The 57,671-nt window shown below is 45.1% G+C and carries 48 protein-coding genes (2 of these 48 cut by a window edge); 21 read left to right on the plus strand and 27 right to left on the minus strand.

The annotated features are described in order from the left end of the window. Nucleotides 1–1,698: the 3' portion of an efflux RND transporter permease subunit gene (locus tag FFR00_RS05555; RefSeq protein WP_137672391.1), read on the plus strand. 1,449 nt of this gene lie to the left of the window's left edge; the window shows 1,698 of its 3,147 coding nt (coding positions 1,450–3,147); its start codon lies off the left edge, out of view; its stop codon occupies nt 1,696–1,698. Nucleotides 1,699–1,747: 49 nt separating this feature from the next. On the opposite strand, the gene FFR00_RS05560 is transcribed toward FFR00_RS05555, so the two are convergent. Next, nucleotides 1,748–2,572, minus strand: a complete 825-nt coding sequence (locus FFR00_RS05560; RefSeq protein WP_137672392.1) for an HDOD domain-containing protein — start codon at nt 2,570–2,572, stop codon at nt 1,748–1,750. 173 nt (nt 2,573–2,745) lie between these two features. Between FFR00_RS05560 and FFR00_RS05565 the strand changes: the two genes are divergently transcribed. Then, nucleotides 2,746–2,958 carry a hypothetical protein gene (locus FFR00_RS05565; protein WP_137672393.1) on the plus strand — a complete coding sequence of 71 codons (213 nt, stop codon included), beginning with the start codon at nt 2,746–2,748 and terminating at the stop codon, nt 2,956–2,958. Here the strand turns inward: FFR00_RS05565 and FFR00_RS05570 are convergent. Beyond that, nucleotides 2,950–3,672 (minus strand): TetR/AcrR family transcriptional regulator, encoded by a 723-nt coding sequence (locus tag FFR00_RS05570; RefSeq protein ID WP_161985097.1) that lies wholly within the window; start codon nt 3,670–3,672, stop codon nt 2,950–2,952. The two genes, FFR00_RS05565 and FFR00_RS05570, sit on opposite strands and share 9 nt — an antisense overlap. 182 nt (nt 3,673–3,854) lie before the next feature. Here FFR00_RS05570 and argA point away from each other — a divergent pair, with 182 nt between their 5' ends. Further along, nucleotides 3,855–5,186, plus strand: a complete 1,332-nt coding sequence (gene argA / locus FFR00_RS05575) for an amino-acid N-acetyltransferase (protein WP_137672395.1) — start codon at nt 3,855–3,857, stop codon at nt 5,184–5,186. 174 nt (nt 5,187–5,360) lie between these two features. On the opposite strand, the gene FFR00_RS05580 is transcribed toward argA, so the two are convergent. The 6 genes from FFR00_RS05580 to FFR00_RS05605 all read right to left on the minus strand — a co-directional run bounded on the left by FFR00_RS05580 (nt 5,361) and on the right by FFR00_RS05605 (nt 10,559). Next, complete coding sequence (locus FFR00_RS05580) at nt 5,361–6,392, minus strand: porin (RefSeq protein WP_137672396.1); 1,032 nt, start codon at nt 6,390–6,392, stop codon at nt 5,361–5,363. A 210-nt stretch (nt 6,393–6,602) separates the two neighbouring features. Continuing rightward, nucleotides 6,603–7,196 (minus strand): hypothetical protein, encoded by a 594-nt coding sequence (locus tag FFR00_RS05585; RefSeq protein ID WP_137672397.1) that lies wholly within the window; start codon nt 7,194–7,196, stop codon nt 6,603–6,605. Between the two features lie 58 nt (nt 7,197–7,254). After that, entirely contained in the window at nt 7,255–7,452 is a 198-nt protein-coding gene (locus FFR00_RS05590; RefSeq protein WP_235836167.1) for a DUF4250 domain-containing protein, read from the minus strand. Between the two features lie 174 nt (nt 7,453–7,626). After that, nucleotides 7,627–7,884, minus strand: a complete 258-nt coding sequence (locus tag FFR00_RS05595; RefSeq protein WP_137672398.1) for a GrxA family glutaredoxin — start codon at nt 7,882–7,884, stop codon at nt 7,627–7,629. 141 nt (nt 7,885–8,025) lie between these two features. Beyond that, nucleotides 8,026–9,318, minus strand: a complete 1,293-nt coding sequence (locus tag FFR00_RS05600) for a condensation domain-containing protein (protein ID WP_137672399.1) — start codon at nt 9,316–9,318, stop codon at nt 8,026–8,028. Nucleotides 9,319–9,377: 59 nt separating this feature from the next. Next, entirely contained in the window at nt 9,378–10,559 is a 1,182-nt protein-coding gene (locus FFR00_RS05605) for an MFS transporter (RefSeq protein ID WP_161985098.1), read from the minus strand. A gap of 115 nt (nt 10,560–10,674) precedes the next feature. Here FFR00_RS05605 and FFR00_RS05610 point away from each other — a divergent pair, with 115 nt between their 5' ends. Continuing rightward, nucleotides 10,675–11,559, plus strand: coding sequence for a LysR family transcriptional regulator (locus FFR00_RS05610; protein ID WP_137672401.1), 885 nt, complete (start codon nt 10,675–10,677; stop codon nt 11,557–11,559). Between the two features lie 109 nt (nt 11,560–11,668). Here the strand turns inward: FFR00_RS05610 and FFR00_RS21960 are convergent, their stop codons facing one another. Further along, the gene (locus tag FFR00_RS21960; protein ID WP_255437773.1) at nt 11,669–11,794 is read right to left on the minus strand and encodes a hypothetical protein; all 126 of its coding nucleotides are present in this window, start codon (nt 11,792–11,794) and stop codon (nt 11,669–11,671) included. A gap of 730 nt (nt 11,795–12,524) precedes the next feature. After that, on the minus strand, nt 12,525–12,968 hold the full coding sequence (locus tag FFR00_RS05615; RefSeq protein ID WP_137672402.1) for a hypothetical protein: 444 nt from the start codon (nt 12,966–12,968) through the stop codon (nt 12,525–12,527). A gap of 415 nt (nt 12,969–13,383) precedes the next feature. On the opposite strand from FFR00_RS05615, the gene FFR00_RS05620 reads away from it, so the two are divergent. Further along, nucleotides 13,384–14,943, plus strand: a complete 1,560-nt coding sequence (locus tag FFR00_RS05620; protein ID WP_137672403.1) for a Re/Si-specific NAD(P)(+) transhydrogenase subunit alpha — start codon at nt 13,384–13,386, stop codon at nt 14,941–14,943. 13 nt (nt 14,944–14,956) lie between these two features. Next, complete coding sequence (pntB, locus tag FFR00_RS05625) at nt 14,957–16,357, plus strand: Re/Si-specific NAD(P)(+) transhydrogenase subunit beta (RefSeq protein WP_137672404.1); 1,401 nt, start codon at nt 14,957–14,959, stop codon at nt 16,355–16,357. 49 nt (nt 16,358–16,406) lie between these two features. Here the strand turns inward: pntB and FFR00_RS05630 are convergent, their stop codons facing one another. Both FFR00_RS05630 and FFR00_RS05635 read right to left on the minus strand, forming a co-directional pair. Beyond that, nucleotides 16,407–16,823, minus strand: coding sequence for a hypothetical protein (locus FFR00_RS05630; protein WP_137672405.1), 417 nt, complete (start codon nt 16,821–16,823; stop codon nt 16,407–16,409). A 670-nt stretch (nt 16,824–17,493) separates the two neighbouring features. After that, nucleotides 17,494–18,204 (minus strand): hypothetical protein, encoded by a 711-nt coding sequence (locus FFR00_RS05635; RefSeq protein ID WP_137672406.1) that lies wholly within the window; start codon nt 18,202–18,204, stop codon nt 17,494–17,496. Nucleotides 18,205–18,899: 695 nt separating this feature from the next. Between FFR00_RS05635 and FFR00_RS05640 the strand changes: the two genes are divergently transcribed. Continuing rightward, a complete protein-coding gene (locus FFR00_RS05640; protein WP_137672407.1) occupies nt 18,900–20,633 on the plus strand; it encodes a PAS domain-containing sensor histidine kinase in 1,734 nt (577 codons plus the stop codon). A gap of 54 nt (nt 20,634–20,687) precedes the next feature. Here the strand turns inward: FFR00_RS05640 and FFR00_RS05645 are convergent, their stop codons facing one another. From FFR00_RS05645 to FFR00_RS05655, 3 genes are all read right to left on the minus strand, one after another. After that, on the minus strand, nt 20,688–21,002 hold the full coding sequence (locus FFR00_RS05645) for a DUF496 family protein (protein WP_137672408.1): 315 nt from the start codon (nt 21,000–21,002) through the stop codon (nt 20,688–20,690). 187 nt (nt 21,003–21,189) lie between these two features. Beyond that, nucleotides 21,190–21,711, minus strand: a complete 522-nt coding sequence (locus FFR00_RS05650; RefSeq protein WP_137672409.1) for a DUF2058 domain-containing protein — start codon at nt 21,709–21,711, stop codon at nt 21,190–21,192. 123 nt (nt 21,712–21,834) lie between these two features. After that, a complete protein-coding gene (locus tag FFR00_RS05655) occupies nt 21,835–22,362 on the minus strand; it encodes a RodZ domain-containing protein (protein ID WP_137672410.1) in 528 nt (175 codons plus the stop codon). A gap of 95 nt (nt 22,363–22,457) precedes the next feature. Between FFR00_RS05655 and recG the strand changes: the two genes are divergently transcribed. After that, a complete protein-coding gene (gene recG, locus FFR00_RS05660; protein ID WP_137672411.1) occupies nt 22,458–24,539 on the plus strand; it encodes an ATP-dependent DNA helicase RecG in 2,082 nt (693 codons plus the stop codon). Here recG and FFR00_RS05665 read toward each other — a convergent pair whose 3' ends face one another. Next, nucleotides 24,540–25,481, minus strand: a complete 942-nt coding sequence (locus FFR00_RS05665) for a LysR family transcriptional regulator (RefSeq protein ID WP_137672412.1) — start codon at nt 25,479–25,481, stop codon at nt 24,540–24,542. Between the two features lie 188 nt (nt 25,482–25,669). Next, complete coding sequence (gene glpK / locus FFR00_RS05670) at nt 25,670–27,184, minus strand: glycerol kinase GlpK (protein ID WP_137672413.1); 1,515 nt, start codon at nt 27,182–27,184, stop codon at nt 25,670–25,672. 227 nt (nt 27,185–27,411) lie between these two features. Here glpK and FFR00_RS05675 point away from each other — a divergent pair, with 227 nt between their 5' ends. Further along, nucleotides 27,412–28,200, plus strand: coding sequence for a DeoR/GlpR family transcriptional regulator (locus tag FFR00_RS05675; protein ID WP_137672414.1), 789 nt, complete (start codon nt 27,412–27,414; stop codon nt 28,198–28,200). Here FFR00_RS05675 and FFR00_RS05680 read toward each other — a convergent pair. Beyond that, the gene (locus tag FFR00_RS05680) at nt 28,197–28,940 is read right to left on the minus strand and encodes an MBL fold metallo-hydrolase (protein WP_137672415.1); all 744 of its coding nucleotides are present in this window, start codon (nt 28,938–28,940) and stop codon (nt 28,197–28,199) included. The genes FFR00_RS05675 and FFR00_RS05680 overlap by 4 nt on opposite strands. A gap of 191 nt (nt 28,941–29,131) precedes the next feature. On the opposite strand from FFR00_RS05680, the gene glpD reads away from it, so the two are divergent. From glpD to FFR00_RS05725, 9 genes are all read left to right on the plus strand, one after another. Next, nucleotides 29,132–30,673 (plus strand): glycerol-3-phosphate dehydrogenase, encoded by a 1,542-nt coding sequence (gene glpD / locus FFR00_RS05685; protein WP_137672416.1) that lies wholly within the window; start codon nt 29,132–29,134, stop codon nt 30,671–30,673. Between the two features lie 220 nt (nt 30,674–30,893). Then, nucleotides 30,894–32,069: a UDP-4-amino-4-deoxy-L-arabinose aminotransferase gene (gene arnB / locus FFR00_RS05690; protein ID WP_137672417.1), complete on the plus strand. Its 1,176-nt coding sequence runs from the start codon at nt 30,894–30,896 to the stop codon at nt 32,067–32,069. Continuing rightward, nucleotides 32,059–33,045, plus strand: a complete 987-nt coding sequence (arnC, locus tag FFR00_RS05695; RefSeq protein ID WP_137672418.1) for an undecaprenyl-phosphate 4-deoxy-4-formamido-L-arabinose transferase — start codon at nt 32,059–32,061, stop codon at nt 33,043–33,045. Before arnB ends, arnC begins: the two co-directional genes overlap by 11 nt. Nucleotides 33,046–33,093: 48 nt before the next feature. After that, nucleotides 33,094–35,070: a bifunctional UDP-4-amino-4-deoxy-L-arabinose formyltransferase/UDP-glucuronic acid oxidase ArnA gene (gene arnA / locus FFR00_RS05700; RefSeq protein ID WP_137672419.1), complete on the plus strand. Its 1,977-nt coding sequence runs from the start codon at nt 33,094–33,096 to the stop codon at nt 35,068–35,070. Nucleotides 35,071–35,072: 2 nt separating this feature from the next. Beyond that, nucleotides 35,073–35,987 carry a 4-deoxy-4-formamido-L-arabinose-phosphoundecaprenol deformylase gene (gene arnD / locus FFR00_RS05705; RefSeq protein ID WP_137672420.1) on the plus strand — a complete coding sequence of 305 codons (915 nt, stop codon included), beginning with the start codon at nt 35,073–35,075 and terminating at the stop codon, nt 35,985–35,987. Between the two features lie 19 nt (nt 35,988–36,006). After that, entirely contained in the window at nt 36,007–37,656 is a 1,650-nt protein-coding gene (gene arnT, locus FFR00_RS05710; protein WP_137672421.1) for a lipid IV(A) 4-amino-4-deoxy-L-arabinosyltransferase, read from the plus strand. Further along, on the plus strand, nt 37,656–38,015 hold the full coding sequence (locus FFR00_RS05715) for an EamA family transporter (RefSeq protein WP_137672422.1): 360 nt from the start codon (nt 37,656–37,658) through the stop codon (nt 38,013–38,015). Before arnT ends, FFR00_RS05715 begins: the two co-directional genes overlap by 1 nt. Continuing rightward, complete coding sequence (gene arnF / locus FFR00_RS05720; RefSeq protein ID WP_137672423.1) at nt 38,006–38,437, plus strand: 4-amino-4-deoxy-L-arabinose-phosphoundecaprenol flippase subunit ArnF; 432 nt, start codon at nt 38,006–38,008, stop codon at nt 38,435–38,437. The genes FFR00_RS05715 and arnF overlap by 10 nt, the downstream gene beginning before the upstream one ends. 132 nt (nt 38,438–38,569) lie before the next feature. Then, on the plus strand, nt 38,570–40,837 hold the full coding sequence (locus FFR00_RS05725) for an AsmA-like C-terminal region-containing protein (protein WP_137672424.1): 2,268 nt from the start codon (nt 38,570–38,572) through the stop codon (nt 40,835–40,837). 2 nt (nt 40,838–40,839) lie between these two features. Here FFR00_RS05725 and FFR00_RS05730 read toward each other — a convergent pair whose 3' ends face one another. The 3 genes from FFR00_RS05730 to FFR00_RS05740 form a co-directional block, all read right to left on the minus strand. After that, nucleotides 40,840–41,751, minus strand: a complete 912-nt coding sequence (locus tag FFR00_RS05730; protein ID WP_137672425.1) for a LysR substrate-binding domain-containing protein — start codon at nt 41,749–41,751, stop codon at nt 40,840–40,842. Nucleotides 41,752–41,872: 121 nt separating this feature from the next. Then, nucleotides 41,873–42,784: a bifunctional GNAT family N-acetyltransferase/hotdog fold thioesterase gene (locus tag FFR00_RS05735; RefSeq protein ID WP_137672426.1), complete on the minus strand. Its 912-nt coding sequence runs from the start codon at nt 42,782–42,784 to the stop codon at nt 41,873–41,875. A 106-nt stretch (nt 42,785–42,890) separates the two neighbouring features. Beyond that, nucleotides 42,891–43,313: a hypothetical protein gene (locus tag FFR00_RS05740; RefSeq protein ID WP_137672427.1), complete on the minus strand. Its 423-nt coding sequence runs from the start codon at nt 43,311–43,313 to the stop codon at nt 42,891–42,893. Between the two features lie 124 nt (nt 43,314–43,437). Here FFR00_RS05740 and FFR00_RS05745 point away from each other — a divergent pair, with 124 nt between their 5' ends. Continuing rightward, nucleotides 43,438–44,691, plus strand: coding sequence for a DUF945 domain-containing protein (locus FFR00_RS05745; protein WP_137672428.1), 1,254 nt, complete (start codon nt 43,438–43,440; stop codon nt 44,689–44,691). A gap of 205 nt (nt 44,692–44,896) precedes the next feature. Here the strand turns inward: FFR00_RS05745 and FFR00_RS05750 are convergent, their stop codons facing one another. Both FFR00_RS05750 and FFR00_RS05755 read right to left on the minus strand, forming a co-directional pair. Then, entirely contained in the window at nt 44,897–45,856 is a 960-nt protein-coding gene (locus FFR00_RS05750) for a MalM family protein (RefSeq protein WP_137672429.1), read from the minus strand. An 89-nt stretch (nt 45,857–45,945) separates the two neighbouring features. Continuing rightward, nucleotides 45,946–47,163, minus strand: coding sequence for a carbohydrate porin (locus FFR00_RS05755; protein WP_137672430.1), 1,218 nt, complete (start codon nt 47,161–47,163; stop codon nt 45,946–45,948). Between the two features lie 881 nt (nt 47,164–48,044). Here FFR00_RS05755 and FFR00_RS05760 point away from each other — a divergent pair. Together FFR00_RS05760 and FFR00_RS05765 are read left to right on the plus strand one after the other, a co-directional pair. Beyond that, entirely contained in the window at nt 48,045–51,272 is a 3,228-nt protein-coding gene (locus FFR00_RS05760) for a GH116 family glycosyl hydrolase (protein ID WP_137672431.1), read from the plus strand. Between the two features lie 16 nt (nt 51,273–51,288). Next, entirely contained in the window at nt 51,289–53,703 is a 2,415-nt protein-coding gene (locus FFR00_RS05765) for a GH36-type glycosyl hydrolase domain-containing protein (RefSeq protein WP_137672432.1), read from the plus strand. 64 nt (nt 53,704–53,767) lie between these two features. On the opposite strand, the gene FFR00_RS05770 is transcribed toward FFR00_RS05765, so the two are convergent. The 4 genes from FFR00_RS05770 to dtd all read right to left on the minus strand — a co-directional run. Beyond that, nucleotides 53,768–54,865, minus strand: a complete 1,098-nt coding sequence (locus FFR00_RS05770) for an ABC transporter ATP-binding protein (protein ID WP_137672433.1) — start codon at nt 54,863–54,865, stop codon at nt 53,768–53,770. Nucleotides 54,866–54,867: 2 nt separating this feature from the next. After that, nucleotides 54,868–56,211, minus strand: coding sequence for a GH1 family beta-glucosidase (locus FFR00_RS05775; RefSeq protein WP_137672434.1), 1,344 nt, complete (start codon nt 56,209–56,211; stop codon nt 54,868–54,870). A 194-nt stretch (nt 56,212–56,405) separates the two neighbouring features. Next, nucleotides 56,406–57,407, minus strand: coding sequence for a LacI family DNA-binding transcriptional regulator (locus FFR00_RS05780; protein ID WP_137672435.1), 1,002 nt, complete (start codon nt 57,405–57,407; stop codon nt 56,406–56,408). 190 nt (nt 57,408–57,597) lie between these two features. Further along, nucleotides 57,598–57,671, minus strand: the end of a protein-coding gene (gene dtd / locus FFR00_RS05785; protein ID WP_137672436.1) for a D-aminoacyl-tRNA deacylase. Its footprint extends 364 nt past the window's final position; 74 of the gene's 438 nt are visible here — the last part of the coding sequence; its start codon lies beyond the right edge, outside the window; the stop codon is at nt 57,598–57,600.

The following is a 57,671-nucleotide window of genomic DNA, read 5'->3' on the forward strand; positions in this document are numbered from 1 at the left end:
AAACACATAAAACCGGTGAACAAACAAACCCAAAGCCGCTTTAGTTACTGGCAAAATAAACTTGCCGACGGATTTGAAGCGGCCATTCTTAGGTTCTATCAACCACTGTTAAAACGCGCGTTATCTCGCCGAGTATTGTCTGCCGCTATTGCGATCAGCGTATTTGTGGTGGTGCTATCGCTAGCCACTGCCGGTTGGGTGCGCTTTATTTTCTTCCCAAGAGTACCCAGCGAAACCGCCCGCGCCACTTTGGTGATGCCGGCGGGTACAGCATTTAATACCACCGACAGTTACATTAATCGCATGTTAGATGCCGCCATAGACTTGCAAGACAAGTACCGCGACCCCGACAGCGGCGACAGTATCATCCTCAACATTTTAGCCACCAGTGGATCTAGCGGTGGCTCGGACAGCGGCCAAAGTAACAAAGGCCGAGTCGTGTTTGAAATAGAGCCTCCGGAGTCGCGCAGCAATACCATAAGTAGTGGTGATTTGGTGCGAGAATGGCGCCAGCTTATTGGATCTTTACCTGGCGCGGAAAGCCTCACTTTTCGTGCTGAAATTGGTCGCGGTGGTTCACCTTTAGATGTGCAGTTTAGTAGCAACGATTTTGCTGCAATGGCGCAGGTGGCCGATCTCACCAAGCAAAAGCTGCAAGAGTACCCAGCGGTGTTTGATGTAGAAGACAGCTTAGCCGATGGAAAATTGGAGCTGCAGTTAAACATTAAACCCCAAGCGCAAGCACTTGGCTTAACCCTAAACGACCTTGCTCAACAAGTACGTAGTGCATTTTTTGGTTACCAAGTACAACGTATTCAACGCGGTCGCGAAGACGTGAAAGTATATGTACGCTACCCCGCCAATGAACGGCGCTCTCAATACAACTTAAACAATATGCTAATTCGCACTCCCGATGGTGCAGAACTGCCGTTTAGCGAAGTAGCTAGCGTGATTCCCTCGCAAAGCCCGGCAACCATTACTCGCATCGATCGTATGCGAACCCAAAACATTCGCGCCGATGTAAACAAAGAGCAGGCTAATATTGAGGTGATTAAGGCCGAACTGCAGCAATGGTTAAGCCAGACCTTAGTGGCTTACCCACAGATTAACTTCAGCTTAGAAGGCGAAGCCAAAGAGCAACGAGAATCCTTTACCAGTTTGGCCTTGGGTTTATTGTTTGTACTGTTTGTTATTTACGGCCTGCTAGCGATTCCTTTTGGTTCTTATTGGCAACCCATAGTGGTGATGTCGATTATTCCTTACGGAGCGGTTGGTGCGGTACTTGGTCATATGATTATGGGTATGCCACTAACCATTATGAGTATGATGGGCATGCTGGCGCTAACCGGAGTAGTTGTGAACGACAGCTTGGTATTAGTGGACTATATAAACCGCCAACGCAAGGCAGGCGTAGACCTAATGACTGCGGTAACCAAAGCAGGCGTGGCCCGTTTTAGAGCGGTAATTCTTACCTCGCTCACTACCTTTGCCGGTTTAATGCCGTTAATTTTTGAAAAAAGTACCCAAGCGCAGTTTTTAATCCCCATGGCGGTATCACTTGGCTTTGGGATTATTTTCGCTACCAGCATCACCCTGCTGATAGTGCCAGTTAACTACTTACTGCTGGAAGATGCCAAGGCGGGCTTACGTCGCTTTAAGCTGTGGTGGCTAAAAGGCTTTGAAAAAACCGCCAACTAACAAAAAGGGGTTAGCTAAGCTAACCCCTTTTTTAACAAACTGTTTGAATCTAGGCAGTCGTGGTAGCAACCATTGCTTCGCCCTGTTCTACCGCTTCTTCAATAAAGCTAGCTACGGTAGATTTATCCAACTCAACCACTTCACATAGCGGCTCAGGTAAGTTTTTACCTACCATTTCGGCACTGAGACCGGCGTTTAAGGCATGATGCGCGAATATCGCCAAGCGGATTAACACCGCAGGTTTAGACACTTCATCAAAGTCCATTGGATTTAACTGCTGTTCAATGGCATCGGTAATCACCGGTGAGAAATTCCAGCGACGCGCTAATTCGCCACCAATTTGCGCATAATCTAAACCCAAGGTTTTACGCTGTGCCGACACCCGCGTTTCGCCTGTTTCTAGGCACAACTCAATTAACCCTGCTTCTTCAGGCGTTGCACTGGCAATCAGCAGCTCACCAAAGTTATGTAACATGCCACAGGTAAAGGCTGTTTCAGGTTCAACATGGGTACTTTTAGCTAATGCTTGCGCTAACAACGCCACGTACATGGCTTGTCCCCAAAACTGTTGTTGGTCGAAGTTTTTGCTCGGCATCATGCCATTTAAGCCCGCAGCCACTACCAGTGAGCGAACCCGTTTTAAACCTAAGCGGATAGCGGCCGCTTCAATAGAGTCAATTTGCTTAACCCCACGAAACGCGGCTGAGTTAGCCATTTTTAATACGTTCGCACCCAAGGATTGATCGGTCGCCAGCTTTTTACCCAAATGGTGAAGATCGACATTTTCATCATTAATGCTTGTCAGTAATTCCTGCATAATTTGCGGCATTACTGGCAGTTTTTTTACCTGCTGGAAAAAGGCTTCCAGTTCCATGGACAACTCTCCTAAAAAAATAGTGTGAAGCACTGCATGCTTTCACTCTTTACCTGGTCAAAAATTGAGCGTTAATTCACATAGACTAAACAAGTGAGCTTGTTTATCGCCAAATTGACCCACACTGAATCTTATATGCAGAACAGTTTGACCTTATAGGCGTAGAAAATACAGTGACGATCGCACAAAATGACAGGAAATCTTGGCCCAGCTGTAAACCTATTACTCAAGGTTTATCAGAACAGGTCTTAAAAGAATTAATATTAGGAAACAAAACCTTAGATTATGGGTCTTGGTTACATTGCTTGGGTGCAGAGCGCCTAGTTGATGAGCAAGAATACCCTACTACCAACCAAGCACATATTGTGAGCAATGCCCTAGCGTAAAAACTTCTCTGGTACTTTTTCTAGCAATACCATTTTTCGTAATTGATTCAGCATGATTTGAAACCAAGTGAACTGGTGGTGATGCTCTTCTGCCGAAAACCCTATGGTACCCGCCATAAAATTGCGAGTAAGCCCGTACAAATACAAACAAACACTGGTTAAGGCTTCATCATCCCACTTCGAGCCATGACTGATAAATGAGCGCTTAGTTTGCTCTATCACTATCACTCGGTGCCAGCTCTCAAGCGCCTTAAAGTCTTTATCATGAGTAAACAATTCATGAAAACTCACTAACATCACTTCTGTTTCATCCAGAGCGTTTATCTTGCTTTGGGCGCTATCTGGATATTCTACGATATTGCCTAGAGTTTGCTGGAAGTTTACATCTTCCACCACAATTTGAACCTTTTTAAACCAGCGCAAAGCCAACGAAAAGAAGATGGCCTCTTTATTCTTAAAAAAGCGGTACAACGAAGCAATATCGATTTCTGCATGTTGGGCGATCAAGTTGGTATTTACTGCAGCCATCCCTTGCTCTTGAATCAAAGACAAGGTGCTGTCTAAGATGTGTTCCACTAGTCGTCTGGTACGCTCTTGGCTAGGTTGCTTACGCATGGCCAAATGCTCAGGTACGACATAGTTATCCATAAATACCTCTCGTAATAAATTTATTCCATTTTTACCTGCTACCTCAACATATACTGAGGTAGTCATTAAATGATACAGCAGCTTATACTCTACCTCGCGATAGTACACAACTGAATTGGCCATAACATATGTATAAGATTTGTCATCGAGAAAAAGTTATTGCTCGACAATGTTGATGGATATGCAACAATAACCGAATATTTGACTAACAAGTCAAATCTTACGTTTAGTTATTCACGGAGAAGAATTTGAACCGCTCTGCCGAAGATTTAGTCAGCTGGTTTCGCCAGTCGGCTCCTTACATAAACGCTCATCGCGGTAAAACCTTTGTAGTGATGTTAAGCGGGGAAGCTAGCACTAGCGCCAACTTTAATAACATTATTCAAGATATTGCCTTGCTCAAAACTCTTGGTGTGAAAATTGTCTTGGTGTGTGGCGCCCGCCCGCAAATAGACAGTTTAATCGAGGAGCACCACCACAGCTGCATGTTTGCTGGCGAGCAGCGGATCACCGATGAGCGCAGCTTAAACATCATTAAGCAAGCGGTCGGTCAAATCCAAATGGATATTGAAGCTCAGCTATCGATGGGCTTGGTTAACTCTCCTTTACATCAAGCCCATATCAACGTAGTTCGTGGCAATTTTGTAGTCGCGCAACCAATTGGTATTGAAGATGGCATTGATTTTCTTCATACCGGAAAAGTACGCCGCATTAACCACCAAAGTATTAAACGCCAACTGGACCATGGCGAAATAGTCATGGTGTCTCCATTAGGAGTATCGGTAACCGGCGAGCTATTTAACATTTGCTCGGAAGATATCACCACCGAAATAGCGGTGTCTTTGAAAGCAGATAAAGTAATTTACTTCAGTCCCGAGCAAGGTATTCACAATGACAAAGGCCTGTTGATTAGCGAACTATTACCTGATGCGGCCAACGAGCTAATGCGCTCAGAGCCTTTTTTACGTGATACCGACAAAGACACTCTGCGTTATTTGCGGGCGGCCATTCAATGCAGTGACCGAGGTATCGACCGCTGTCATTTGGTCAGTTACCAGCAAGACGGCGCGTTGCTAAAAGAGCTCTATACCCGTGACGGCAGTGGCACTCAGCTGGTGCAATATAGTTATGAGCGAGTTAGAGAAGCGAGATTGGATGACATTAATGGCATCATTGAGCTGATTCGCCCGTTGGAAGAAGAAGGCATACTGGTAAGGCGCTCCCGCGAGTTACTAGAAATGGAAATTGAGCGATTTACCATTGTTGAGCGCGACGGCATGATCATTGGGTGTGCTGCATTGTACGCTTTCAATAATGAAAACGTTGGTGAGTTAGCGTGTTTAGTTAGTCATCCGCAATACCGCCAAGCGAGCCGGGGTGATCGACTACTTCAAGCCATTGTTAATCGAGCCCGTCAACAGGGTTTAGCAAAATTGTTTGTGCTCACAACTAAAAGTATTCATTGGTTCAGGGAGCGTGGTTTTAGCCCCGCTGATTTCGAAGACTTACCCACCGAGAAACAGGCTATTTATAACCTGCAGCGACGCTCTAAAATTTTAATTATGGATGTTGAGCGCTAACTCGCTGTCGGCCACTCACACTAAAAAGCCACTCCACTGTGAGTGTTTTTTTTATGCTGAGTATATCTGTACAAAATAAAAAGCCAGCGCCATAAAGGCGCTGGCAAAAGACAAACATACACAAGAAAATAAGGAACACGCTAAGTTAGGCGCTTAGCGTGTGTTATATCTGTCTTAGAAGTCGTAACGTGCTGCGAAGTGGAACTCGTTCTCAGCATTGTCGATGTTGTTGATTTGGTAAGCAGCAACGATACGCAATTGCTTAGTTAGGTCGTAACGGCCTTCAATTGTGTAGTAATCAACGTTGTCGTACTTAGCTCCGCCTTGTGGCTCAACTTCAGCTTTGTTCCACATCGCTTGCGCACGGAAGGTTTTAGTGAACTTGTAACCCGCTACTAGCTCGTAACCAGTGTGCTCGTTTTTAGCATCTGAACCGTGAAGTTTAAATGCTTTGTTGTTTTCGCCCATCGAGTAGTTAGCTGCTGCGTAAACGCCATTTGCGTCGTAGTTAACACCCAATAACGCTAGCTTGCTGTCTTTTGCTTCGCCATTGTTAGCAATGTTGTAACCCGCACCTAGACCAAGACCAAAATCAAAAGTGTAAGCTAAAGCAATACCGTAAGCAGAGTTGTCTGCGTCAACCGTTTGGTTGCCATCAGCATCTTCCATTTTTTGGTTGTCGTTAAACTTGTAAGAAGCGTGGATATCGAAACCGCTGAATTCACCCGCGTATTTAAGAACGCTGTCTGAACGGCCAATACCTTCTTCACGGCTAGAGCTGATGCCGATAGCAGAGTTACCGTATGGGTTAACGTAGCTTGAATCAGTCCAGTCAGCGACTAACTCTAGAGCACCGTAGTTACGACCAAAGGTAACTTCACCGAAGTCGCCACCAAAACCAGCGTAAGCTAAACGCGCTTTAGTTGCTGAAGTGTTGTCACCTTCGCCGTTGTTTTCCATTTGTAGCTCGTAACGGCCTAAAGCATAGTTTGACGCGCCAATCATAGATTTAACTTTAGCGCCAAAACGTACGTATTGATCTGCACCAAAGTTATCAGACTTACCAGCGTCGTCACCAGCAGTGTAACCCGCGTAAATACGACCATATAGGTCTACAGCGTGTTTCTCGTCTTCGTATACTTTAGCAGCGTTAGCTGAACCAGAAGCAGCGGCAACTGCGATAGCAATAAGAGTAAGCTTTTTCATTTTAATCCCTAAAAAATGTGAACTGTATCAAGTAAAAGTTGAACAAATCTTAGGACTGGTAAATGACAGAGAGGTGACTGAAATATTAAAGATTAATGACAGCGGAACTTTAAGGAAAGCTCTGCAAGCGACTAATTATTAAGCATTTTATTTAGTTAATGCTCAAGTTAATTAAACGCATGCAGATTAAAATACGGTTGATTCAAACACCTAGAAACGGTAATTCAAGCCCATATTAAGACCCAATTGCGACCAATAACCGCCAACGAAGGTCACTTGGCATCCTGGGCCACATTCTATTTTGGTGCCATCGTTTACAAAGGTGCCGTACAAGCGCCCCTCTAGTTTTAAATCGAGGTTCTCGGTTAGGTGATAAAAATAACCACCACCAATGCTAATAGAAAAACGCTGGGTGTCGCTGCCAGGGCTTGCCGCAAAATGGGTAAGACCGGCACCACCACTAGCAAAGGTTTCAAAATTCTCATACTGCCAACGGCGAGAGGCAGTTAGGTGAGCATACAATACGTCAACGTCGGTGTTAGCGTTGTCGTTCATCTCGGTGTTTTGCCAAGAGACTAAAGCCCCAACGTAATTGTCGTAGGTTTCGCGCTTGCGGTTTTCACCACTAGTGGTGGCAAAATCAAAAGCCGCCATATAAGAAGGCGCAGAACGCACCGAGTAGGTTTCTTCTGTATCAAGATCGGTCATTTCACCACCAAAGGTGTAACCCGCTCCAATACTAAGATCGGCCAGAGCCGGTAGCGAAATACTCCACGCAAGTAAAAAACATCCTTTCTTTAGCATCGGTAACCTCCTGTTAGACACATCAACAGTGTCTAACATTCAGTCACTTAAGCCAAGATCAAATCTGCTTAAACTGGTTACTTATCGCATTATAGTGATAACCAATAGTTTCTAAACGGCGCGCTAAAGATCGCTCTTCAAGGCCAAACGTTAAGGCGAGATCTTCCAAGCTATCGCACTCTAGGCGTAACTTTTCGTTCACAATGCCCAATAATATGTTGGCTTCTAGGTTTAACATGTAGCTAGCATCCATCATTCTCTCCCGAGTATTAAATGGTATTGAGTTAATTTGAGCTTAGCTAAAAAAGCAGCAAGGGTGACAAATTTTGAACCTAGCATTTGCCTAATCTGCTGTACGTTTTTATTTACCCAGCCTTAAAACGCAAAAAGCCTGACCAAGGCCAGGCTTTAACCGCATCTTACTTAGCAATTAGATATCAAATTGCTCACGCATTAATGCTTCATATTCTGTACAGCCGCCCACGTGTGTTTCATCAACAAAAATCTGCGGTACTGTTTCTACAGGTTTGCCTACGGTTTTTTCCAAATCAGCTTTAGAAATACCTTCAGCATGAATATCAACATAACGGAAGCTGTAGTCTTCATGTGCTTCGCTAAGTTGTTCAGCAATCTGTTTTGCACGAACACAATAAGGGCAACCCGGACGACCAAAAATTACTGCAAACATTGTTAAACTCCAGAATAACGTGAATTGGGCTTACTATAACGGCTAAGCATTAAATTAAAAAATTGAATATTTCGTTGTTAGCGATAGGCAACAACTATCAAACTCTATAGACCTGCGTACTGATTAGTTTCTTTCATTGCTCTATCCATCAGACATTGCTAACAAACACTGCTTAAACTGCTCAACAAAGTTGTTGCGCATTTCTGCACTAATCATCGGTTCTACGCAGTTAATGGTAACCGTTAACGCACCGGCCAAACTTTGCGAACCCAACCAGAATATAGCGCCAATAAGATGCTGAGCAGCGGTAAAGTAATATTGCTGCGGAACCAATGCAGTAGCGCTTGCCTGGGCGAATAAAGGGGCGATGTTACCAAGGTTAGACAAGTGTAAGCAATTAAAGCGCCCCGCCACTTGCTTCATATCGTCATCCGCTCGGCGCGGCGCTTGAGCTTGCCACCATTCATCGCTACAAGAGACTAAATGCAGCCCGGTATTTACTTGCTGCTGATATAGGGCATTAACTTGCTGGGCGCGTTGCCAAAAGGCTTGCTCTGCGGAACAATCTACCGCAAAAGAGAACATCGATACGTAACACGCTAGCTCATGCTCATCTACCGGAGGCGCGACTATTGGCCGCACGTTAGCATTTCCGCCTGCGCTAACCAAAGTCGTGTTTGATTTAGCTAAGGCCAAGGCGGTTTCAACGGCCGCGGTGTACAGCAAAATAGTCAAGCTCACATGATTCTCTCGCGCCAACGCTAGAAGCTGAGTAGTTTGTTGCTGGCTAAAGGCCAGCAGCGCCAGTTTATTTTGCTGCAAGCGTTGTGGGCTGGTTTGGCTAAGCCAAGCGCTTGTTTGCTCAGGTGTAATCGGTGCACAAAAAGGACTTTCACCTGTCGATAAATCAATATCAGGAATGGCATGGTGTATACACTGGCGAATAGCAAAGGGGACAAATTGCGGCGCCTGTTGCTCGGCCACTTGCTGATGCCGCTCTAACCACTCGGCTAATAAAGCCGTGGCCGATAAACCATCACAAATACTGTGGTGCATACTTACAATAAGCGCTGACTGCTCTGCACCTATCAGCACCCTCACCCGCCAAAGCAAACCAGACGCACTTAAGGGAGTATTGGTTTGCTGCTGCATATGTTCAGTGAGAAATTGCGGAAACACTGCGTCGTCGCCGTTAAACTCAATCACCTCAACACTCGGCGGTTTTGAGCTCGGCAACCATTGCCATTGTTCATCAACTTGAGAAAGGCATACCGATAGCAATGGGTGGCGCTGCTGCAATAATTGATGAATATGCGCAATGTGAGTCGGGTTGATTTGCCCTCTCACACTTACTGCATTCACCACTAACATAGCGCCGGTGCTAGTGAGTTCGGCAAATAAAGCTTCAGTTACACCTAAAGGGCGAATCATCATCAATGCTCCTTTGTTGATTTACTTAACTACAGCTGCAGCTAAGTGACTAACAAGGCTCATCATTGCATAGATGGGACTTTCACTTTTAGTATCTGGATCACCATGTTTAGCATTAAACCCACACCCATGATGCTAAATATGATCGCCATCGCATCAGGACTTGGCACCAACAAGGTCGTTAAACCGCCCACCGCGATAGCGGTTAAGGTCATTTGAGTGGTACCACTTAACGCAGACACTGCGCCCGCTTGGCTTGGAAACAAACCAAACAAGCCAGCTTGTGAGATAGGATAAATAACCCCGACACTCACGCTTATCATCGCCATACCCACTACCACCCACGCTAAAGAGTGCGCTTGAGTAGCCAAAATAAAGGCCGCGACAAACGGCAAGCAAGACGCAAATCCCAGTATGTGCTGCTCTGGCCAACGGCCGGTGAATCGTCGAGTAAAGGCGCTACCAAGCGCGAGCCCGCCAGCAGGAATAATCATCATTAAACCAAAGTCGTCGGCGCTTAAGCCAAAATCATGCTGCAAGATAAACGGAGCGCTACTAATCATGTACATCAAACCAATGCTAGCGATCCACCCGTAGCTGGAGTAACGAACAAAATTGCTATCGCAGGCTAGCATTAGGTAATCGTTAACCACCCGCTTAACCTGTAACGGCGGGCCGCGCTCGGCTTGGGTTTCGGGCAGCAACTTAGCGGCAATAATCATTAAACTCGCGCCAGCCATGCCGATAATAATGAACAGATAGTGCCAGCCCCAGTAAGCCGTAACAATACCGCCAATCACGGGCCCTAAAACCGGAATCACCGACGCAGCCATACCTAACCAAGCAAAACCATTTTTAAGATGTTTTCCGCGGTAGCTATCGCTAATCAAGCAGCGCGCCAAAATTTGGTTACTGCCAGCCCCCAAACCTTGAATCATGACTCCCGCCAACAACAAGTTAAGGTTATTTAAGCCTAAAAAAGTAAGCAGGTTACCTAGCAAGAAAATACTTTGCCCCAGCCAGAATATACGACGACGCCCATAACTGTCGGCTAGCGGGCCATAAAACAGCTGAGAGATGCCTAAACCTAAAATGAAACACACAATAAGCCGCTGTACTAAATGCTCGTCTACCGCAAAGTGCTGCGCCATTTCTGGTAGCGCAGGGGTAAGTAAGCCGTTGGTTAATTGAGAACAGGCAATAAAGGCAATAGAGAACAACAGGGGAATACGCGAATAAGTCACTAACAAACTCCAATACATCAGCGAGTTTATTGTAATTTATTGCTAAGCGCGGATAATCATTCATTAAAGACATGATTTATTTCCCTGAGGGAAACAATCAACCAGGAGCGCAGTAATGGATTGGCTAAATGTAGTGCAAACCTATGTAGCAGTAGTAGAAAGCAATAGCTTTGTACAAGCAGCTCACCAGCTCAACATAACCACATCGTCTTGTAGCAAGCGCATATCATGGTTAGAGTCTCAGCTACACTGCCAACTACTATTACGCACCACTCGGCGGGTACGCACCACCGAACAAGGCCAACAGTTCTATTTGCAAAGCTGTGATTGGTTAAGTCAGTTCGACAACATGCGTCGGCAACTGGGTCCCTCAACCCAAGGATTAACTGGCAACTTAAGCATTGGCTCTCCTGCTGTGTCGGGTAGCCTATTTGTTACCCCCATTATCGCCACCTTCTTACCCATGCATCCACATTTAACAGTAGAGCTATCAGAAATAGAGCCAGGAGTGATTCCCGATCTATCCTTAGATATTGTTATCAGTCGGCAAATAGACAACTTCGACAGCACCAGTTATCGCATGCTGCATTTATTTGACTACGCAGTGAAGTGCTTCGCCAGCCCACGTTTTTTGTCTATTCATGGTCCAGTAGAAAATGCCAAGCAACTCAAGCAACTTCCGCTGTTATTAGTACAAGGGCAAATACGCTCTGGAGGGGTAAAATTTAACGACGGCACAATATTAAACCAAGCCTCTCGTTTCATCACTCACGACCCGCTGGCAGCTATTCAGGCAGCAGTACACCATATGGGAGTGGTATTGGTCTCCGAAGATTTAGTTCAGCAACAGTTAATAGACGGTAAATTGGTTGAAGTGGTGCCGGGTTTGTTGTCGGAGCAACGCACCGTGTGCGCCTATTACCCAGCGCATCGCTTTGAAAACCCCAATATCAGCGCTTTTCTGCAGCACCTGCGTCAACAAATCCAAAACACACATTAGCAAATTGTCTTCGGGCATAAAAAAACCGCTAGCGTTTAGGCTAGCGGTTTATAGGATGTAACAAGCGTAAATATTAAGTCACGAGTTTAAAAGGCAACTACAGCGTAGTTTACTCGGCCGCTTCAACATCTGATTCAGGTTCTTTTGCTTCAATGTCTTCACTGATAGGCAGGCGTACAAAAAAGCCTTTACCCGTTGCAAAACAACGCATCGTTTGCTGTTGGTCTTGTTCCATTTAGATAAGTCTCCTAGGTTGTTGCAAGTTTAAAAAAGTATTATTTCTGCTTATGTTTTGCTTATTGCCACTTGCGTAAGTAAGGCTAGCTAGTGAATAAAAATTGCACAAGAAATAATCGGTAAAAATCCTATTTAGCCCACTCTTTCTTGATCTAGCTCAGTCTTGCGGGAGGTAATCTATAGGCTTTTATCAGAAATGTGAAGTACTAATTTACCACTTTGGAGATGTCGGCCAAAAACGACAATATTTTTAATCATTAAAATCAATAACTTAATGAAAACAAAAAAACGCCAAAGAATGGCTTATAGCTAATTGATATGTAGGGATCTTGGTTTAATTAGATTTGGCTATATTTGTTTAAATAGCCAGAGAATAACAATAGATGAATCAATCACTTACAAGTTAGTGTTTACTAGCCGTAACACATGTGAATATTTATTCAAATAAACCACTAATGACAAAAAACTTAAATAATGAGTTATCGCTAAGCCCCGTGGAGACTGGACTTAGCGCTTCTTTATTTTCACAAAATCGAAAAACAACCACAGTCCGATAATTGTTGCCGATACAACGACCCCATATTCCAAATAAAGATGGATGTATCCAAGAAAAAAGCTAACGGCAGGAAGAACGATTACCAACAATAAGGCCAACAGCACATAGCCCATTTAAGTCCCCAATAATTTTACCAGTAGAAATTATATCCTGATAATTGCCAAGGACAAAGCTATTCGAAGTAAGAACGCAACTGTAATTGCACATGGCCGTTTTTCCACACAGTGGTATCGATTTGCGTTTTGCAAATGGCACATAGGGTTTTATTCGACAGGGTTAAATGGCCAGACATGCGGTTACCTTTGGCACGAAACATTAAGTTTTGCTGAGCCTGCCAACGTAAGCCACCGCGCCAATTGGCCCGCCACTGCGGCACTTGTTGGTAGCGTAAAAAAGTAGATTGTTGCTCAGAGGAAGTCACTGGCTGGGCAGTATTGGTTTGCGAAGTATTAAACTGTTGCTCTTGTAACCAATTAATATCACTAAATAAATTTTTAGTTGCTTGGGGTTGCTCAAGTTCGTTCTCAACGCTGAAATCAAATTTAAGCGCAGTGTTAGCATAAACCACATTTACCCACATCAACATTGTTACAATTAACGATAATGCAATAGCCATAACGACCTCCAACCTACCTTAGTATATGTAGCTACTTCCTCTTTTATTGTTAAGGGTTTATCAAGCAATCGTTCTGCTTAGGCATAAAGCCTTTACTAAAGAGTAGTAGACGTAGTTGTATCCAGCTATTTCCATGCCACTACTCTGGGATCACTCAGGAACGACGTTACATTTTACTAACCTAATGACACCTAGGCATAACCTATCACACCGATAAACTTTACAAATTGGTTTGACCATTAGAAATAAGCGATACTTTTGTGCGAAGTTACTTGACTGTTAGGCCGTAGTTTTCTTTCATATCACACCAAATGCGTAAAGTTAGTTAACTTGCAGGAACTAACAAATATTTAATATGCAGCGACGTGTTGCCCAAATAGCAACTCAACATAAAAACCAATAGCAGGAACACACTATGCAAATCGGAATACCTAAGGAGATCTTCGACCAGGAGAGCCGGGTAGCCGCCACCCCAAAAACCGTAGAGCAGTTGCTAAAACTCGGCTTCTCTGTGGCAGTGGAAAGCGGCGCAGGAACAGCGGCCAGCTTTAATGACGAAGCTTACACAGAAGCCGGCGCAGATATCGTAACTAAAGAGCAGGCTTTTCAAGCCGACCTCATTTTTAAGGTGAATGCGCCTTTAGATGGCAGCAACGATACCACTGACGAACTTGCCCTTATAAAAGAAGGTGCAACCGTAGCCAGTTTTGCATGGCCTGCACAAAATCCTGAATTGCTAGAAAAGTTTAAAGCCGCCAAGGTTAACTTGCTAGCCATGGACATGGTGCCACGGATCTCTCGTGCTCAATCTTTAGATGCGCGTAGTTCACTTGCCAACGTAGACGGTTACCGCGCGGTTATTGAAGCAGCCAACCACTTTGGTCGCTTTTTTACCGGGCAAATTACTGCAGCAGGTAAAGTACCACCAGCCAAAGTATTAATTATTGGCGCAGGTGTAGCCGGTTTAGCCGCATTGGGCACCGCGGGTAGCCTAGGCGCCATTGTTCGTGCTTTTGATACTCGTCCTGAGGTTAAAGAGCAAATCAACTCAATGGGCGCTGAGTTCCTAGAGTTAGATTACGAAGAAGAAGACACTGGCGACGGTGACGGTTACGCCAAAGAAATGAGCGCAGCCTTTATTGATGCTGAAATGGCCTTGTTCCGCGAACAAGCCAAAGAAGTCGATATCATCATTACCACCGCATTAATTCCTGGTCGCCCAGCACCTAAGCTGATTTTGGCTGACATGGTTGAATTAATGAAACCAGGCAGCGTGATTGTAGATTTGGCAGCCGCTACTGGTGGTAACTGTGAGTTAACCGAGCCCGGTGAAATTGCCGTTAAACATGGCGTAACCATTATTGGTTTAACCGACATCTCGCGTCGTTTGCCAGCGCAAGCTAGCCAACTGTATGGCACCAACTTAGTTAACCTGCTTAAGTTACTTTGCCCAGAGAAAGACGGCGAAATTAACATCAACTTCGAAGACGAAGTATTGCGTGGCGTAACCTCAGTGAAAGAAGGCGAAATCACCTTCCCACCACCCGCCATTCAAGTTAGTGCCCAGCCTAAAGTTGAAGCACCAGCGCCAACACCAGAAGTAGTGGTAGAAGAAAAGCCTGCTAAACCTTGGGTAAAACCATTGATTGCAGCCGCTGGCCTCGCCGCCTTTGCTTGGGTAGCCGATGCTGCTCCAGCAGACTTCTTACAGCACTTCACCGTATTTATGTTGGCCTGTGTTGTTGGTTACTACGTGGTATGGAACGTGAGCCATTCACTGCATACACCATTAATGAGCGTAACTAACGCCATTAGTGGCATCATCATTGTGGGTGCCTTAGTACAAATGAAAGCCGACACCTCCTGGGTAGTATTGTTGCTATCGGGTATTGCCGTGCTTATCGCCACCATCAACATCGCCGGTGGTTTTACTGTGACTCAGCGGATGCTGAAAATGTTCCGCAAAGACAAATAGGAGAAATAGTCACATGTCTCAAGGTATTGTATCTGCAGCTTATTTAGTGGCTGCACTATTGTTTATCTTCAGCCTCGCCGGCTTAAGTAAACAAGAAACCGCTCAACGCGGTAACATATTTGGCATTATCGGTATGGCCATTGCGGTAATCGCAACCCTAGCCAGCACCCAAGTTACCGGCGGTAGCTGGATCATCACCCTTGCCATGGCAATTGGTGCTGCTATTGGTATTCGCTTAGCACTTAAAGTTGAAATGACTGAAATGCCAGAGCTGGTAGCCGTGCTACACAGCTTCGTAGGTATGGCTGCGGTATTGGTTGGTTTTTCAAGCGCCATCGACCACAGCTCGTTAATGGATGCGGTAACCGGTCTTATCGACCCCGTTGCTAAGAACATTCACGACGTAGAAGTATTCCTCGGTATCTTTATTGGTGCTGTAACCTTCACCGGTTCAGTCGTGGCCTTTGGTAAGCTTCGCGGCATTATCAGCAGTGCCCCTAAAGCGCTTCCTGGTGCTCACTGGTTAAACCTAGGCATGATTGTGGTATCAATCTACTTAGGCAGCATGTACATGGACAGCGGCTCTATGTGGCCACTAGTGATTATGACGCTTATCGCCTTTGTATTTGGTTACAACCTCGTATCGGCCATTGGCGGCGCAGATATGCCAGTAGTGGTATCAATGCTTAACTCATACTCTGGTTGGGCAGCGGCAGCAGCTGGCTTCATGTTAGGCAACGATCTATTGATTGTTACCGGTGCATTAGTCGGTAGCTCGGGCGCGATTCTGTCTTACATCATGTGTAAAGCCATGAACCGCTCTTTCATCAGCGTAATTTTAGGTGGTTTTGGCGCCGAAGGTGGCACAGTAGTGGCCAGCGACGTAGACCAAGGCGAGCACACTGAAACGCAAGCTGAAGACGTAGCCGAAATGCTAAAAGACGCTAACGAAGTGATTATTGCTCCAGGTTACGGTATGGCGGTTGCGCAAGCCCAATACCCAGTAGCAGAAATTACTCAAAAGCTACGTGATAAAGGCGTTAAGGTACGTTTTGCTATTCACCCAGTAGCGGGTCGTTTACCTGGCCACATGAACGTATTGTTAGCCGAAGCCAAAGTTCCTTACGATATCGTAATGGAAATGGACGAAATTAACGAAGACTTCGCGTCTACCGACGTAGTGCTAGTCATTGGCGCCAACGACACGGTTAACCCTGCGGCTAAAGAGCCAGGCAGCCCAATTGCCGGTATGCCAGTGCTTGAAGTATGGGATGCGAAGAAGGTGGTGGTGTTTAAACGTTCAATGGCGACGGGTTATGCTGGTGTTCAAAACCCATTATTCTTTAAAGAGAATACTGACATGTTGTTTGGTGATGCTAAAGAAACGGTTCAGAAGATTCTTTCTCATATCTAATCAGGTGATGTGTTGATGATGAAAGCCGCTCATTGAGCGGCTTTTTTATTTAAGCGTTACGGATTCGCTTGTCCAGAATAGAAAGTTCAGCTTGAACTTTAGTGAAAGTTAGCCAAGCTGTTCCCTTTAATTCTGACATGTCATCTTTAGACTCACCATTTTCCATAAAATCTACAAGTGCTCGATGGGCGATAAAGTTTCTTTTTGTTTGTAAATTTTTGAGCTCTTCAATAAGTGCGTCATTATAACTAAATTTTGAAAAAGCTTTTATCAAAGCTCCCAGAGCGGCATTTTCGTATTCTTTTCCTGTAAAATTAAAAGGCAGGTTTTTAGGAAGGTGAATCTTTACTAACTTGCAGCTGTATTCGATATAGAGCTTCAAAGAGTCTTCTATCATTTGATAAATCAACAGCAAATCCGAAACACTCTTCGAGTACAGCTGATATTCTATTTTATTATCCATCATCTCCTCATTAAGCTAACACTTTCAATAATTTATAGTAAGTTTTGTCGATTATCTAAGTAACCTAAAACCCGCTTCCAATACATTCTAAAACAAGCGCTAATGCCACATCATCAATTATGTAACCACGCTTTTAATATTCAGGCACTAAATTGCCTAAGAACAACAATCATATCTTTAGGAGATGTGACGATTTAATTGGTATATGCACTAATAGTTACTTCAGATTTCGCCCTGACGGCGACTTCCTTAAGCTTCAAACAGCCAGAGCTTAACTAAGGAAAAAGAAAGGCTGCCCCAGCATCATCTTCTTCCTGCGTTGCTCACTCACTGCGGCGTCAAAACAACTCGCTACGCTCAAACAGGTTTTGCCTATACCCGCCGCTCGCTTGCGCTACTCAGCGATGATGAAGGGGAATTAAGGTCAAGAGCCGATGCTGACCGCTCTCCGTCCCCATCATTCCCGCTGAGTATCGCAGTAAATTAGCGATAAAGCCGAGGAATGTTTGAGCGAAGCGAGCTTCCGAAGGCGCGCTAATTTATGAGAAACGCAGGGTAAAGGGAATGCGGGGTGGCCTTTCTTTTGTGTACTAAGTTTTAACTAATCAAAACTTAGTACATCCCGCTAAGGCAGGTTCAAAACCAGCCTTAAGGTTTATCTACTGTTACATTACTAGATAAAAGCTCGTACTAAGAAAAACCAGACAAGGGCTAAAATGGCGTAATTAAAAGTAACGCGCACTGGGCCTGAGGCTTTATATTTACCGGTATGCAAAACCTTATAAGCAGGTGGATTTCGAATTCTCGATACCAAATAAATAGCGGTAATTAACATCAGACTACCACCAATAATGGCAACCCCCGTTTGACCTAGAGTATCGACCACCGAAACTAAAAACTTGGCTTTTTTACCTCTTAACTCATCCCCTTCAACCGCTAAACTATCACCCAAGCTATAAAACAACCATGTTAAAAAGCCAAATATAGTTAAAGCCCATAACGACCCATAACTGGCTCTAGGAATACTATAATTATCTTCGCATTCTTCAAAGTTTTCTCCAAGAGATGACTTTAAATGACCATATGCGTCATCAAACGAATCCTGACCACTAAATTGCATAGTCTCATCGTTTTCTTCCTTGCCGCTTTTGTTGGTAACCGTTATTTCATATCTAGCTGAATCAGCTGAAACTCGTGTTATCGTTGTTAATAACAATGTTTCAGTATCTTTAGGCATAGCCTTTGCTGGGGTAATTCCTTCGCTTAAGTTTTTTGCGATATCTTTCCCCTCGCCCTCATTTGACTCCGAGCCCATGTAAATCGCTTCGTGGCCGATTGCATAAAAATCTAAACCGACGGTTGCTTCTCCGTGCCATGACTTCATCAACTAACTTCCTTTTCTATTGATTTCTTAAATAAAAACCTTGTATTAGTTAAGGACTAATGGCATGTCATAAAAGCCATTAATAACAATAACTAAAAACACATAAAAGCAAAGAATAAAGTGCTACTTAATGACTAGGGACAATCAAGTAATAAAAAAATCAATAAAGTATGCAAACTGAGATCTGTCTCCATATCCCGACACCGCTTCACCATTAGTAATCTACTAAGGTGGGGAGAGAAACAACCCCTTATACAAGAAATCACAAAATCGTGAATTTAAGGCTTCGTGCGCAAAGTGGCATAAAAAGTTGTCTTTTCGCATTAACCTAACTAGGTCGAAACAACGGGTAGAGCGATTTGAAAAAGATGAATTTAACCAGTAACAAGCAACAAAAACGCAATGGCTTACTTTCTTGCTGTAGTGCTACAAACAAGCAGATTTGCCTATTTTGTTTAGGTAAAGACACTATCCACCCTCCCTCTCAAACACGGTAATGAGTTCTGCGGCTTTATCTCTACTAAAGCCTTAGCGGCACTTCTTCCTTTGAACCTGCAGTTAGGTCACTACAAACTTGGAATGAACAATGATCCTGGATTTAAAAACTCTTCGTATCAATGTTCAGCTTAATATTTGCCTATCTCTCCTTCCCTCAACTATTTTTATCTAAGCGAATCTGAAACAAGGGAAGAGCTTTGTTAGAACTCGAATTTATTACTCAAATATCCCAAGACTCTGCTGTCGAATTCACTAAGTCTGCCCACTTTAACCAAGCCTTAGATATCTTGAGCCAACTACTCAATAGCCCATATTTAAGCCTTACCCACATTTATAATGACAAAGACAATCACGAGTTACAGTTAAGCAGTTGCGGCTATCACCAGCCCACAGCAACACTGACTCACGCTAAATCTACCTCTGCTGAAGCGCAGCTTCCCAACTATTTACGTGAGTTAAGCCAGAGCAAGCAAGAGTGTGCTGTAAGCGGTAATGAGCTAGACCAACAGTTTGGGTTTTCTTCCTCAATCAAACAAAACTGCAGTATTCAGCTGGTTCCATTTTTTGAGGCCGAGACTCTAATTGGTGTTCTCGGGGTACAAGCAGAAACTTCACCCAACTTACTAAGCACCTTTCCTGCGAGTTATTGGGTGCTGAATAACCTACTGCTTAGCCACCATAGGCATAAAGTGGCGTCTGTTAAGCTCGACACCTATCAGATCGTTCTTGACCTCATGCCACAGCGGGTATTTTGGAAAAATCGCAGCTCTCGATATTTAGGCTGCAACCAAGCCTTTGCCACCGATGCTTCTTTAGGGAAGCCCGAAGATATTATTGGTTTAAATGACTTCGATACCTTTCCTGAGCAAGCCGAGTTATATCGCTCTGACGATGCTCATACAATGGAAACACGTAAACATATGATTAGCTCCGAGGAGCCGCAGACCCACCAAGACGGTACCCAAATTTGGCTGCGAACGTCGAAACGTCCGATCATCACCAAAAATGATGTGGTGGTGGGCTTAGTGGGGACTTACGATGACATAACTCTACTGAAGCAAACTCAACAGCAGTTGCATAGCGCCAAAACGGAACTGGAAGAAAGAGTGACTAAACGTACCGAGCAACTAAGTGAATCGAACTCTAAACTGGAAAAAGTGATTGAGGAACTTAAAACAACCCAAAGCAAACTGGTAGAAACAGAGAAAATGTCGGCATTAGGCAGGTTAGTGGCAGGGGTCGCTCACGAGATCAATACTCCACTGGGTATAGCAGTGACTAGCTCTAGTCACTTAACTGAGTTGTCGAACGATTTAGATCAAGCAGTACTCAGTGGCAACATCAGTAAAAGCAAGTTTCACAATATTTGCGAGAATATCAACGTAAGCAGTGAGTTAATCCTTCGCAACTTACAGCGGGCATCAGATTTGGTGAGCAACTTTAAGATGGTTGCGGTTGATCAGTCTCACGATGAAAAACGCCAGATAGTATTAATGCAATATTTACACGATGTCGTTAATGCGATGACACCAAAAACCAACAAAAAAAATATTAGAGTATTTCTCTCCGGTGATGAAACCTTAAGCTTGCTCACCTATCCAGGTTCCATTGCCCAAATCATCACCAACCTTATCGACAATGCAATGATTCATGCCTTTGCTAACAGTGATAGCGGTGAAATTAAAATTCATTTCATGGTGAAAAGCCAATATTTGGAGCTGTACTTTGAAGATAGTGGCGAAGGCATAGAACCCGAACAAGTGAATAAGATATTTGAACCCTTTTTCACCTCTAAACGCGGCCACGGTGGCTCTGGGTTAGGACTAAGTATTATCTATAACATTATTACTCAGCGCTTTAACGGCAATATTCACTGCGAAAGTGTAAAAGGTAAAGGCGCTCGGTTTGTGGTGAGCTTGCCTTTGGATTAGCCCACAAAAAAAGCCGCTAGGGTTAGCGGCTTACTATAAAAACACAGCGGTAAATTAACCTTTTGCGTCTTTCAATTTCTTAGCTAAATCACGGCGTTCTTTAGACAAATCAGCGTTCTTAATAGTGTATTCGTCAACACGGTCTTCGTAGTCGGCACGCATGTTCTCGATAATTGCTTTAACATCGCTAACACTCATGTTGTCTTGAATGTAGTTTTCCAAATTGTCGAGCAAATCTACACGCTTACGGTTATCGCGAATTTTCTTATCAATATCCACCATTTCGCGCTTTAATTTGTTGCGTCTGCGACTCATAGAAACAAACTCCAATACCTTGGATACACTACCTACAGCTTGCTTTTCCATCATTTCTCCTAAGTGGTGTTAAACCTTAAATGCGCACTTACGATTAACTTACTCGCTTGAATATTTTCGGCAATCTTTATTTATACAAAGCGTGGTTTCACCGAAGCTAGATCAAACGGCGTGGCTATTTCATCCTAGCCTTAAAACAACAAAGCCGCTACTTAGCGGCTTTGTTCTATCTAACTTTCCTTTACCACATCAAATCATCTGGGATTTGATAATCGGCATAAGGATCATCTTCATCAATTACATCTTGGCTTGGGTCGTTAATTAGCACCACCACGCTTTCATCGCGTTGGGCTATTTTCTCGGCCACAATGGTAGGAACTACTTCATACGCTTCACCTAGCGTAACAATCGCTAAACGGCCATTACTGAGTTGCTTGCGCAGCTCGTCGGTCACGTAGATTTTCTTAATCAAACTACCATGATTGAAGTTATAGGCTTCGTCACCACGTTTTCTGTCTAGCATGTTCATTTCGATCAGCTGCTTAATTTGCGCAGCTACCGCCTTTTTGGCTTTTTCGGCATTTTGCTGCTGAGCCAGTTCGGCGTCTCGTTGTTGCTGTTCTGTGCGCGATTGCTCTGCGGCGGCTTTCACTTCTTTGGCTAAAGTACGTGATTTTTTATTGGTTTTGCCTACTTTTTTGGCTTTTTTCTTGTCGACTAAACCTGCTTTAAGCATTTGCTCTTGCAGTGATAACTTGGCCATGAGAAATGAATACCTTCAATCTATTAATGAGTGGTTTGGCTGCAATGCCAGTGGCCTAGATAATACGCCAAGCAGCCACTAATTAGAACCATTAGCCACGCTGGCAGTAACACAGCTTAAGGCTTATTCCTCTTCTGGCGCCAGGGTAAGAGACAAAGGTTGGTCTTGCGGGTAGCCCGATAAATCAATGTCACTGCCATTAAGCCGTAAGCTAAAACCTTCTATTTGCGAGAAATACAGCGACGCCGGGTGCATCACTTGCCAAGTTCGCAAATCGCCCATGCCTAGCCAACCGTCAAACACCACTTTGTCGCGACCATCAATCACCAGTAACTCTGCGCGATCATCAGCTTCAATCTCTAGCTCTATCACTTGATCGGGGCGTAATGTTTCTGGCTGCCATTGATCGCTAGGCGCTACCCAGTAATAAGTGCGTGAACCTTGCCAACGATAAGGCAGCTGCGTAGGTGGGCGAATAGGTAAAATAGGCCGCATTGGATGTTCAATAGGATGGCTAGGAATGGGGCGTTCAATCGGTTGCTCAGGTTTATGTAAGCGCGCAGGCTGGGCGCTTTGCTCAGCAATACACGCTTCAATTAAGCCTATTACCAATAATATGGCCAAACCGATATTACATAAAAATCTCAGCATTAGTCGCCTCAAATACGCTTAAACCTTTGATTAGTAATAATAGCTGAAAAATTCATATATACTCTTGGTACATGATCATATTTACAGTGGTTTAAGTGGAATTAAGCAGCTTACCCATTACCGCACTTAAGGGCGTGGGCGACAAACTTGCCGAAAAACTCCTACGCCTACAGATTCGAAATGTGGGCGATTTGCTGCTGCATCTGCCACACCGCTACGAAGATCGCACACGCATTTGGCCAATTAATGATTTATTGCACGGCGCGCACGTATCGGTGCATGGCGAGATCACCAAAGTAGAAACCATTCACGCCCGCCGACGCATGTTAACCTGCCGAATTAGTGACGGTAGCGGCAGCATAACACTGCGTTTCTTTAACTTTAACAACGGCCAAAAAGCTGCCATGCAACAAGGTTTGTGGATGCGGTGTTTTGGTGAAGCCAAGCGCGGTAAACATGGCTGGGAAATGATCCACCCCGAATACAGCATTGTGGCCGATCCCAGTGCGCCATTGATGGATGAGAAACTCACCCCGGTTTACCCCACTACCGAGGGCTTAAAACAGCTCAACTTACGAAAGCTCAGTGAGCAAGCCTTTACTCTGCTTAAACAATACCCATTAGTGGATTGGCTGCCGCCAGCGTTACGGCCACATGGTTTAGATCTAAATCAAGCACTTATGCAATTGCACCGCCCGGAACCCGATACCGAGTTGTCTTTGTTAGAAGAAGGTCGCCATCCGGCTCAGCAACGATTAGTCATTGAAGAACTGGCAGCACATCAGTTAAGCATGTTAAAGCTTCGCCAAGAGCAACAACGCCAAGCAGCCATAGCCCTGCCCTTGGCAACCGAGCTAGAGCGCCACTTTCTCGCTCAATTACCCTTTAAACCAACCAATGCTCAACAGCGCGTAGTCGCAGAAATAAAAACTGATACTCAGCAGCCACATGCCATGATGCGCTTAGTGCAAGGTGATGTAGGCAGCGGCAAAACCTTAGTGGCGGCTATGGCGGCCTTGCAAGCCTTGGGCAACGGCTACCAAGTTGCTTTAATGGCGCCTACCGAAATTTTGGCCGAACAACACGCGCTCACCTTCGCCAGTTGGTTTGAGCCCTTAGGCATAAAGGTAGATTGGGCTGCAGGTAAACAAAAAGGCAAAGCTCGCGCCGAAGCGATGGCAAGAATCGCCAATGGCGAAGCACAAATGGTGGTGGGCACTCATGCTATTTTTCAGGAGCAAGTGCAGTTTGCTCACTTAGCTTTAGTGATTATTGATGAGCAACACCGCTTTGGTGTTCATCAACGTATGGCCCTGCGAGAAAAAGGCGCGGCGATAGATGGTAGCAATACCCTGCCACACCAACTGATAATGACAGCAACCCCTATCCCCCGCACTTTGGCCATGACCGCTTACGCAGATCTGGAGCTTTCAATTATTGATGAGCTGCCACCGGGGCGAACACCCATTAAAACCGTGGCACTGCCCGATACCCGCCGCGAACAAGTTATTGAGCGAGTTTATCAAGCCTGTCATACCGATGGCCGGCAAGCTTATTGGGTGTGTACCTTGATTGAAGAGTCGGAAGTATTGCAGTGCCAAGCCGCCGAAGACACCGCCGACACCTTGCAAAAGCAACTGCCCGATCTGCGAATTGGTTTAGTACATGGCCGCATGAAACCCCAAGAAAAACAGTGGGTAATGGAACAGTTTAAAAGCCACCAGCTCGATTTATTAGTGGCCACTACCGTGATTGAAGTGGGGGTAGATGTACCCAATTCTAGTTTAATGATTATTGAAAACCCTGAGCGTTTAGGCTTGGCGCAATTGCACCAATTGCGCGGCCGCGTGGGTCGCGGCAAGGTAGAAAGCCACTGTGTCTTGATGTACCACAGTCCGCTGTCTAAAACAGCCAGCTCACGCTTAAGTGTATTGCGCGACAGTACCGATGGCTTTGTGATTGCCCAGCGCGATATGGAGATCCGCGGCCCCGGTGAGCTACTAGGCACCAAACAAACGGGATTAGCAGAGTTTAAAATTGCTGACTTGGTAAGAGACCAAGCCATGATAGGCGAAGCACAAGCCTTGGCCAAACAGTTGCTACAACAAACACCCGCCTGCATTGAGCCGCTCATTGCGCGCTGGTTAGCTGATCGCGAGCAGTTTGCTCAAGCATAACTAAGTTAGGCTATAAATCTCGTCTCGACAGTGTTCCACCAGTACCTCTTGCAACCACATATATAAAGGGTTTTGTCGATTACGATAATGAAACACATAACCAGTATCATATTTTACCGCTAAATCTAAAAAGTCCTCGCCTAATTCAAACCGTTTAATACCCGGTATATCTTCGGGAGGATAATAAGTAACACTGGGATACATAAAGTCACTCACCCGCAGCACATCCAAAATAGAACCTGGCAGCTCTGAGCGAAAACCAATGGTAATCTCTACTCCATGATTAGCGAGAAATTTTTCGGCCTCACTGCGCGCAGCACTCCAGCCAGGCACATGAATTAGCGCAGTACTGTATTTGGCGAAATCCTGTGGAGACACCGTATTTCCCTCTATGGGGTGACCTTCTTTGGCATAAACATAAATGGGCTGGCGCCATAATCTACGTTGTACCAACTCCTTAGAGCCTTCTACCGGCAATAAACACAAACCAAAATCAATTTGCCCGCGCTGAATTAACTCACAGGTATCGGCGCCCCAAGTTGCCACTTGCAAGCGCAGTTCTGGAGCGTGTTGCTGTAACACCACAAATAGTCGCTTGGCAACAGAGGCTAATAACATCGGGTGCATAGCCACCTTAATCAAGCCTTCTAGCTCAGCCGGATTAAAATCGTTATGGTGGTCCACCACATTGGCTAATTCGGCCAATATGCTAGGTAAACTTAGCGAAAGCTGTTCCGCTTTAGGGGTGGCAATTAAGCCATGCTGAGCACGAACAAACAGTTCATCCCCAAAGTGTTCTCGTAATTTTTGCAAGGAGCGACTAATTGCCGGTTGGCTTACGTTCATTCGCTCAGCCGTGCGCCGAGTATTTAGCTCTTGGGCTAAAATAACAAACACTTTGAGTAGGTTTAAATCGAGTGATTCAAATGAACTATTGGTCACTGGTTACCCCGCGGCTATTGGTGGCAGAAACTGTTAGTAATTACTCATAACAGTAGCAGTGAAACCCGCTAAGCTCATCATAATTCGAATAAGCTAGGTATTTACTGAGCAAGCGCACATAAACGCAATGGGAACTTAAGGCATAAAAAAACCGCCAATAGTGACGGTTTATTGTTTAAACGCTGCGGTTAACCGTCTAACTCTTTGTCATACCAATTTCGGCTGCAGTTCACCGCCCGCTTCCAGCCCTTGTATAGCCGTTCTCGTTTCTCTTCGTCTCCGTCTGGGGTAAAGCAGCGATCGGGGGTATGGCTTTCGGCCAAACTCTCAATACTCTCCCAATAGCCCACCGCTAAACCAGCAAGATAAGCGGCACCCAATGCCGTTGATTCTATCAGCGAAGGGCGTACCACTTCAGTGCCTAATGCATCTGCTTGAAACTGCAACAAGAAATCATTGGCTACAGCGCCACCATCCACCCGCAGTTGCTTGAGCGAAATATCTGCGTCGGCTTGCATAGCTTCTAGTAAGTCACGACTTTGGTAAGCAATCGACTCAAGCGCTGCGCGAATAATATGATTTCGGTTAGCCCCGCGAGTTAAGCCTACAATAGTTCCACGAGCATAAGGGTCCCAATAAGGAGCGCCTAAGCCCACAAACGCCGGCACCAAGTATACGCCGTTGGTGTCGTCTACTTTAGACGCGAAATACTCCGTATCCGAGGCATCGCGAATCAAACCCATTTCATCGCGTAACCACTGAATCGTTGCCCCGCCCATAAACACGCTGCCTTCTAAGGCGTAATTAACTTTCCCGTCAATCGAAAACGCGATGGTGGTTAACAAACCATGGGTTGATTTAACTGGCTTTTCGCCGGTGTTCATTAATAGGAAGCATCCGGTGCCGTAGGTATTTTTTGCCATGCCTTTTCGGTAGCACTGTTGGCCAAACAAGGCCGCTTGCTGGTCTCCGGCAATCCCGGCAATGGGGATTCGGGTTCCACCTTTACCACCAATATTGGTTTGCCCATAGATTTCTGAACAGGCTTTTACTTCTGGCAGCATTTGCCTAGGCACACCCAACATATCCAGCAATTTTTGGTCCCATTCCAAAGTGTGAATATTGAACATCATGGTACGTGAAGCGTTGGTATAATCTGTAACATGCACTCGCCCATTGGTGAGCTTCCACACTAACCAGCTATCTACTGTGCCGAACAACAAATCGCCCGCTTCGGCTTTGTCACGTGCGCCTTCTACATTGTCGAGGATCCACTTAAGTTTTGACCCAGAGAAGTAGGCATCAAGAATCAAGCCGGTGGTGTCTTGGATGTAATTTTCCCAGCCTTGCTCGCGTAACGCTTCACACAATTCGGTAGTACGGCGACACTGCCACACAATGGCATTGTAAATCGGTTGGCCGGTATTTTTATCCCAAACAATGGTTGTTTCACGTTGGTTAGTAATACCAATCGCCGCAATTTGATCACTGCGAATACCAGTTTTTGCCAGCACCTCGGTTAGCGACGCACTCTGGCTGGCCCAAATTTCCATTGGATTGTGCTCAACCCAACCTGATTTAGGGAAAAACTGACTAAATTCGCGCTGAACGCTACCTACAATTTCTGATTGTTGATTAAAAATGATGGCTCGAGAGCTGGTGGTGCCTTGATCAAGCGCCACAATATAACGCGCAGTGTCCATTGATAGATTCGTTCCACTTAAACATTTGCATTCATTATGCTCGAAAACGAACATTTTAGAACATTTTTTTAACCATTTCGTGACAAGCGCTTAAATTTGGCAACCCAATAGCTCAGTAAAAACTTGTAGTAACCTCGCCTATATCACTTTGTTAATCGTGACAATATTTGGTTTTTAAGTAGACTTAGCCTGTCTAGAAAATAGTCCTTATTACGGAACCCCCAGTTGTGAAGCAGACCCAGCGCCACCAGCAAATACTTCAAGTCATCAAAACTCAAGGCTTTGTCGCAACAGAAGAACTCGTTGAATCGCTCAATGTGAGTCCGCAAACCATTCGCCGAGACCTTAACGTTCTCGCCGAGCAAAAGCTGATTCATCGCCACCATGGCGGTGCCTCTTTGCTAACCAGCAGCGTGGTAAACGATTCATACTCTACCCGTAAGATTAAACAGCACGTGGAAAAAGAAAGCATTGCGCAAAAAATTGCCGAGCAAATTCCTAACGGTGCGTCACTGTTTCTAGACATTGGTACCACTGCTGAGACCATCGCCAGAGCTCTGCTTAATCATCGTGACTTGCGCATTATTACTAACAACATACATGTTGCAGCATTGCTGATGGTGAAAGATGATTTCAATGTGATAATGGCAGGCGGAGCGTTACGTAACAAAGATGGCGGCATAGTGGGCGAAGCAACTATTGATTTTATTAAGCAATTTCGCTTGGATTACGGGGTAATCACCGTTAGTGGAATTGATTTAGATGGTTCCTTATTAGACTTTGACTACCACGAAGTACGTGTCACTCAAGCCATTATTGCCAGCTCGCGCAACGTGATACTGGCGGCAGACCACAGTAAATTTGGTCGCAACGCCATGATTAACATTGGCAACATTGCCCAAATTGGCCAGCTTTATACCGACCGGCCAGTACCCACCGACATTGCTGACATTTTAAAGCGCGAAGAAGTACAACTTACCCTATGCCCTCCGTCGCAGCCAAGCAGCGCTAACTAAGCAAATTTTTTGCGGATTAAATCACCTAAAAACTGCTTATAGCGGGTAGGCTTTGCAGGACAAAGTAGCTGCAGCGCAAGCAGTTCGTCACTGCTAATTTCCCCTCCCTCGCCATGGGCCAGTAAATAGTTGCTCACCGCCAATTGTCGGTAGCGCTCAAGAGACGCTCTGTAGTCCGCTGGCTGGCTTATTGGAAAAGGACAAATCAGCTTCTGCTTTACCCTTAAAATAGTATCGGCCACATACAAAGTTTGAGTTTCTGGGTGATACAAAGACAAATCGCGATCGGTATGCCCAGGAGTAAATAGCACCTGCCAATCACTAAAACCGGGGAGCAGCTCACCATCTTTCAAGCGGTATTTGGTGCTTAACAGTGGAGAGTACCAAAGGTTAACGCGTTCGCGTTGATGACGCTGCCCAACATAGTATGCCAGCCCCAAATCCATTAAGTGCATCACTCTGCCTCTAAAGCCCTGATACCACTCGCCTGCAACATCGCCAGTAGCTAACTCAAGCGGGTAGTGCTTTTGGAGGTAACTCGCTCCACCGGCATGATCAGGATGCATGTGAGTGACCATCACCAATTTAAGTTGTTCAAAAGGACGACCCAGTTGCTCGATGATAAAACGCTTAAGTATTGAGACATCGGCACGTGAGCAGCCATCTAATAGCAGCAGCTTTTCTGGGTACTCAACCAAAAAAATATTTTGAATATAACCTTCAAGCTGATGAATCTTCATTCTGCTCCGACCACTTGTTAATAGAATGTGGCAGCTTAGAGCAAAAACTCCATGCAAACAAACAGCAGACAAGACACGCGCGAACAATTAACTCAACTTTTTTGCAACAATGATTGTTTTTCGATCTAGTTATGCTCTATTATGCTCGATAACGAAAACAAACGAACTTTAATTCATGAGGATCGCGAGTAATGGAACAAACAAACGACCCATATAGCTATGACTTAATTGTGATAGGCGGTGGTATAAACGGAGTAGGTATTGCTGCAGATGCAGCAGGCCGTGGCCAACGTGTCGCCTTGTTTGAACAAAACGATCTCGCCAGTGCCACCTCCTCTGCCAGCTCTAAGTTAATACACGGTGGTTTACGCTACTTAGAACATTATGAGTTTCGCTTGGTGAGTGAAGCACTGAAAGAACGAGAAGTATTATTGAAAATGGCTCCTCATTTAGTCGAGCCAATGCGCTTTCGTTTACCGCATCGCCCGCACTTGCGCCCATGGTTATTAATTCGTATGGGTTTGTTTCTTTATGACAACTTGGCGAAACGCGGCACGCTTCCCGCTTGCCAAGGATTAAGCTTTGGCCAAAACAGTGTGCTGAAAAAAGACATTACCAAGGGCTTTGAATACTCTGATTGCTGGGTCGACGATGCCAGATTAGTGATCAGCAATGCGTTACTCGCCGAAAAGCATGGCGCTTATATCGCGCCCCGCCATAAAGTGATTGCCGCAAAACGAGATGGCCAACACTGGTTGGTAGATGTACAAAATACCCACAGTGGAAAACAGCAACAATATCGCTGTGCAACCCTAGTGAATGCTGCAGGCCCTTGGGTTCAACAATTTATCGAACAACACATGCAGCAAACACCGCCGCGCACGATTCGTTTGGTGAAAGGCAGCCATATTGTGGTGCCCAAAATTCACAACGAACAGCAATCTTATATATTGCAAAACAGCGACAAACGGATTGTATTTGTCATCCCTTATCAACAGGAATACTCGCTCATTGGCACCACTGATGTGGAATATAAGGGCAACCCTTCTGAAGTCGCCATCTCAGACGAAGAAGTCAATTATCTTTGTGATGTGGTAAACCAGCACTTTAAGCAGCAAATTGCCCCTAGTGATGTGCTACATACTTTCTCGGGCGTTCGACCTTTATGCCAAGACGAATCAGACGACCCGTCTGCAGTGACTCGTGATTACACGTTAGAGCTGAGCGATGAAAGTGATGGCGCGCCACTGCTATCAGTATTTGGTGGCAAACTCACCACCTATCGAAAACTAGCCGAAGCAGCCTTAGAGATGCTGGCTCCGCGTATAAAAGATTTGGGTCCCGCTTGGACCAAAGCGTCGTTCCTACCTGGCGGGGCAATCCATAGCAGCATTCAGAGTTTTATTAAGTTACAGCAAGCCGAGTCAGACCTGCCAGCGGAGCTGATCGCTCGCTGGTGTATGCAATACGGTAATCGCGCCAAGCAACTGTTACACGATGCGCAACAGCAGGGATTAGGCGAGTTGTTTGGTGGCAACCTCTATCAAATAGAAGTGGATTACCTGCGCAACAATGAATGGGCCAGTGAACTTGATGACATATTGTGGCGCCGAACTAAACAAGGTTTGAAGTTTGATGCCGAGCAGCAGCAAACCCTGCAGAACTATTTGGCGAGCAAGCTTTCCTTAACCGCTGTAGAGAACGGTACTGTCGATTCGGTAAACGTTGATTAAAGACCCAATCTTGCTCAAGAAGTCCTTTAGAACTTCTTGAGCTTTTTTATCATTGCTTGACCAAAGCATGTTTGAAACACTACAAATCAATCCTAAAAATAACGCTTTAAACAGCATTTTTTACCAAAACCATACATTCACCTACGCTTTGCTCCTTTCTTTACACGCCCGGCACAGTTAGACTTCATCCACTTTAGTATGGATATGCTGACTAGAAATAATGAATCAGGAATTTTTGCCCCTAAGCCGCCCGGCGATTGAGCAGCAAGAAATAGATGCGGTAGTCGACGTACTTAAATCAGGCTGGATTACCACCGGTCCGAAAAATGCCGAGCTAGAAACCGCGGTAAAACAATACACTGGCGCTGAACACGCCGTGGCCTTGAGTAGCGCCACCGCAGGCCTTCACCTCACTTTGGTCGCATTAGGCATAGGCCCTGGCGATGAAGTGATTACCCCGTCAATGACTTGGGTATCCACCGTTAACCTGATTACCCTAATGGGCGCCAAGCCGGTATTTGTAGATGTTGATGCAAATACTTTGATGACCACCGCCGACCGTATTGAAGCGCAAATCACCAATAAAACCAAGCTGATAGTGCCCGTTCACTACGCTGGCGCTCCTCTCGATCTAGATGCTATTTATGCCTTAGCTGAACGATACAACATTCCCGTGGTCGAAGATGCAGCCCATGCTATTGGTTGTGAGTACCAAGGCAGGCCCATTGGTAAAACCGGTAACTGTATTTTCTCTTTGCATGCTATTAAAAACGTAACCACTGCAGAAGGCGGTATTTTTACTACCAATAACGCTGAACTGGCTGAGCGAATTCGCCGCTTAAAGTTTCATGGTTTAGGTGTTGATGCTTTTGACCGAGAAACCCAAGGTAGAGCCCCTCAAGCAGAAGTGATTGAACCGGGATACAAGTACAACATGCCCGATATTTGCGCGGTGCTTGGTTTAGGCCAAATGCAGCGTTTATCCGAGATTACTCAACAGCGTCAGCAGCTAGTGGCACATTACCGAGAACTGTTGAGTGAAGTGGATGGCATTTCGCCATTGAGCGTTCCTGACTATTCACATACTCACTGCTGGCATTTAATGATCGTAAGGGTTGATAATGATGTGTGTGGCTTTGACCGCGACCAGCTCATTAGTTCGTTAAAACAACACGCTATTGGCGCAGGTATTCACTTTAAAGCCTGCCATAGTCAAAAGTATTATCGTGAAAATTACACAAGTCGATTCGGCGAAATAAACCCGAATTTAAGCAATACAGAATTTAACAGCCAACGTATTTGCTCGCTGCCGCTATTTCCTAGCATGCAGTTAAGCGATGTTGAGCGTGTGGTAACAACAATCACTCAACTTATTGGATCTTCTCATGAGGCATAAGCAAGAAATCAAATTCGTATCTATCGTTATTCCGGTTTACAACGAAGCTGATAGTTTACAAGAGCTGATTAAACGAACCTGCGCAGCCGCAGATACCATGGGCAAAGATTACGAAGTTCTATTGGTTGATGACGGCAGTAAAGACAACAGTGCCGACCAAATTGAAGCGGCCGCCGCTGCAGAAGGGAGCCATGTTGTGGGTGTCATCCTAAACCGTAACTATGGCCAACATAACGCTATTATGGCCGGTTTTGAGCATGTGCGTGGTGACTTAATCGTTACTCTAGATGCCGACTTACAAAACCCGCCAGAAGAGATCCCTAACCTGGTGGCCAAAGCAGAAGAAGGTTATGACTCGGTAGGCACTGTGCGTAAAAACCGCCAAGACAGCCGCCTTCGTCGCTACCCTTCAATGCTTATCAACAAGATTGTAAAACGCTCAACCGGCGTAGAAATGAACGACTACGGTTGTATGCTGCGCGCTTATCGCCGTCACGTAGTGGATGCGATGTTACAGTGCCACGAACGCAGTACTTTTATTCCCATTTTAGCCAACGGCTTTGCTCGCCACACCATCGAGATTGATGTTGAACACAGCGAGCGCCAACAAGGCGAATCAAAATACAACATTATGGGTTTAATCAACCTGATGTTCGATTTGCTAACCAGCATGACCACTGCACCGCTAAGAATGCTCAGCATAGTGGGCGGAGCCATTGCGGCTTTAGGCGGTTTATTTGGCCTAGTTTTACTCTTTATGCGCTTAGTTTACGGCGCTGAATGGGGCGTAGACGGGGTATTCCCACTATTTGCTCTATTATTTATCTTTATTGGTGCTCAATTTGTAGGTTTAGGTTTGCTTGGCGAATATATTGGCCGCATCTATTCCGACGTACGAGCACGACCGCGTTATTACGTTCAAGATGTGTTGGTAGGCGAAGCCACCAAACAGGCGCGCGATAGTAAGCCTGAATAAGTAACGATACGCGAAACTCATTTACCAATTATTTCTAAGGAATAAACCATGAAAGCAGTGGTGTTTGCTTATCACAACATTGGTTGTGCTGGCATTAAAAGTCTTCTCGACGCGGGCGTAGAAATTGCCGCAGTATTTACTCACTTAGACGATGGTAACGAAAACGTCTTTTTTGAATCGGTTGCTAAACTAGCCGCCCGTAATGGCATCCCAGTATTTGCCCCAGAAGATGTAAACCACCCGCTATGGTTAGAAAAAATTAAAGCGATGCAGCCAGAGGTATTTTTCTCTTTCTACTATCGCTCTATGATTAGCCAAGCCGTATTAGATTTAGCCCCTAAAGGTGGCTTTAACCTGCATGGTTCTTTGCTACCACGCTATCGTGGCCGCGCGCCAGTAAACTGGGCATTATTAAATGGCGAAACCGAAACTGGCGTAACCCTACACGCCATGACAAGCAAAGCCGATGCTGGCGATATTGTTGCCCAAGAAAAGCTAAGTATTAACCAAGATGATACTGCCGCGACTTTGCACGCTCGCCTAACCGAGTTAAGTAGCCAACTGTTAGCCAAAGCGCTGCCGCAACTGGTTGCAGATAAGCACTCTCTAACTCCACAAGATGAAAGCCAAGCCACTGTATTTGGTCGCAGAACGCCGGCCGATGGTGAAATTAAATGGGCGGAAAACGCATCAACTATCTTTAACCTTTGTCGTGCGGTAACTGAACCCTTCCCTGGCGCCTTTACCTTCTTGGGTGAGCGCAAAGTAATCTTCTGGAGCACCACTGCTAGCGAACAAGAATTTGATGCAACGCCAGGTACCATTGTAGCCACTGCGCCGCTGACCATTGCCTGTACTCAAGGCTCATTAGTGGTTAATGCCGGTCAAACCGAAAACGGCTTGTACTTAAACGGAGAGCAACTGGCTGGCGAAATGCACCTAGTAGCGGGCATGCGTTTTGGCCCACAAGCCAGTGCCGTAATTGCAGCAAAACGTCGCCAAAAAGTACTGATTTTAGGCGCCAATGGCTTTATCGGTAACCACTTAACCAAGCGCTTACTAGATGACGGCAAATACGAAATCTACGCAATGGACATGAGTGCTAACCAAATTGAGCAGCATTTAGAGCACCCTGATTTTCACTTTGTCGAAGGTGACATCACCATTCATAACGAATGGATTGAATACCACATTAAGAAGTGTGACATTGTGCTGCCACTGGTAGCGATTGCCACCCCCATTGAATACACCCGTAACCCGTTACGTGTATTTGAACTGGACTTCGAAGAAAACCTAAAGATTGTGCGCGAATGTGTGAAATACAATAAACGCATTATCTTCCCGTCAACCTCAGAAGTATACGGCATGTGTACTGATGAAGAGTTTAACGAAGACAGTTCGCCGCTAATTACTGGCCCAATTAACCGCCAGCGTTGGATTTACTCAACCTCGAAGCAGTTATTAGACCGCGTGATTTGGGCTTACGGTAAAAAAGACAACCTTAAGTTTACCCTATTCCGTCCGTTTAACTGGATGGGCCCACGTTTAGATAGCTTGAACTCAGCGCGGGTTGGTTCTAGCCGTGCGATTACTCAGCTAATTCTAAACTTGGTTGAAGGTACGCCAATTAAGCTGATTGATGGTGGTGAACAGAAACGTTGTTTCACTGACATCTCGGAAGCCATTGAAGCCTTGTTCCGTATTATCGAAAACAAAGACGGCTTGTGTGACGGCCAAATCATTAACATTGGCTCGCCAGACAACGAAGCCAGTATTAAACAAATGGCTGAAACCCTAGTGGATAAGTTTGACGCACACCCACTGCGTGAAAAATTCCCACCGTTTGCCGGTTACCACTTAGTAGAAAGTAAAACCTTCTATGGTGATGGTTACCAAGATGTTCAGCATCGCCGTCCAAGTATTCGCAACGCCAAGCGCTTACTTGATTGGGAACCTAGCATCATGATGGAAGATACCATCGAAGAAACCTTAGACTTCTTCCTTAAAACAGCCGTTGACGAGTAACAATGAGTTCGAAAGATACGATAAAAGTTGGTTTAAGAATTGATGTAGATACCTTTCGTGGCACGCGTTTAGGCGTGCCCAAGTTATTAGACATTTTTCAACGCCACAACATTAAGTCGTCATTTTTCTTCACCGTTGGACCCGACAACATGGGGCGCCATATTTGGCGCCTTTTACGTCCGGCCTTCTTGAAGAAAATGCTCCGCTCTAAAGCCGCTAGCTTATACGGCTGGGATATCATTTTCCGTGGTACTTTTTGGCCCGGCCCAGTGATAGGCAAAAAGCTCGCATCAGTCATAAAAAATACTGATCAAGCCGGCCATGAAATTGGCTTACACGCTTGGGACCATCACAAATGGCAAATGAAAACTGACAGCATGTCGCAAAGTGAATTAGGCAATGAAATTCGCAAGGGTTATCAAATGCTGGCGGGCATTACCGGCAAAGACGTGCAATGCAGTGCGGTAGCAGGTTGGCGATGTACCGAGACCACTCTTGATGAAAAAGAAGCGTTTCCGTTTCGTTATAATAGCGACTGCCGAGGCGAATCTATTTTTGTTCCTAAACCAGGCATGGCGCCACAAATCCCGGTGACCTTACCCACCTACGACGAGTTAATTGGTCAAGAAGGCGTAGACGAAAGTAATTATAACCAAGCCATTCTAGATAGAATTAAAGCCGATAGCTTAAACGTGTACACCATTCATGCAGAAGTAGAAGGCATTGTTTGCGCTGAAATGTTTGAGCAACTGATTATTGCCGCCAAGCAACAAAACATTGAATTTGTGCCACTGTGTGACTTGCTTGACCAAGATTATGTGTCTTGGCCACAAGATAGCATTCTTAATATAGAAATGGATGGACGCGAAGGTTGGTTAAGCCATCAAGCGTCGCTTATTCGCCCTCAAACGCCTTAAATCAGGACTAACCATTAGCATGCGCCACTTACGAATCAACCTAGCCACTTGGGTGCCCATCTTCTTTATTTTGCTCTACCTATTACCTTTAGGTATGCGTGATTTATGGTCACCCGACGAACTACGCTACGCCGAAATTTCACGTGAAATGGTCAGCAGCGGTGATTGGGTAGTGCCGCGTTTTAACGATTTACGTTATTTCGAAAAACCGGTAATGGGTTATTGGATGAATGCGGTATCGCAGTTGGTGTTTGGTGAAACCAATTTTGCGGTGCGCGCGGCGTCGGCCTTTAGTGCCTTAGGGGCAGCATTTTGTATTTTCTTGTTGTTAGCCCGCTTTGCCTCACGGCCGGTAGCTTGGTTAACCTCAGGCATTTATTTAAGTATGTTTATGGTGTCGGGGGTGGGCACCTATAGTGTGTTAGACAGCATGCTGAACCTCTGGCTTACCGCCAGTTTTACTGCGTTTTACTTTGCCATTCGCAGTGAAGAAATGCGGCAACGCGCTAAATATTATGGTTTGGCTGGTTTCTATTGCGGGTGCGCAGTATTAACCAAAGGCTTTTTGGCATTGGCTTTGCCGGTGCTGGTAGTTGTGCCATACATGTTATGGACTAAACAATTTAAGGTGCTATTAAAATGGGGCTGGTGGGTAATGCTGCTTGCCTTGCTCACCTGCTTGCCGTGGGCCTTAGCAGTACATGCCGCTGAACCTGATTATTGGCATTACTTCTTTTGGGTGGAGCATATTCAGCGGTTCTCCGCCGAAGATGCCCAGCACTCTGCGCCAATCTGGTATTACTTGCCATTTTTAGCCGCTGGCGTACTGCCATGGTTATTTTGGTCACCCAGCGCCATTAGCCACCTAAAAGGACAAATGCATTCTCCGTTGCTTCGTTATGCCTTGTTATGGGCAGTATTGCCTTTGGTCTTTTTCTCTTTAGCTAAGGGCAAGCTAGCCACTTATATTCTGCCAATTATGGCTCCGCTAGCGATTTTATTTGCCTTTGGTATTCAGCAAGCTTTTGCTAAATCCTGTAAAGGTTTAAAGTGGGGAAGCTACTTAAACGCGGCCTTATTTGCCCTACTCGCCATAACCACGCTAGTATTACACTTCACTGGAAAACTGCCCTTAGATGCTGAAGAGTCTTACCGCCCTTGGTTACTGTTTAGTATTTTCGGTTTCTGGTCTGCAATGGCCGTGGTAGCGATAAAAGCCAATAGCCTCAACAGCAAAGTCGCCAGCTACATGTTAATGCCGCTGGGATTATTTATGTTGGCATGGGCAACCTTTCCTAATGTCAGCATCTACTCAAAAATGCCCGCTAAATTTATGCAGCAAATCTCTCACTTGGTAGAGCCCAATACTGTATTAGTGGCAGATTACCCAGACACTATGTCGGCGTTTAACTGGTACTTTAAACGTGAAGATGTTTACTTAGTGGGTCAAAAAGGTGAAGTAAGATACGGCCTAGAGTATCCCGATGCTCAGCACCGCTACATTGAAACTAAAGCGCTAGCTAGATTTATTGAGCAACAACGGCAACATGCACCAGTGATGATTTATTATCGCGATAAACCCGATATGGGCGGTGAGTTACCAGACACTACTCAACGCATAGATAAAGGTCGCTACACCGTGCTCTATTATCAAGCGTTAAACCAATAATGCTTGAGTGGTTATTGGTGGTGGTATCCATTAGTTGCAGCTCGTTGAGCCAATATTGGCAGAAACGCGCGGCGCTGTTGTTTGCTGATCAACCTGAGTTAAGTACGGTAAGCAAATTGCTATCTAAGCCTTTGCTACTGGGCATTATGTTTTTGGCCTTAGGTGCAGTGTTTTGGCTAGGTGTACTCAGCCAGTGGGATGTATCCGTTGCTTACCCATTACTTAGCAGTAACTTTGTGATCATGTTACTCATTTCTAAATTTGCCTTTAACGAACCGGTCAGTCGTCGCCAGTGGTGCGGTGTCACCTTAATTATGTTGGGTGTCGCTATTCTTGGAGGGGCAAGCCAATGGCTTTAAAAACTGAGCCAAGAAGCGTGGCCTTAGCATTGCTAAGCGTAGTGTTTATCTCGCTGGCCCAACTTGCTATGAAATGGGGAATGAGCCAGCTCACTCTTCATTTTTCGGCCTTAAATGAGCTATGGAATAGCCAGCAATACTTCGATGTACTGAGCGATTACCTTGCTTATTTTGTTAGTGTATTAGCAGGCTTAGGGTTTTATGCGCTGTCGATGGTATGTTGGGTTTTGGCGTTAAAACGATTAGCTCTTTCGGTGGCATATCCATTATTAAGCTTAAGTTACGTGATCGTTTATTTTTCTGCTATTGCTTTGCCGTGGATTGGCGAAGCCTTTAGTTGGGTGAAAGCCTTGGGCATCGTCTTTATTTTGGCTGGCATTGTCTTGGTATTTCCTCGAGCTAACACAAAAAGTAATACCTAACACCAGCAATACTGCGGCTTTCGCCAAAAGGGGTGAAGCCTGCGCTATTAAATGTGCGAATACTCAAGTATTGTTGCTATGTCTATCTGTATTACTATTGCCTTAAATTAGTCGCATGGAGTTTGCGCCAACATGAAACGCTTTTTTGACCTACTTGCCATCTTATTATTACTGCTACTGGCAACTTCGGTCTTTTTCTTGTTTTCTTTTCACCCAGATCGCTACAAAAGTGATTTTTTGCATTGGTTTAATCAACAAAGCGATTGGCAGCTCAACTATAAAAATACCCAATGGTCCTTGAAGCAACCTTTAAGTCTGCAAGCATTTGATCTTGAACTGGCGAAGTCTGGGCAAGCCGCTATTTTAGCTAAACAAGCAACGCTTAATTTTGCCTTAATGCCTTTGTTACAGGGCAACATTAGCCTTGATAGCTTATCGATTGATCAGGCACAGATTGCTCTAACTCAGCAGTTATTCGACGCCCCAGCCGAACCAATAGCCACAGAGCAACAATCAAACAACCCTGTTCTAGCTTGGCTTGACAGCGTAGAACTACAACAGGTTATTGTTAAAGATAGTGATTTTATATGGCAAGACGCTGAGCAACCCTATCGTTTAGAACGCTTTGAACTGGCCATTGAAGATTGGCAAATTGACTTAAACAACCCCAGCCCTAAACAATGGCAATTTACCTTACATAGCTCGGCGCAATTGTTGGTCACGCCTTGGCAAGAAATCGCCATGCCACAGCTAAGCTTGGCCTATGCTCAAGAACAGTTGGTGATTGACCATATCGGTGCCGACCTTTTACAAGGCTCGGTATATGCTTCTGCAGAGCTGAGTAATAAACAATTACGCATTCGCGAAGTGGCCTTAAATAGCCTGCGTTTAGAGCATTTTGCAAATCAGCAGTTTGGCACAACAGATGCTAATTCAGAGCCGCAAGAGCCACTCATTCTGCCTGAGTTAGACTGGCTTGATAGCATTCAAGTAGATAACTTATTGCTGAACCAAATTAGTTTGGTATCGCAAGTCAATGGCCACAACTTAGTACTCAATAAATTCACCGCAGAAGTCGAAAACTTTCAAAGTCCCTGGCCATTTGATCAACAAGCCTTTGAAGCCGATTACGCATTTATTGCCGACGAATTTGGCATAGATCATATTCAGTTTAACGACCTCACTGCGAGTGGACGCGTGGCACAAGGGCAATTTTCCTTAGCTGCCTTGCGGAGTCAGTTGTTTAAAGGCCAACTCAGCTTATCGCTAAGCTATGTATGGGAGCAACAAGCCTTAACCCTGCATCAACTGGTATTAGCCAATAACGAAATACCTATACAGCCCAATTGGTTACCACAAGCCCCAACAGATTCTGGCGAAGATTCGGTGCAGCCCAGCACTGAGCTCGGTGCTCCACTCCAACAATTCAATATTGAACAGTTGGAGCTACAGCAAGTTAAACTACTTTCTTACGCCGACCAATTCCCCTTTTCTGCCACCGGCCTTAACGTAGAGTTGCGTCAATTAGAGTTAATAAGAGACGGTAAATGGCAATCGGTAGATGATATTTGGCAGGCTCGAAGCCAAGTATTTGTAGAAGCGCCAGAGCTAGCTTACCGCGGCATGGTACTAAGCCATGTGAGTATGGATTTAGGGTCAGATCAACAGATAGGTTACTTCAATCTCTATGGTGAACTACCTTTAGGCCAATTTGAGCTGCAAGGGCAAGCGTTATTAGACCAAGAAAATAAACCATGGCAAGCCGAGTTATCAGGCTTGTTACTCGACGTAAGCCCACTAGCCCGCTTGGCAAACAACCGCGATTTTAGTTTAGTGGGGGATTTAGAACTGGCCGGAAAGTTACGTGGGAAACTGAGCGACTTTGGCGCTAATATCGACGGTTCAATCGACTTTCATAGCCAGTTATTACAACTGCCAGGTGCCGATTTAGAAGTGACTTTAGATCAAATTATCGAAAGCCCGCGTCAATACTTTGAAGACCCCAACCCACTCATTTCGTCAGGATGGCCTGTTTTTTGGCAAAATCCACGTAGCTTGCCACAAGGGATTACCCAATTTACTAATCTAGCCTTAAGTGCTGAACTTGAGCAGGGAAAACTGCGCATTGCTCCCCAGCCTCTACCGGGCTTGCGTTACCAGCTCACCTTAGCTGGTGAAGTAGACTTAGCTAAACAACGTTTTAACGACTTAAAACTGGTCGTGGCCGATCAGCCTTGCTGGCGTTTAGTGCACTCCATCACTGGTCAATGGAGCCAACCCGCAGTGAGCTTCGATCACTATCTTTCACCTCGTCGCTACTCGGTAGACCAACAAGATTTTGTTAGAGCACCTAGCATTCCTCAGTGTCGTTATCCTCTAGCAGGGCAAGTAAGCGAATAAGTCTAGAGTTGTATGGCTAAAGGCTGATGCTGCGCTTGTTCAATAAAACAATCTCGCAAAGGGTTCTGGCTACTGTCTTTACGCCACACAAAATTGAAGGTTCTACGCATATCTAAGCTAGGTGTATTTAAGGCTATTAACTCACCCGCTTGAATCGCCTGTTCTACGCTACGTAGTGGTAAACAACTTAAATACGCGCCATTAGCCACCAGCGCAACTAAACTCGGCACATGGCTATATTCTCGCCACACTTTTATCTTGGTAATTTTGCCATGAATCGCCCCGTTAAAAATATCTCGCGTTCCAGAGCCCGCCTCACGTAATACCCACCTTGCTCGACTAAGTTTGGCTAAGTTCACTTCTTCATGAGACGCTAGAGGGTGCTGCTTACCCGCCACTACTACTAACTGGTCTTCACACCAAACTTGCTGAGCAATTCGGCTGTCGCTGCAATGCCCTTCTATAATGCCAAGTTGCAAACGATAGTCGAGCAAACCTGCTAACACTACTTCGGTATTACTGATCTGTGGGTGAATCACCAAGTCAGGATAGTCTTTATCTAGCTTAGCGATGATCTGCGCCAAAAAGTATTCCGCGATAGTTTGGCTAGCGCCAACAGTAAGCTCTCCGCTTATCACTTGCTGCCCAGCAAACCCCTGCATAATGTGCTGACTTTCCATTAACACTCGCTTGGCTCGTGGACGCAACCAGTGGCCCCAATGATTGAGTCGTAGTCGTTTTCCTTGGCGCTCAAACAAACGTTGTCCCAAACCGGTTTCCAGTTGATTTAAAGCCATACTAGCAGCAGACTGAGTCATGGATAGTTGCAGTGCAGCGGCACTAACACTGTGGGTTTCGGCAATGCATACAAACACCGACAGCTGTTTAAGACTAAAGCGATACAGATGCTGCATATAAACTTTCCTGATGAACTAAACGAGGTATATTCAATACTCTAATATACCTCGTTAGCACTAAAAGGAAACGGCCTGATAAGAAAGGGTTAGCTAGAGCCTTTTGTAGGAAGGAACGAACTTAAGAATCAAGGTGAGCTTTCGGCAAAATAACATAAAAACCTTTAAATTCAGCGGCGGTTTTATTGTTATGGCAAACTTGCACAGTGACTGTCATTTTGCATTTTTTCCCCTCTAACAAGGGTAACAAGCTGCCTTTCATTTGGCTTTTCTTGACCTTGGCAATAGCGTCTTGGTCAATCGCTTTACGGTGTTTTATCTCACCCTTAGCCAATACAATATCTCCAGCAAAGCCATGTTCTTGCAGCATCAACCAAATCATTCCCCAACCCGACAATACCGCCTGGCTATATATGCTGCCGGCAAACATAGTGGAATGCGGATTACCGTTTCCGGCAATAGGTAATTTGGTAGTTAGTTCGTTGCCGGTATATTGATGTAGCCGAACGCCCATTTTTTCACTTAAGGGAATTTGTTGGTTAAACATTAACTGTAAGGCAGTACATAACTTAGGTTGACGAACAAAACGGTGTTCTGGAGACAGCTCCTTCACCATTTGTTGCACTTTTACTTTTACTTTATCAAAGGTAGGGTCGCCAGCAGGTTCAAAGCCACAGCTAGTAAAAAAAGCCTGAGCGTCACCACGGGCATTGACTACAATACGCTCTACGCCTTCATCATGGGCCGCCTCTTCTAACGCCAACATCAACAACGTTCCTAAACCGTGTTTACGTTGCTCAGGGCAAACAGCTACATGACGAATAAGTGCTTCTTTATTATCACTTAAAAACAAGCGACCAACCGCTAAAGGGTCACCTCTGTTATCACGAATCATGCGATGAATACTGTGATCATCATAAGCATCTCGCTCACTACCGAGTGGTAGCTGCAAAGGTTTGTTCAATACTTCCCAACGAAATTGATAATACTTATCCATTTCACCAGACGCATCTGGGCAAATCACCTTAAACATAGCTATTCCCTTATTGCTTATCAGCCAAACCCACGGCTGCAGCGCTGTGTCTTATTATGACACTTATCATCATTAAAAATTCATCACCCCATACCAAGTATTATCATTAACCTGGAGTGCTAACTTTACATATTGCACCTAATCGCAACAATAAACCAACACTTAACATGGTAGTTAGCATGTCCATCACACTGTGGTAGTTCAGCCACCACATCAGCGCCAAATAAGCGAAATAAATGGACCAAGACACCAAGCGCCAACGAGGCCTAGCCAGATGAAGTAACACTTGAAGACAAAAAGCTAGCGCAGTATGAGTGCTATAGTCCAAACCCCAGCGTGGCCACCATGAATAATGGAGATCTATTAGCATCAACCCGTAAGTGCTTGCTAAGCCTACCAGTAATAACAAAATACCATTTTGAAGCTTTTGCTGTTGCTCCTGCTTTAGGTATCGAAAAGCGATAAGCACTAATACAAGCACCAACAATGGTGTGTATAAGTCGGCAACTACAGCCAAAAACTGCGTCATAGTAAAAACCCATTAGCTCAGTCTAAAATGGCCATCAGTTTACTATTGCCCAGCGGAACAATATACAATGATAAATCGGCCAATCTAGTCCTTAGGAATTTGCTCAGTGTTAAAGAAAAGCATAATGGCGCTAACCACACTCGTTGCCATAACTTGTGGTGCTCAGTACCTAAGCCATTCGCAATACCGCCAGCAGGTGAAGCAAATCGTGGCGGACTTCAACCAGCAGAATGAGTGGCAATTAAACCAAACTGTATTGAGCAGCAACTGGTTTCAGCAACAAGAACAATGGCAACTTACAGGCAACCTAAGCCAGCTGGGTTTAGATCCCCAGCCAATTGAGCTTCACGTCATTCAGCAAGTTAGCATCTGGCCGTTATGGCTTGAAGGAAAGTGGCAAGTTGACCCCGAGCAAGCAAGTTATCAGCAGTGGTTAAGTGACTTAAACCTTACAGCAGTTCCACATTTAGGAACCTGGCAAGCTAACTTGCTCAGCCAGAAGTTACAGCAGCAATTGCGGGTAGATTCTTTTGAACATAACTACACGGAGTTAGCACTTAGCTTTAAGCCCATGAGCATTTCTACGGTTAGCGATTTGTCCTTTCAGCAAGGTGAGGCAACGCTTAGCTGGCAAGGAATGGAATTGCTTGATAGCCAACAAAATGGTGACCACATTCACTTAGGTAAAGTGGAAGCCAGCGAAACCTTTAGCCAGCGTCAGCAATGGACATTAGTAGAAAATGCCAGTTGGTCTGTCGAACAGTTACGCCTTCAATTAGGCCAAGGTGAAACCCTACTGAAGTTGCAGAACCTTTCAGTAAACAACAGCTTTAGTGAAATTAAACAGAATGCGTATTTAAGTCTAAATACTGAGTTAAATAGTTTCATTTTAAGAGAAGGGGCTGAAGTATTTCAGCTAGACCAATTAATACTGCGCTCTAGTTTAGGCGGTGTACCGATGCAAAGCTTAATTCAGCTGGCCCAGTCAAAATACACCTCGCTAAGTTCTGATGAGCGAGATGTATTGGTGCAGCAAGCAGTATCAAATGGTATTGAATGGCAGTTAGATACCTTAATGTTTGAGGTCGACTCGAGTTATAACAGCTTACCCTTACAGGGCGATATTAACCTAGCAGGCAAAGCGAAACTGCTACCTTTCGAACTCGACCAAGTAAGCCGCCCGATACAGCTATTGCGCTACATAGATTTAAATTTGGTCATAGATGTTGGCGACCAGCTGTTTAATCAAAGCCCTTTATCTGCGTATATTCTTGCTCTACGCAATGCCGGGTACTTGCTACATGAAGAAGGCCGAGATCGCAGCGAACTGATCTTCAACGACAACGAATTCACCATGAACAGCATGCCAGTTAATTAAGTGTGAAAACACTCTCTCCTCTCAACGCCGCTGAAGTCAGCTTGCTGACAATCACACGATAAAATCTTATTGAATGGTTCAAGCAGTCTAAATCTGGCAATGTGCGCTTAAGTAATCCGCACATTAGACCTCAAACTTGAGACAAAAAAATGCGGCGATAAACGCCGCATAAACAGGGATTAGAAAAAAACACACTGGTATTACACTACTGTTGCTGCTGTTTCTTCAATTGCTGCATAAAATGAGACTGCGCTTTTGTCGAACCAGCTCGCTCTGCCTCCTCGACTAGGTTTAAGGCCCTAGTAAGGTCATCCTGTGCTACTGCTTTACTAATTTGATCTAGATAAAAAGTCTCTGTATCACTTAGCATATCTGCGCTTGGCGCTTTAGTAGCAGCTACCGTGGTGGTAGTGGCTACTGCAGTAGCGGCCGCTGCATCTGCTTTAACTGGAGCAGCTTCAACGGGCGTTAAATTTTGATTGGGTTCAGCCGAAGTAACAAACGACGAACTGAATAACACTTCGCTAAAACGAATATCTAGGTTACCTATCGGAGAATGTTTTGAATAATATTTAAAGGCCGAAGGTAAACCACCACCGGTTTTTTCTTCGTAAACAACTTTAGGATCAATCAGTTCGGTTTTACCGCCATATTCATTGGCTTTACTGTAAACCAATAAGTAACGTGCTTGTTTGGCTTGCTCAGGTGTGATGGCCTGCTGCATAGATAAAAAGCCTTCCGGGTCTAATGTAGTACTTTCAATTCGAAGCACCTCATTCAAACCTTGATCATAAAAAATCGCGGTAGGTACAAATACGGTACGCGCTACAAGACTATCTAAATGAAAGGTAAATTGAGAGATATCATCAGGGATCAGTAAGGCTGCGGTATAAGAGTTACCTTCAGGAAATTGAACTACTGGTGACTTTTCAGTGACATCGATACGATTAGTTCTGTCTAAAGACAATAACTGATATTGCAGCTGTGAGGGTAGCTTTGGAGAAACACTTGAAGATTGTAAGTTGGCTGCTATTTTTGCCTCATCGGCAAATTGAGCCCCCCAAGTTCTAAACGGGTCAGTGACTTCTAAAGGCTTGTCATTGCTAGAACTTGAACACGCGCTAGCTAAAACACAAGCAACTACTACCGTTAATACTTTTTTCAAATTTCCACCTCTTAAATGCGGGCGCTAACACCTTAGCGCCCACTCCTTGGTTTGAGTACCTATTTAAACAGTACTCAGCTTAGCTGGGTTTACCACCAAGCTTCAACCATGGCACCCACTTTTGTTACGTCAACCGTCTCTTTTCCATCAGTTTTCACTTCACCTGTTACAGCGTAGAAGCGAACAACTGGGCGTGACCACATGAAGTGACCCACTTGGAAGTTTTGCGACAAGGTGATTTTCCATGCGTCACTTTTGTTTGCAGAGCCGCCAACATCTGTGCGCTCGGTAAAGTGAACACCCGCTTCTAGAGCAGTAGCCATGTACTCAGTCCAGTGATGCTGAGGACGAACAGCAACGGCGTATTCAACTTTTTCGTCGAATGAGCAACCAGTTTGCTTACAATCGACTAACAAGTAGTTAGCGTTGTATTCCATGGCTGTCATTTCGCCAAAGTTAACTGCACCGTCTAAGAAAGCACCGTAAGAAGCGGCTTTTTTATCTTCATAGTTTGACCAGTTTTGGCCCGCTGAGTTAGCAGAAATCAATGCGGCAGCGTCAGTTTCGTAACGAGCAGCAACTTGGAACCAACCATTGCTTAAACCTTGACGGTAAGAAGCAAATACCTGCCATGCATCATTGTTTTCAATGCGGTCAGGGTTAGCTGCATCATCTATATCCCCAGTAGTAAACGCGTAGTTACCACGGAATTTAAGAGCACCTTGCTCACTCACTTTAATATCATGCAAATTAAAGGCTAAAGAGTTAACTGAACCCTTTTTATTTTCAGGAGTTGTACCACCACCACCTTGTGTCCAACCTAAATCAAGTTGAGCAAAACCAAGGTTTAAGTTATCAACACCGGCACCAGAACCATCGGCACTAAGCATGAAGTAATCGCTCAAGCCACCTTGTTCACGACCGTAGAAACGTTTACCAGCCCAAACATAAGCATCTGGTTGTGAAGCAAAAATACCTTTACCACCACCGTAGAACTGAGCTAAACCGATGGTATCGCCCCAAGTAGGCGAGTAACCAGGAGTGTTAAGCATAACGTTCATGTCAAATTTAGCATCGCCATTCTCAAAACCTTGAGAAAGCATAAACTCCATCCAGTTGTCTTCGTTACCAAGACGACCTGCACCATTAATTTCACCGTGTTCGCCTTTTAGCTGAACAATTTCGTCGCCCGATGCTTCTAAAGCATAGCGGCCGTAACCAGAAAAATTAGGGGTACCCGCGAACGAGCTAAGAGAGGTTGCCGCTGACGCGACTGCAATTGCAATTGTAAGCGCTTTCACTTTCATTTTGTTCAACTCCGTGTGAATCTTGAAATTTTATTGGAAGCATTTTTTATATATGGCGAACTAGCCATGGTTAAGAAGTATAAGACTCAAAATTAGATAAATAAGTGACCAACATCACTAATGAAAGCGCTTGCAAAAAACAAGGATCACAATTTAAACAAAATTAGAACCTATAGTTTCATGAAATATAGTGAAATAACCCCATGCAACATGAAAGCAGTTTCACGGATAAACCATTGTTATTTATGAGTTATTCATCTAGAGAAATAAGGTGCTGTATACTTATGAAACAAATGATGTTTTTTCGCATATTCACTTTTGTTACAAAAACTAAACTATGTGAGATGAATCAAATAATTGTTTTCATCTGATGTTTTTTACACTTATTAGTGCATCAATAAGTCTCAATACCTATTATTAATTAGTTAAAATGAAGCTTTGAGTTGATAAGGAAAAACAAATAAAGCATTAAAATTCATGAAAATACTGAAGCAAATGTTAGCGGCGGTACCTTTAATTTAGCCCCAAGCCTTATTTTCTCATCGAACAAGTCAACACGCGATGCAATAAAATAACCAGCTAATGTTTTTTAGCATTCTCACAGGCCTCGCAATACGGCAATGGAATTCTTTCATACATCAACTGATTGTACCTAGCCTCCAGATAGCCTATCAATAAAGGCCTTGAGCCTTTCTATAGAACAACCAAACTACACTTATTGACTAAATTGCCTTGGCTTCTTTCATAGCTTTCCTATTACGAAATCTTTTATTGAGGCCGATCACTTTTTCGAATTGATGCACTAAACAAGCTAAGGCTACCTGTTAACATGCCATGTGAAAGCGCTTACACATCAATAGTATTTAGTTGAGGTCATCCCAATGTTGCATCGTTACACCGCTCAATCCAGTTATTTTGGTCAGGTCAGTGACTTGATGAGTCCAGGATTGGCCGACGAGTTTGTACAACCCTGGTATGTTCCATTAAGTACAACCCCAGCAGACACGGGGATCGCGGTAGGTGGTATTGGTAGTGCGTACACCCTAACACCAGCGGGAACAACGCCACTGTTTCATATGTTACCGGGTTTGCATCTAGCCGACAGCCAGCGTGATGGTTTGCGATTAGAAGAGTTTTTCTTGAGCCAACGCGATGCAAATGAGCAGCAACTGGTGATAGTGAATCACAGCAACTTTCAGCAAAAGCAGAAGTTTTTCGCCTTAAGTAATCACCTACAACAGCCACTGTTTAAAGCTGATGATGATACAGAGCAACAGCTTGCGCACCTGCAAAACCTTATTCAAGAGCCAGACCTCTACCAATGGAACCAAGCTAATTTACAGCGTTGGAATGTAGAGTTATCAGACAAAACTCAGCAACTGTTAAGCAACCAAGTGACTGGCGCAGCGCTTAACATTAGTTGGTTACTCGATTTCTATGACGGCGCACTTGGCCTTAAAGCAGCCCACCAACAAGCACTCTATGGCGATTGGGAAGCAAATGCCTACCACGGCATAGCCACTTGCCCGAGCAAGCAAGTCAATTATCAAGCGCTGTATCCAGTCGCCAAGCAACAATTCGTTGACCAGCAAGCGATCCAAGTAACAAAGTTTCACTATAGCCCGGTGGTTCCTAATCACGAGGATTGGGCAGCCTTACCGGTGAGTTACACTCGTATCGTATTGCGTAACCAAAGCCAAACTAGACAAGCATTTAGCTTAATTCGCTGTATAGAAAACTTAAGCGGCTTTCAAGCGATTAAACAGCGCCCGGGCGTTCAAGACTCTGCCTGTAAATTGGTTCGTGCGGCTAACGGCCAAACAAGCCAACTGCATCGCTGGCAAAATGACGCTGAACACTGCGCCGTAGAAATGAGCGGTAACGCTAATCCAGGCATAGACTTTGACGGCCAAAGTTGTTTATCCGTTTCCGCGCCAACTGGTTGTTGGGTAAGCGCTAAGCCGTATTTTTACACAGATAATACCGCCAATGTAGTGGCCGGAGGCTTAGCCAGCGGACGCTTAGGAGAATCATTTGACCGCGGTATTTACAGCGGCCGCGAACTCAGTTCAGCAGCGCTTTGCATTAGCGGCGAGCTTGCCCCTGGCGAGCAAGTCGAAGTATGTTTCTCACTAGTGCTAGATTTCCCCCATATTCGTTTACCGGGTCTAACTAGCCTTAAAAAGTACACCCAACAATTTCCACAAAGCGAAGGCAGAGCATTAGCTATTTGCCAGCATGCTATAGAGATAGAACCTCAGTTAACGGCATCATTAGCTAATGTCAGCGAACAATTAATGCCTGACGATAGCCTAGCTAGCTTACCGCTTGGGCCGCAGGGACAAACCGAAACACGGACTCTGGCTCTAAACACCCTATCGTTTCTAGCTGAAGCTACCGTTTGGGATGCCGATGATAAATTTTTAGTAAGAGAATGTGCCGATTACCCATTCTTCAATTCCTTGGATGTGTATTTTTATGGCTCGTTTTCATTACTACAGTGTTTTCCGCGCTTAGATGGCGCGGTAATGCGTCACTTCTCGCAAGCCGTGTTAGCAGAGAACTCGCATATTCGTCGCCACCATGAATACGTAGGCTTACCTCACGCCGATTTACCGAACGATAAAACCGAAGGTCCACGAGCGGTGCGAGGAGCAGTGATTCACGATTTAGGCAGCCCTTTTGACGCTAAACCAGATGCTTACGACTGGCATAATGTTAAGGAGTGGAAGGATTTAGCGCCTAAATACATCTTAATGTTGCTACGTCATTATCGTTTTCATGATGACAAAATCCTATTAAGCGATTGCTGGGAAGCGTGCCAAGCGGCCATGCATTACTTGCAAGCCATGGTAGAACCAGGCCAGTGCTTCCCACTGACTCGCGGCACCGACGATACCTTTGATAACCTGTCTTCACACGGTATTTCGGTATATTGCGGGTCACTGTGGATCGCCAGCTTAGAAGCCTACGCCACCATTGCAGAACTACTAAACAGAACCGGGATCCCGCAGGAGTACCGCTACTTAGCGTCATGCGCACGTAAGCAGTTTCACAGTAGCTTATGGGACGAGCAGGCAGGCTACTTTCACTTCTATGTGACACCGCTGCAAATACGCGATATTAAAGAACAACAGCTCGAGGCCTTAAGTGATGCCTTAAAGCAGTCTCCTTTTGCTGGGCAACTTAAACTACAGAGCAAACCCTGTTCAGTGGAATTAGTGGAACGGCTTAACCAATGGTTAAACGAGCCAAGCCTGCCAGAGTTAGGCGATTTAGCCGATAATGTGCAGCAGTTATGGGCCGAGCACTGCGCGCCACTTAGCTGGCCTACTACTCAAGGTAACCCCAAAACGCTTCGCCAAATACGAAAACTAGCACTCCTCGCGCTAGGCGACTTTTGGCAAAGCTCTTGGCACGCCAAGTTACAACTAGATAGCGATGATAGCTTTGCCGACCAATTGTTAGCCGACAGTTACTGTCGCATGCTGCAGTTACCCGCCATTGCTAGTGAGCAACAACAACGCCGCAGTTTGGCCTATGTTTATCGCCACAACTACCAAATAAATAGCGCACGAGTAGGCGCAGCCAACTTAGTCACACGCTTAGGTGAGCCTAAAGAGTGGGATAATTTCCAAGCTCACGACGTGTGGATTGGCGTGCAATACTCCTTAGTCACGGCGATGGCAGCCTTGGATATGCAGCAGCAGGCCGCTGATTTACTCAACGCCACTTATCGCAATCTATATCAAGATGCACGCATTCCGTTTGCCGCTCCAGAAGGGTTTAATGCTAGCTGCCGCTTTAACAGTAAGCAGTTCTCCCACTTGAAAGACGGCGAAACCGAGCAGCTTCATCAGGCGCTAATAGACTTAGGTTTACTCTATTCAGATGGGCGTATTGCTGCAGATATTCCACGTCAGTTTAATGAGTTCAAACTGCGCAGTGCCGCCCTATGCCAAAAATTTCAGTTAAACAGCCAAACGCTGTTCTACGCCTTACACCATACCGGACTTAAGTACACCGCAGGTCGCTACTTCCGCCCCGGCATGATCTTTTCTTTAGCTTTGGTTAAGCCTTTGACCAACGCCGAACAGCATTCAGCTTAACAATTCTGAGGTAAATATGAGCAAGCAATACGGTTATTTCGATGACCAAAACAAGGAATACGTACTAACTACGCCGAAAACGCCGATAAAATGGGCGAACTACGTGGGAACTCTCGACTTTGGCGGTTTAGTAGATACCACTGGCGGCACCGTTGTGTGTAAACAAGATCCCGCCTTAAACCGTATTACTAAATACATTGCACAGTTGCCACAGTCTGAGTTTAAAGGCTCAACGGTGTATATTCGCCGCAAAACTGCGCAAGGTTACCAACTGTTTTCTCCGTTCTTTACGCCAACGTTAGAAGCCTTAGATAAGTTTGAATGTCGCATTGGTTTGTCTTACACCCGCTGGGTAGTTGAAGCTCAAGGTTTGCGTATCGACCTTAAGATTTTTGTTCCTCAAGGTTCTAGCACCTTAATTCAAGATATTCAGGTCACTAACATTAGTGAGCAAACCCAAGCTGTAGATGTAGTACCGGTTTACGAGTTCACCCACTTTGATGCTTTAAAACAGCTAGTAAATGCCGATTGGGTACCGCAAACCATGGCGCTAAAAGCGCACCCAGAAAGCACTGGCCACGTAGTTTTAGAGCAATATGCTTTCATGAAGCGTGATAGCGCAGTGAACTACTTAAGCTGTAACCGACCGGTTGATTCTTGGGAAGGTGACCGCCGTGCATTTTTAGGTGATAACGAATTTGGCTCTTGGTCAAAACCCTTATCACTAATGGAGCCTAGCTTAGGCAACTCTGAATGTGATCGCGGTGATAACGTAGGCGCGCTATTGGTGAACTTGGGCGAACTTGCGCCGGGAAACACTGAGCGGGTCATTACTCAGTTAGGCCAAGTAAGCAGTTTGGCTGACGCCAAACCAAGCATCGATTTATATCGCCAAGAAAGCGCTGTAGACCAAGCCTTTGTTGAGCTATCTGGATTTTGGGAAGACTACCTACAAGTGATGCAGGTAGACACCCCAGATACAGCCATGAACTCAATGCTCAACGTACATAATCCTCGCCAATGCCACACCACTAAAAACTGGTCTCGTTACCTGTCTTTATACCAGTTGGGCTACGGCGCTCGCGGTATTGGCTTTAGGGACTCATCACAAGATTTAATTGGTGTGATGTCGCACATGCCGCAAGAAGCACGCGAATTTGCCGAGCGTTTATTATCGGTTCAACTCGCCAATGGCTCGGCCATGCACCAGTACTTCCCGCTCACTATGGAAGCCAACGAAGGTGACTCACGCGAAGAGCCAGAATGCCCTAACTACTACGGCGACGACCATTTATGGATCGTACTTACGGTTGCCCAGTACTTAAAAGAAACTGGCGATCTGGATTTCTTAAACAAGCCTATTTCTTATTACAGCAAAACCCTAGAACCTGAAGATCGCCCGCAAGCCAGCGTTTATCAACACTTGCTTAAAGCCGTTGATTTTACGTGGAATAATGTAGGTGAACATGGCCTACCGCTACTCGGTTTTGCCGATTGGAACGATACCGTTAACTTACCAACAGGCGCTGAGTCTCTGTTTGTTGCTAACTTATTTGGTAAAGCGCTAAAAGAGCTGTTAGACATTGCTAAAACCTTGGATGACCAGAGCAGCTACGATTTGCTCAATGGCTACTATCAAGAAATGAAACAACGCGTTAATCAGCATGCTTGGGACGGCGAATGGTGGGTACGTTACTTTACTAACGAAGGCCAACCGATTGGTTCGCATAAAAACCAACATGGTAGTTTATACACCAACGGACAGTCGTGGCCGGTAATCTCTGGCTTTGCTGAAGGCGACCGCATGCTAGCTGGCCTTGAAGCTGTTAATCACAAGCTAAATACCAAGTACGGCATTATGTTGTCTGGCCCTGGTTATAATGGTTTTGACCCACAACTGGGTGGCGTAAGTACTTACCCACCGGGTGCTAAAGAAAACGGGGGGATCTTCTTACACTCAAACCCTTGGGTAATGATGGCCGAAACCATAGCCGGTAACGGCGACCGTGCCTTTGAGTACTACAACCAAATTAACCCTGCTTTCCACAACGATAACTTGGATGTATTCCAATCCGAACCTTATTGTTATCCGCAAAATATTCTAGGCGCGGAACACAAACAATTTGGTATGGGTCGCAACGCCTGGTTGTCGGGCACCTCTGCCTGGACTTATGTAGCTGGTACCCAATACATCTTGGGTATTAAACCCACGCTAACGGGGCTAGAAGTAGACCCTTGTATTCCAACGGCATGGCCTGGCTTTAGCGTGAAACGCCGTTACCGTGGCGCGCAATACAACATTGAGGTTAGCAACCCTAACGGCGTGAGCTCGGGTGTGGTAAGTGTTACCGTAAATGGCGACGCAATAGATGGAAAAGTGCTACCTGTCTTTAGTGAAGGCGAGCATCACGTAGAAGTGGTACTAGGCTAAACCGAGTACAGCAATAAAAAAGCCAGCGCTATGCTGGCTTTTTTGTATTTAAAATAACGACTTACTATGGCTGAGCTAAAGACTTTTGCGTCTCTGCATCAAACAAGTGCACGAAGGTGGCATCTAAAAATATCTCTAGAGACTTAGGCAATTTACCATGCTCCGCTGGAGCTTCAATCACAATATTCTGCCCGCCCATTTCTGCTTTCACGTGCATAGTCGCACCTAATAATTCACTATCAGAGAAGGTAGCTTTGGCCGCTATAACGTGGCTAGCTTCTAGCTGTTTCTCATGTAAATGAATATCGTTAGGGCGAATGCCTAGCGTTAGTGCTTGACCTTCTTGTAGCTTACCTACGAATTTCTCCGGGGCTTTAATCACCTGGCCAGCTAATTCCAACAGCCACTCGCCGTCTTGCTGTTTAGCAGTCACTGGGATCATATTCATAGACGGCGAACCGATAAAGCTCGCTACAAATTGATTTTTAGGCTGAGTAAACACCTCATAAGGCGTACCAATTTGTGCGGTAACCCCTTTATTCATGATCACGATACGATCTGCTAAGGTCATCGCCTCTACCTGGTCATGCGTAACATATAAGGTAGTTACACCCAATTTATGGTGCATGTCTTTTATTTCTGCACGCATTTTGCCGCGAAGCTTAGCGTCGAGGTTAGATAAAGGCTCATCAAACAAAAATAGCTTAGGCGTGCGCACCATAGCCCGCCCCATGGCGACCCGCTGGCGTTGCCCACCAGAAAGTTGTTTAGGTTTACGATGAAGATAGTCAGTTAACTGCAGCATTTCGGCTGCCCAATCCACTGACTTTTTAATCTCTTTTTTCTTAACCCCTTGAACTTTAAGCGCAAAGGCAATGTTTTCGTATACTGTCATGTGGGGGTAAAGCGCATAGCTTTGAAATACCATGGCAAGATCGCGATCTTTTGGGTCAACGTCGTTGAGGCATTTTTCATCCATACAGATTTGACCCGAAGAAATGGTTTCTAAGCCGGCCACCATCCTCAAAATGGTGGATTTACCACACCCAGAGGCTCCGAGTAGTACCACAAATTCACCATCACTCATCTCTAAGTCGAAACCTTTTACAATTTCAACTTTGCCGTAACTCTTACGTAGATCTTTAAATGACAGTGACGCCATAATTATGCTCCTGCGCGTTGTTGTAAAAATTGTTGGAAGTATTTAGCACTTTGCTTAAGCACTCGTTGCTGGCTTGCGTAATCAACATAAACAATGCCAAAACGTTTCTCATAACCGAAGGCCCACTCAAAGTTATCCATTAAACTCCAAGCAAAATAGCCACGCATATCCACGCCCTGCTCCATTGCCACAGCCACCGCGTCTAGGTGTGATTGGTAGTAGTCACAACGTTGTTGATCGATCACTTCGCCATTTTCCAGGCTGTCTGCGCCGGCCATGCCGTTTTCGGTAATGAAGATCGGCGGCAAGGTATAGCGCTGATTAAGTTTTACCAATAAAGCGGTGAGTGCTTCAGGGCACACTTCCCAACCCATATCTGTACGCTCTACATCTGGCAGCACCACTTGGCACGGGCCATTTTCAGTGGCTTTAATCACGTGGCGGGTATAGTAGTTAATGCCTAAGAAGTCGATGGGTTGGTTAATTAAGGCCAGATCGCCAGGTAAAATAGTCGGCCACCATAATGGTTGCTGCTGGCGAATCGCTGCTGGGTATTCCCCTTCAACAATGGGCTGTAAGAACCAATGAATGCCCTGTTGCTCATCAAAATCGGCAGCTAATACATCAGCCGCATTGGTTGGGTCTGCTGGGTAAGCAGGGGTAAAGTTAAGTACAATACCGTGCTCTGCTTTAGGGGCGTTTTCACGCATTTTTGGCAATGCTAAACCGTGAGCTAGCAATATATGGTGAGCAGCTTGAAAACCTAGCTTATCCTCTGTTAAACCGGGGGCGTGCTGACCAAAGCGGTAACCTAAAAAGGCACTACATAGTGGTTCGTTAAAGGTAGCATAACTAAATACTGAATCACCTAAAGCTTTTGTCATGATGTCGGCAAATTCAGCGAATTTATAGGCTGTTTCGCGACTTAACCAACCACCTCGGTCTTCTAGATACTGAGGTAAATCCCAATGATAAAGGGTAACAAATGGCTTAATGCCTAATTCATTAAGCTTGGCAATTAAGCGTTTATAAAACTCAATTCCTTTACTGTTTACTTGCCCTTCTACTGGCATAATACGCGGCCAAGCAATCGATAAACGATAAGCATCAACGCCTAACTCGGCGATCATCTCTAGGTCTTGTTCCCAAAGATGGTAGTGATCACATGCTACTGTGCCGTCGTCGCCATTAGCCACTTTTCCGGGAGTGGCACAAAAGCGGTCCCAAATAGACTCACAACGTTCATCTTCTTTATTTGCGCCTTCAATTTGAAACGCAGCGGTAGCCACACCAAATACAAAGTCACTACGACGAAAAGGAGAAGACTCGGGAAATTCAAAAGACATAACACAACCTCAACACTACGCCTTTACTGACGCATATCATTATATTCATGGGATAAAAAAGAGACTGCCAGCAGATTTACTGCTGATCGACCTTAGCTATACATTCACAAAAACGCATAGCTAACATCAAGCAAGGAGTCGATTAAGAGTAACTGGGACAGGTCATATTCAACTCCTTAAATTGGGTAGGTAAGCTAACCGACGGGAGGTGCCGACGATTCTCGCACTATAAGTTGTGGTTCTAACTGCACACCTTTTACTAGGTCTACATTTGATAAATTCTGTAACACCATATTTGCTGCGATGGTGCCCATTTCTTCAATTGGAAAACGAATAGTGGTCATCTTCGGTCGCAAATAGCGCGAATAAAACATGTCATCGTAGCCCACCACCGAAATTCGCTCCGCTGGTGATTCATTGTCTAGCGACAAAATGTCGTATACGCCAATAGCAATGTTATCGTTACCGCACACCACTCCGGTGAACTCAACATCACGCTGGAATAACTTAGCCGCCGCTTTGTTGCCGCCATCTTCTTGGTACAAACCTTCTACGACTAACTGTGCGTCGTATTCTATGCCTGCTTCATTAAGGGCATTACGGTAACCTTGTAAACGCTCTCGCGCATCAAGGTGAACTAATGGACCCGTGATCGAAGCGATTTTTGTATGACCTAAATCGATAAGATGTTTGGTCGCCAAATATCCGCCTAATTCATTGTTCAAATAAATACAGCGATTGGCTAACTCCGGCACATAGCGGTTTAATACAAAAATATTAGGATTACGCTGACACATTTCGATCAGCTCATCGTCACCCATGGCCTGTACCACTAGCAAAATAGCGTCGACACGACGAGAATTTAAAAAGCGAATCGCATCTCGCTCTTGTTCTAAATCATCGTGGCCACTGGTAGCGATAAGGTGCTGGCCTTCGTTTCGCAATACCGATTCAATACTGTGCATCATGGGACCATAGAACGGGCCAGATAAGGTACCCACTACAATCCCCACGCTATAAGAGCGGTTGGTAGCCAGAGCTTGAGCAAATGAATTAGGTTGATAACCCAATTTATCCATCGCAGCCATAACACGCTCTCGGTTAATTTCCGATACCTTGTTATTGCCGTTCATCACTCTAGATACGGTTGCTTGCGATACACCCGCTAGATCAGAGACTTCCTTGATCGTTGCCATTATTACTTTAGCCTCGCTGTATTAGTAAGCGCTGACACTATAGTTTCTCTGGGCACAGTCAGAGTTAACCTATTCCCGTGAAAGCGCTTTCTCTTAATATGACTGATTGCAGTTATTTATGTCAATTGCCTTTGGGGGCAGCAAATCTGATATGTGAGCCGCCGCAAAGTTTCGATTTCATTGGTGAAAATTAGATTTGAAGCCAAAAAGTCATTGGCCCGTCATTTACGGAAGACACTTGCATGTCGGCAGCAAAGACACCGG

The sequence above is a fragment of the Agarivorans sp. Toyoura001 genome (assembly GCF_005405585.1).
In the GTDB taxonomy this organism is placed as follows: Bacteria; Pseudomonadota; Gammaproteobacteria; order Enterobacterales; family Celerinatantimonadaceae; genus Agarivorans.

Coding starts and splice junctions, on each gene's coding strand:
- FFR00_RS05560 (WP_137672392.1), bottom strand. CDS start 2,572: ATGGAACTGGAAGCCTTTTTCCAGCAGGTAAAAAAACTGCCAGTAATG.
- FFR00_RS05570 (WP_161985097.1), bottom strand. CDS start 3,672: ATGACTACCTCAGTATATGTTGAGGTAGCAGGTAAAAATGGAATAAAT.
- FFR00_RS05580 (WP_137672396.1), bottom strand. CDS start 6,392: ATGAAAAAGCTTACTCTTATTGCTATCGCAGTTGCCGCTGCTTCTGGT.
- FFR00_RS05585 (WP_137672397.1), bottom strand. CDS start 7,196: ATGCTAAAGAAAGGATGTTTTTTACTTGCGTGGAGTATTTCGCTACCG.
- FFR00_RS05590 (WP_235836167.1), bottom strand. CDS start 7,452: ATGATGGATGCTAGCTACATGTTAAACCTAGAAGCCAACATATTATTG.
- FFR00_RS05595 (WP_137672398.1), bottom strand. CDS start 7,884: ATGTTTGCAGTAATTTTTGGTCGTCCGGGTTGCCCTTATTGTGTTCGT.
- FFR00_RS05600 (WP_137672399.1), bottom strand. CDS start 9,318: ATGATGATTCGCCCTTTAGGTGTAACTGAAGCTTTATTTGCCGAACTC.
- FFR00_RS05610 (WP_137672401.1), top strand. CDS start 10,675: ATGGATTGGCTAAATGTAGTGCAAACCTATGTAGCAGTAGTAGAAAGC.
- FFR00_RS21960 (WP_255437773.1), bottom strand. CDS start 11,794: ATGGAACAAGACCAACAGCAAACGATGCGTTGTTTTGCAACGGGTAAA.
- FFR00_RS05615 (WP_137672402.1), bottom strand. CDS start 12,968: ATGGCTATTGCATTATCGTTAATTGTAACAATGTTGATGTGGGTAAAT.
- FFR00_RS05620 (WP_137672403.1), top strand. CDS start 13,384: ATGCAAATCGGAATACCTAAGGAGATCTTCGACCAGGAGAGCCGGGTA.
- pntB (WP_137672404.1), top strand. CDS start 14,957: ATGTCTCAAGGTATTGTATCTGCAGCTTATTTAGTGGCTGCACTATTG.
- FFR00_RS05630 (WP_137672405.1), bottom strand. CDS start 16,823: ATGATGGATAATAAAATAGAATATCAGCTGTACTCGAAGAGTGTTTCG.
- FFR00_RS05635 (WP_137672406.1), bottom strand. CDS start 18,204: ATGAAGTCATGGCACGGAGAAGCAACCGTCGGTTTAGATTTTTATGCA.
- FFR00_RS05645 (WP_137672408.1), bottom strand. CDS start 21,002: ATGATGGAAAAGCAAGCTGTAGGTAGTGTATCCAAGGTATTGGAGTTT.
- FFR00_RS05650 (WP_137672409.1), bottom strand. CDS start 21,711: ATGGCCAAGTTATCACTGCAAGAGCAAATGCTTAAAGCAGGTTTAGTC.
- FFR00_RS05655 (WP_137672410.1), bottom strand. CDS start 22,362: ATGCTGAGATTTTTATGTAATATCGGTTTGGCCATATTATTGGTAATA.
- glpK (WP_137672413.1), bottom strand. CDS start 27,184: ATGGACACTGCGCGTTATATTGTGGCGCTTGATCAAGGCACCACCAGC.
- FFR00_RS05680 (WP_137672415.1), bottom strand. CDS start 28,940: ATGAAGATTCATCAGCTTGAAGGTTATATTCAAAATATTTTTTTGGTT.
- glpD (WP_137672416.1), top strand. CDS start 29,132: ATGGAACAAACAAACGACCCATATAGCTATGACTTAATTGTGATAGGC.
- arnB (WP_137672417.1), top strand. CDS start 30,894: ATGAATCAGGAATTTTTGCCCCTAAGCCGCCCGGCGATTGAGCAGCAA.
- arnC (WP_137672418.1), top strand. CDS start 32,059: ATGAGGCATAAGCAAGAAATCAAATTCGTATCTATCGTTATTCCGGTT.
- arnA (WP_137672419.1), top strand. CDS start 33,094: ATGAAAGCAGTGGTGTTTGCTTATCACAACATTGGTTGTGCTGGCATT.
- arnD (WP_137672420.1), top strand. CDS start 35,073: ATGAGTTCGAAAGATACGATAAAAGTTGGTTTAAGAATTGATGTAGAT.
- arnT (WP_137672421.1), top strand. CDS start 36,007: ATGCGCCACTTACGAATCAACCTAGCCACTTGGGTGCCCATCTTCTTT.
- FFR00_RS05715 (WP_137672422.1), top strand. CDS start 37,656: ATGCTTGAGTGGTTATTGGTGGTGGTATCCATTAGTTGCAGCTCGTTG.
- arnF (WP_137672423.1), top strand. CDS start 38,006: ATGGCTTTAAAAACTGAGCCAAGAAGCGTGGCCTTAGCATTGCTAAGC.
- FFR00_RS05725 (WP_137672424.1), top strand. CDS start 38,570: ATGAAACGCTTTTTTGACCTACTTGCCATCTTATTATTACTGCTACTG.
- FFR00_RS05730 (WP_137672425.1), bottom strand. CDS start 41,751: ATGCAGCATCTGTATCGCTTTAGTCTTAAACAGCTGTCGGTGTTTGTA.
- FFR00_RS05735 (WP_137672426.1), bottom strand. CDS start 42,784: ATGTTTAAGGTGATTTGCCCAGATGCGTCTGGTGAAATGGATAAGTAT.
- FFR00_RS05740 (WP_137672427.1), bottom strand. CDS start 43,313: ATGACGCAGTTTTTGGCTGTAGTTGCCGACTTATACACACCATTGTTG.
- FFR00_RS05745 (WP_137672428.1), top strand. CDS start 43,438: ATGGCGCTAACCACACTCGTTGCCATAACTTGTGGTGCTCAGTACCTA.
- FFR00_RS05755 (WP_137672430.1), bottom strand. CDS start 47,163: ATGAAAGTGAAAGCGCTTACAATTGCAATTGCAGTCGCGTCAGCGGCA.
- FFR00_RS05760 (WP_137672431.1), top strand. CDS start 48,045: ATGTTGCATCGTTACACCGCTCAATCCAGTTATTTTGGTCAGGTCAGT.
- FFR00_RS05765 (WP_137672432.1), top strand. CDS start 51,289: ATGAGCAAGCAATACGGTTATTTCGATGACCAAAACAAGGAATACGTA.
- FFR00_RS05770 (WP_137672433.1), bottom strand. CDS start 54,865: ATGGCGTCACTGTCATTTAAAGATCTACGTAAGAGTTACGGCAAAGTT.
- FFR00_RS05775 (WP_137672434.1), bottom strand. CDS start 56,211: ATGTCTTTTGAATTTCCCGAGTCTTCTCCTTTTCGTCGTAGTGACTTT.
- FFR00_RS05780 (WP_137672435.1), bottom strand. CDS start 57,407: ATGGCAACGATCAAGGAAGTCTCTGATCTAGCGGGTGTATCGCAAGCA.